At 42.9% G+C, this 57,671-nt stretch carries 62 protein-coding genes and 1 other annotated feature (2 of these 63 running past the window's edge); of the genes, 18 read left to right on the forward strand and 44 right to left on the reverse strand.

Features of this window, described 5'->3' with window-relative positions; translation table 11 throughout:
• Window positions 1-591: the 3' portion of a 30S ribosomal protein S4 gene (gene rpsD / locus V1497_RS14070; RefSeq protein WP_349408161.1), read on the forward strand. It extends 12 nt beyond the left edge of the window; 591 of the gene's 603 nt are visible here — the last part of the coding sequence; its start codon lies beyond the left edge, outside the window; the stop codon is at window positions 589-591.
• Between the two features lie 285 nt (window positions 592-876).
• On the opposite strand, the gene V1497_RS14075 is transcribed toward rpsD, so the two are convergent.
• Entirely contained in the window at window positions 877-1,848 is a 972-nt protein-coding gene (locus tag V1497_RS14075; protein ID WP_349408162.1) for a nuclease-related domain-containing protein, read from the reverse strand.
• Window positions 1,849-2,183: 335 nt separating this feature from the next.
• A complete protein-coding gene (tyrS, locus tag V1497_RS14080) occupies window positions 2,184-3,425 on the reverse strand; it encodes a tyrosine--tRNA ligase (protein ID WP_349408163.1) in 1,242 nt (413 codons plus the stop codon).
• 66 nt (window positions 3,426-3,491) lie between these two features.
• Window positions 3,492-3,714 (reverse strand) — a binding site (T-box leader).
• 138 nt (window positions 3,715-3,852) lie between these two features.
• Between tyrS and V1497_RS14085 the strand changes: the two genes are divergently transcribed.
• Entirely contained in the window at window positions 3,853-6,717 is a 2,865-nt protein-coding gene (locus V1497_RS14085; RefSeq protein ID WP_349408164.1) for a transglycosylase domain-containing protein, read from the forward strand.
• 138 nt (window positions 6,718-6,855) lie between these two features.
• Here V1497_RS14085 and V1497_RS14090 read toward each other — a convergent pair whose 3' ends face one another.
• Window positions 6,856-7,710 (reverse strand): amidohydrolase family protein, encoded by an 855-nt coding sequence (locus tag V1497_RS14090; RefSeq protein WP_349408165.1) that lies wholly within the window; start codon window positions 7,708-7,710, stop codon window positions 6,856-6,858.
• A gap of 127 nt (window positions 7,711-7,837) precedes the next feature.
• Window positions 7,838-9,553, reverse strand: a complete 1,716-nt coding sequence (gene acsA / locus V1497_RS14095) for an acetate--CoA ligase (RefSeq protein ID WP_349408166.1) — start codon at window positions 9,551-9,553, stop codon at window positions 7,838-7,840.
• 159 nt (window positions 9,554-9,712) lie between these two features.
• Between acsA and V1497_RS14100 the strand changes: the two genes are divergently transcribed.
• The 5 genes from V1497_RS14100 (at window position 9,713) to V1497_RS14120 (ending at window position 13,697) form a co-directional block, all read left to right on the forward strand.
• Entirely contained in the window at window positions 9,713-10,345 is a 633-nt protein-coding gene (locus tag V1497_RS14100) for a GNAT family N-acetyltransferase (RefSeq protein ID WP_349408167.1), read from the forward strand.
• A gap of 11 nt (window positions 10,346-10,356) precedes the next feature.
• On the forward strand, window positions 10,357-10,986 hold the full coding sequence (locus V1497_RS14105; protein ID WP_349408168.1) for an acetoin utilization AcuB family protein: 630 nt from the start codon (window positions 10,357-10,359) through the stop codon (window positions 10,984-10,986).
• Entirely contained in the window at window positions 10,983-12,143 is a 1,161-nt protein-coding gene (locus V1497_RS14110) for an acetoin utilization protein AcuC (RefSeq protein WP_349408169.1), read from the forward strand. Before V1497_RS14105 ends, V1497_RS14110 begins: the two co-directional genes overlap by 4 nt.
• A 149-nt stretch (window positions 12,144-12,292) precedes the next feature.
• Complete coding sequence (locus V1497_RS14115) at window positions 12,293-12,853, forward strand: RNA polymerase sigma factor (protein WP_349408170.1); 561 nt, start codon at window positions 12,293-12,295, stop codon at window positions 12,851-12,853.
• Complete coding sequence (locus V1497_RS14120) at window positions 12,792-13,697, forward strand: hypothetical protein (protein ID WP_349408171.1); 906 nt, start codon at window positions 12,792-12,794, stop codon at window positions 13,695-13,697. Before V1497_RS14115 ends, V1497_RS14120 begins: the two co-directional genes overlap by 62 nt.
• 48 nt (window positions 13,698-13,745) lie before the next feature.
• Here V1497_RS14120 and V1497_RS14125 read toward each other — a convergent pair whose 3' ends face one another.
• The 3 genes from V1497_RS14125 to V1497_RS14135 are packed head-to-tail and all read right to left on the reverse strand — an operon-like array spanning window position 13,746 to window position 15,858.
• Entirely contained in the window at window positions 13,746-14,117 is a 372-nt protein-coding gene (locus V1497_RS14125) for a cupin domain-containing protein (RefSeq protein ID WP_349408172.1), read from the reverse strand.
• 38 nt (window positions 14,118-14,155) lie between these two features.
• A complete protein-coding gene (locus V1497_RS14130) occupies window positions 14,156-15,742 on the reverse strand; it encodes a sodium:solute symporter family protein (RefSeq protein WP_349408173.1) in 1,587 nt (528 codons plus the stop codon).
• Window positions 15,739-15,858: a symporter small accessory protein gene (locus tag V1497_RS14135; RefSeq protein WP_349408174.1), complete on the reverse strand. Its 120-nt coding sequence runs from the start codon at window positions 15,856-15,858 to the stop codon at window positions 15,739-15,741. Before V1497_RS14135 ends, V1497_RS14130 begins: the two co-directional genes overlap by 4 nt.
• Window positions 15,859-16,136: 278 nt before the next feature.
• Here V1497_RS14135 and V1497_RS14140 point away from each other — a divergent pair, with 278 nt between their 5' ends.
• Window positions 16,137-16,325 (forward strand): YjzC family protein, encoded by a 189-nt coding sequence (locus tag V1497_RS14140; protein WP_349408175.1) that lies wholly within the window; start codon window positions 16,137-16,139, stop codon window positions 16,323-16,325.
• Between the two features lie 72 nt (window positions 16,326-16,397).
• On the opposite strand, the gene V1497_RS14145 is transcribed toward V1497_RS14140, so the two are convergent.
• The 9 genes from V1497_RS14145 to V1497_RS14185 form a co-directional block, all read right to left on the reverse strand.
• Window positions 16,398-16,628, reverse strand: a complete 231-nt coding sequence (locus tag V1497_RS14145; protein WP_349408176.1) for a hypothetical protein — start codon at window positions 16,626-16,628, stop codon at window positions 16,398-16,400.
• The gene (locus V1497_RS14150; protein ID WP_349408177.1) at window positions 16,625-17,053 is read right to left on the reverse strand and encodes a hypothetical protein; all 429 of its coding nucleotides are present in this window, start codon (window positions 17,051-17,053) and stop codon (window positions 16,625-16,627) included. The genes V1497_RS14145 and V1497_RS14150 overlap by 4 nt, the downstream gene beginning before the upstream one ends.
• 86 nt (window positions 17,054-17,139) lie before the next feature.
• Complete coding sequence (locus V1497_RS14155) at window positions 17,140-17,718, reverse strand: GNAT family N-acetyltransferase (RefSeq protein ID WP_349408178.1); 579 nt, start codon at window positions 17,716-17,718, stop codon at window positions 17,140-17,142.
• Window positions 17,719-17,856: 138 nt separating this feature from the next.
• Window positions 17,857-18,516, reverse strand: coding sequence for a reverse transcriptase-like protein (locus V1497_RS14160; RefSeq protein WP_349408179.1), 660 nt, complete (start codon window positions 18,514-18,516; stop codon window positions 17,857-17,859).
• Between the two features lie 150 nt (window positions 18,517-18,666).
• Complete coding sequence (gene ccpA / locus V1497_RS14165; protein WP_349408180.1) at window positions 18,667-19,677, reverse strand: catabolite control protein A; 1,011 nt, start codon at window positions 19,675-19,677, stop codon at window positions 18,667-18,669.
• Window positions 19,678-19,757: 80 nt separating this feature from the next.
• Entirely contained in the window at window positions 19,758-20,834 is a 1,077-nt protein-coding gene (locus tag V1497_RS14170) for a bifunctional 3-deoxy-7-phosphoheptulonate synthase/chorismate mutase (protein ID WP_349408181.1), read from the reverse strand.
• Window positions 20,835-20,939: 105 nt separating this feature from the next.
• Complete coding sequence (ytxJ, locus tag V1497_RS14175; protein ID WP_349408182.1) at window positions 20,940-21,266, reverse strand: bacillithiol system redox-active protein YtxJ; 327 nt, start codon at window positions 21,264-21,266, stop codon at window positions 20,940-20,942.
• Between the two features lie 131 nt (window positions 21,267-21,397).
• The gene (locus V1497_RS14180; RefSeq protein ID WP_349408183.1) at window positions 21,398-21,856 is read right to left on the reverse strand and encodes a YtxH domain-containing protein; all 459 of its coding nucleotides are present in this window, start codon (window positions 21,854-21,856) and stop codon (window positions 21,398-21,400) included.
• A 19-nt stretch (window positions 21,857-21,875) separates the two neighbouring features.
• Window positions 21,876-22,316, reverse strand: a complete 441-nt coding sequence (locus V1497_RS14185) for a DUF948 domain-containing protein (RefSeq protein WP_349408184.1) — start codon at window positions 22,314-22,316, stop codon at window positions 21,876-21,878.
• A 177-nt stretch (window positions 22,317-22,493) separates the two neighbouring features.
• On the opposite strand from V1497_RS14185, the gene V1497_RS14190 reads away from it, so the two are divergent.
• A complete protein-coding gene (locus V1497_RS14190) occupies window positions 22,494-23,609 on the forward strand; it encodes an aminopeptidase (RefSeq protein ID WP_349408185.1) in 1,116 nt (371 codons plus the stop codon).
• A gap of 484 nt (window positions 23,610-24,093) precedes the next feature.
• Here the strand turns inward: V1497_RS14190 and murC are convergent, their stop codons facing one another.
• From murC to V1497_RS14230, 8 genes are all read right to left on the reverse strand, one after another.
• The gene (gene murC / locus V1497_RS14195; RefSeq protein WP_349408186.1) at window positions 24,094-25,395 is read right to left on the reverse strand and encodes a UDP-N-acetylmuramate--L-alanine ligase; all 1,302 of its coding nucleotides are present in this window, start codon (window positions 25,393-25,395) and stop codon (window positions 24,094-24,096) included.
• Between the two features lie 146 nt (window positions 25,396-25,541).
• Window positions 25,542-26,639 (reverse strand): nicotinate phosphoribosyltransferase, encoded by a 1,098-nt coding sequence (locus V1497_RS14200; protein WP_349410829.1) that lies wholly within the window; start codon window positions 26,637-26,639, stop codon window positions 25,542-25,544.
• A 134-nt stretch (window positions 26,640-26,773) separates the two neighbouring features.
• Complete coding sequence (locus tag V1497_RS14205; RefSeq protein ID WP_349408187.1) at window positions 26,774-29,287, reverse strand: DNA translocase FtsK; 2,514 nt, start codon at window positions 29,285-29,287, stop codon at window positions 26,774-26,776.
• Between the two features lie 200 nt (window positions 29,288-29,487).
• The gene (ytpR, locus tag V1497_RS14210) at window positions 29,488-30,105 is read right to left on the reverse strand and encodes a YtpR family tRNA-binding protein (RefSeq protein WP_349408188.1); all 618 of its coding nucleotides are present in this window, start codon (window positions 30,103-30,105) and stop codon (window positions 29,488-29,490) included.
• Window positions 30,106-30,134: 29 nt separating this feature from the next.
• Window positions 30,135-30,935: a DUF1444 domain-containing protein gene (locus V1497_RS14215; protein WP_349408189.1), complete on the reverse strand. Its 801-nt coding sequence runs from the start codon at window positions 30,933-30,935 to the stop codon at window positions 30,135-30,137.
• Between the two features lie 115 nt (window positions 30,936-31,050).
• Window positions 31,051-31,470, reverse strand: a complete 420-nt coding sequence (queF, locus tag V1497_RS14220; RefSeq protein WP_349408190.1) for a preQ(1) synthase — start codon at window positions 31,468-31,470, stop codon at window positions 31,051-31,053.
• Between the two features lie 80 nt (window positions 31,471-31,550).
• Complete coding sequence (locus tag V1497_RS14225; protein ID WP_349408191.1) at window positions 31,551-31,865, reverse strand: thioredoxin family protein; 315 nt, start codon at window positions 31,863-31,865, stop codon at window positions 31,551-31,553.
• A 15-nt stretch (window positions 31,866-31,880) separates the two neighbouring features.
• Entirely contained in the window at window positions 31,881-32,909 is a 1,029-nt protein-coding gene (locus tag V1497_RS14230; RefSeq protein WP_349408192.1) for a PTS sugar transporter subunit IIC, read from the reverse strand.
• Between the two features lie 249 nt (window positions 32,910-33,158).
• On the opposite strand from V1497_RS14230, the gene V1497_RS14235 reads away from it, so the two are divergent.
• Window positions 33,159-35,318, forward strand: coding sequence for a methyl-accepting chemotaxis protein (locus tag V1497_RS14235; RefSeq protein WP_349408193.1), 2,160 nt, complete (start codon window positions 33,159-33,161; stop codon window positions 35,316-35,318).
• Between the two features lie 146 nt (window positions 35,319-35,464).
• Here the strand turns inward: V1497_RS14235 and mltG are convergent, their stop codons facing one another.
• Window positions 35,465-36,463 carry an endolytic transglycosylase MltG gene (gene mltG / locus V1497_RS14240; protein ID WP_349408194.1) on the reverse strand — a complete coding sequence of 333 codons (999 nt, stop codon included), beginning with the start codon at window positions 36,461-36,463 and terminating at the stop codon, window positions 35,465-35,467.
• A 138-nt stretch (window positions 36,464-36,601) separates the two neighbouring features.
• Between mltG and V1497_RS14245 the strand changes: the two genes are divergently transcribed.
• Complete coding sequence (locus tag V1497_RS14245; protein ID WP_349408195.1) at window positions 36,602-37,048, forward strand: YtoQ family protein; 447 nt, start codon at window positions 36,602-36,604, stop codon at window positions 37,046-37,048.
• Between the two features lie 50 nt (window positions 37,049-37,098).
• On the opposite strand, the gene V1497_RS14250 is transcribed toward V1497_RS14245, so the two are convergent.
• The 5 genes from V1497_RS14250 to queD form a co-directional block, all read right to left on the reverse strand.
• The gene (locus tag V1497_RS14250; protein WP_349408196.1) at window positions 37,099-37,611 is read right to left on the reverse strand and encodes a DUF84 family protein; all 513 of its coding nucleotides are present in this window, start codon (window positions 37,609-37,611) and stop codon (window positions 37,099-37,101) included.
• A 65-nt stretch (window positions 37,612-37,676) separates the two neighbouring features.
• Window positions 37,677-38,747 carry a M42 family metallopeptidase gene (locus V1497_RS14255; RefSeq protein WP_349410830.1) on the reverse strand — a complete coding sequence of 357 codons (1,071 nt, stop codon included), beginning with the start codon at window positions 38,745-38,747 and terminating at the stop codon, window positions 37,677-37,679.
• A gap of 74 nt (window positions 38,748-38,821) precedes the next feature.
• Window positions 38,822-39,499: a 7-cyano-7-deazaguanine synthase QueC gene (queC, locus tag V1497_RS14260; protein WP_349408197.1), complete on the reverse strand. Its 678-nt coding sequence runs from the start codon at window positions 39,497-39,499 to the stop codon at window positions 38,822-38,824.
• A gap of 2 nt (window positions 39,500-39,501) precedes the next feature.
• Entirely contained in the window at window positions 39,502-40,233 is a 732-nt protein-coding gene (locus V1497_RS14265) for a 7-carboxy-7-deazaguanine synthase QueE (RefSeq protein WP_349408198.1), read from the reverse strand.
• Window positions 40,226-40,702, reverse strand: a complete 477-nt coding sequence (gene queD, locus V1497_RS14270) for a 6-carboxytetrahydropterin synthase QueD (RefSeq protein WP_349408199.1) — start codon at window positions 40,700-40,702, stop codon at window positions 40,226-40,228. Before queD ends, V1497_RS14265 begins: the two co-directional genes overlap by 8 nt.
• 472 nt (window positions 40,703-41,174) lie before the next feature.
• Between queD and V1497_RS14275 the strand changes: the two genes are divergently transcribed.
• Window positions 41,175-41,480, forward strand: a complete 306-nt coding sequence (locus tag V1497_RS14275; RefSeq protein WP_349408200.1) for a PepSY domain-containing protein — start codon at window positions 41,175-41,177, stop codon at window positions 41,478-41,480.
• Window positions 41,481-41,563: 83 nt separating this feature from the next.
• On the opposite strand, the gene V1497_RS14280 is transcribed toward V1497_RS14275, so the two are convergent.
• From V1497_RS14280 to trmB, 3 genes are all read right to left on the reverse strand, one after another.
• Window positions 41,564-42,124 (reverse strand): hypothetical protein, encoded by a 561-nt coding sequence (locus V1497_RS14280; protein WP_349408201.1) that lies wholly within the window; start codon window positions 42,122-42,124, stop codon window positions 41,564-41,566.
• Between the two features lie 153 nt (window positions 42,125-42,277).
• A complete protein-coding gene (locus tag V1497_RS14285) occupies window positions 42,278-43,120 on the reverse strand; it encodes a YtnP family quorum-quenching lactonase (protein WP_349408202.1) in 843 nt (280 codons plus the stop codon).
• A gap of 64 nt (window positions 43,121-43,184) precedes the next feature.
• Window positions 43,185-43,829 carry a tRNA (guanosine(46)-N7)-methyltransferase TrmB gene (gene trmB / locus V1497_RS14290; protein WP_349408203.1) on the reverse strand — a complete coding sequence of 215 codons (645 nt, stop codon included), beginning with the start codon at window positions 43,827-43,829 and terminating at the stop codon, window positions 43,185-43,187.
• 649 nt (window positions 43,830-44,478) lie between these two features.
• On the opposite strand from trmB, the gene cydS reads away from it, so the two are divergent.
• Window positions 44,479-44,565, forward strand: a complete 87-nt coding sequence (cydS, locus tag V1497_RS18710) for a cytochrome bd oxidase small subunit CydS (protein ID WP_414703646.1) — start codon at window positions 44,479-44,481, stop codon at window positions 44,563-44,565.
• A 91-nt stretch (window positions 44,566-44,656) separates the two neighbouring features.
• Complete coding sequence (locus V1497_RS14295) at window positions 44,657-44,929, forward strand: YtzH-like family protein (RefSeq protein ID WP_349408204.1); 273 nt, start codon at window positions 44,657-44,659, stop codon at window positions 44,927-44,929.
• Between the two features lie 67 nt (window positions 44,930-44,996).
• On the opposite strand, the gene V1497_RS14300 is transcribed toward V1497_RS14295, so the two are convergent.
• The 6 genes from V1497_RS14300 to thpR form a co-directional block, all read right to left on the reverse strand.
• Complete coding sequence (locus tag V1497_RS14300) at window positions 44,997-45,785, reverse strand: phosphotransferase family protein (protein ID WP_349408205.1); 789 nt, start codon at window positions 45,783-45,785, stop codon at window positions 44,997-44,999.
• A 171-nt stretch (window positions 45,786-45,956) separates the two neighbouring features.
• Window positions 45,957-46,892, reverse strand: coding sequence for a diacylglycerol kinase family protein (locus V1497_RS14305; RefSeq protein WP_349410831.1), 936 nt, complete (start codon window positions 46,890-46,892; stop codon window positions 45,957-45,959).
• A 163-nt stretch (window positions 46,893-47,055) separates the two neighbouring features.
• Window positions 47,056-47,979 carry a hypothetical protein gene (locus V1497_RS14310; protein ID WP_349408206.1) on the reverse strand — a complete coding sequence of 308 codons (924 nt, stop codon included), beginning with the start codon at window positions 47,977-47,979 and terminating at the stop codon, window positions 47,056-47,058.
• A gap of 14 nt (window positions 47,980-47,993) precedes the next feature.
• Window positions 47,994-48,680 (reverse strand): LrgB family protein, encoded by a 687-nt coding sequence (locus V1497_RS14315; protein WP_349408207.1) that lies wholly within the window; start codon window positions 48,678-48,680, stop codon window positions 47,994-47,996.
• A complete protein-coding gene (locus V1497_RS14320) occupies window positions 48,670-49,050 on the reverse strand; it encodes a CidA/LrgA family protein (protein ID WP_349408208.1) in 381 nt (126 codons plus the stop codon). Before V1497_RS14320 ends, V1497_RS14315 begins: the two co-directional genes overlap by 11 nt.
• Before the next feature lie 2 nt (window positions 49,051-49,052).
• Window positions 49,053-49,613 carry an RNA 2',3'-cyclic phosphodiesterase gene (thpR, locus tag V1497_RS14325; RefSeq protein ID WP_349408209.1) on the reverse strand — a complete coding sequence of 187 codons (561 nt, stop codon included), beginning with the start codon at window positions 49,611-49,613 and terminating at the stop codon, window positions 49,053-49,055.
• A gap of 169 nt (window positions 49,614-49,782) precedes the next feature.
• Between thpR and cysK the strand changes: the two genes are divergently transcribed.
• The gene (gene cysK / locus V1497_RS14330; RefSeq protein WP_349408210.1) at window positions 49,783-50,721 is read left to right on the forward strand and encodes a cysteine synthase A; all 939 of its coding nucleotides are present in this window, start codon (window positions 49,783-49,785) and stop codon (window positions 50,719-50,721) included.
• Between the two features lie 144 nt (window positions 50,722-50,865).
• Entirely contained in the window at window positions 50,866-51,066 is a 201-nt protein-coding gene (locus V1497_RS14335) for a hypothetical protein (protein WP_349408211.1), read from the forward strand.
• Window positions 51,067-51,102: 36 nt separating this feature from the next.
• Here the strand turns inward: V1497_RS14335 and V1497_RS14340 are convergent, their stop codons facing one another.
• Window positions 51,103-52,269: an MFS transporter gene (locus V1497_RS14340; RefSeq protein WP_349408212.1), complete on the reverse strand. Its 1,167-nt coding sequence runs from the start codon at window positions 52,267-52,269 to the stop codon at window positions 51,103-51,105.
• 153 nt (window positions 52,270-52,422) lie between these two features.
• Between V1497_RS14340 and V1497_RS14345 the strand changes: the two genes are divergently transcribed.
• Entirely contained in the window at window positions 52,423-53,328 is a 906-nt protein-coding gene (locus tag V1497_RS14345; protein WP_349408213.1) for a nuclease-related domain-containing protein, read from the forward strand.
• Window positions 53,329-53,799: 471 nt separating this feature from the next.
• Here V1497_RS14345 and pepV read toward each other — a convergent pair whose 3' ends face one another.
• The gene (pepV, locus tag V1497_RS14350) at window positions 53,800-55,203 is read right to left on the reverse strand and encodes a dipeptidase PepV (RefSeq protein WP_349408214.1); all 1,404 of its coding nucleotides are present in this window, start codon (window positions 55,201-55,203) and stop codon (window positions 53,800-53,802) included.
• A 24-nt stretch (window positions 55,204-55,227) separates the two neighbouring features.
• Window positions 55,228-56,238 carry a potassium channel family protein gene (locus V1497_RS14355; protein ID WP_349408215.1) on the reverse strand — a complete coding sequence of 337 codons (1,011 nt, stop codon included), beginning with the start codon at window positions 56,236-56,238 and terminating at the stop codon, window positions 55,228-55,230.
• 328 nt (window positions 56,239-56,566) lie between these two features.
• Here V1497_RS14355 and V1497_RS14360 point away from each other — a divergent pair, with 328 nt between their 5' ends.
• Window positions 56,567-56,788 (forward strand): DeoR family transcriptional regulator, encoded by a 222-nt coding sequence (locus V1497_RS14360; protein WP_349408216.1) that lies wholly within the window; start codon window positions 56,567-56,569, stop codon window positions 56,786-56,788.
• Between the two features lie 78 nt (window positions 56,789-56,866).
• On the opposite strand, the gene V1497_RS14365 is transcribed toward V1497_RS14360, so the two are convergent.
• Together V1497_RS14365 and V1497_RS14370 are read right to left on the reverse strand one after the other, a co-directional pair.
• Window positions 56,867-57,499, reverse strand: a complete 633-nt coding sequence (locus V1497_RS14365) for a PRC-barrel domain-containing protein (protein ID WP_349408217.1) — start codon at window positions 57,497-57,499, stop codon at window positions 56,867-56,869.
• Between the two features lie 77 nt (window positions 57,500-57,576).
• Window positions 57,577-57,671: the 3' end of a pseudouridine synthase gene (locus tag V1497_RS14370; RefSeq protein WP_349410832.1), read on the reverse strand. Its footprint extends 589 nt past the window's final position; only the last 95 of its 684 coding nucleotides appear in the window; its start codon lies off the right edge, out of view; the stop codon is at window positions 57,577-57,579.

Consider the following 57,671-nt stretch of genomic DNA (forward strand, 5'->3'; position numbering starts at 1 on the left):
ACAGGACCAAAATGGAAAATCTCCCGTCGTCTAGGAATCTCTCTTAGTGGGACTGGGAAAGAATTAGAAAAGCGTCCTTACGCTCCTGGACAACATGGTCCAAACCAGCGTAAGAAGATGTCTGAATACGGATTGCAACTTCAAGAGAAGCAGAAGCTTCGTCACATGTATGGCATGAATGAGCGTCAATTCCGTAAAATGTTCGATCAAGCAGGTAAAATGAGTGGAATTCACGGTGAGAACTTCATGATTCTCCTTGAATCCCGTTTAGATAACCTTGTTTACCGTCTAGGACTTGCACGTACTCGTCGTCAAGCTCGTCAATTGGTTGGACACGGTCACGTAACTGTTGATGGAAAGCGCGTTGACATTCCATCTTACCGTGTAGCTCCAGGACAAGTTATCGGACTTCGTGAAAAGTCTCGCAACCTTGACATCGTTAAGGAAGCACTTGATGTGAACAACTTCGTACCAGAATATCTTACATTCGACGAAAACAAGCTAGAAGGAACGTACACTCGTTTCCCTGAGCGTTCTGAACTTCCAGCTGAAATCACTGAAGCTCTTATCGTTGAGTTCTACTCTCGTTAATAAGTGCTTTGGAAAGCCCTCGAACCTCGTGTTCGGGGGTTTTTTGGTTTTGATTTATTGCGTTCTGGGGTGTGAATTCCTGAAATTTTGCTGCTAATTCCTGAAAACCTAGGGGGAATTCCGGAATATTGGGAGTGAATTCCTGAAATTCAGAGTGTAATTCCTGAAAATCCAGCGGCAATTCCTGAAAATAGTAACAAAGCCCCGTCCTACCAATAACAAAAAGAACCGTCTTAGACGGTTCTCTCCTATTATTTCAGTTCACCGTCTTCATGTGTGGAATTCTTACATTAGGGATTCGAGGTTATATCTACGTCCCTTGGTAGAACCTTTCCCTTGTAAATTCAATGACTTTAACAAATAGTTTGCAACGTTATCGGAGTCAATATGGAGAAATTGTCTCATTTCCTTATTTGATATAGTCGAATTTATTACCAAGAAGTAGTCTCGGAGAGCTTTGATGTGGGCCGTATTTGAGGAATTGTTACATTTGGGGCAAATCCACCTACCGTGATGACGAATCATCGGAAGAGTGGAACAAACTAGACATTGAACGCCTGTTAACAGGTCTTCCTTTTTAATACCTAACTTTTTCAATATATCGCGATCATCTTGTGAGTGATGTTCTTTCAAAAGTGAGTTGAGTTTCCTGACTCTATTTTTATCTAATGCTTCTTTTCTATTACGATGTTTGTTTTCTATCTCCTCTATCACATTCAGCAGATTTCTATTTCGGATAACTTTCTTTGACAACGGAGTGTTTTCATGAAAAACAATCTTTGCTTTGTCATTAGCGACCACCACATAGGTGTATATCGGAATTTGAGGAAAACCATGCAGTCCCAACCACCTAGAAAGCTGAAATTTTTGATGATCCACTTGGAGAATAGGATCATTAAAAATATCTTCTCTTTCTTCAAAAATGCGAATGAGCTGATTGTGCGCTGTATCAAAAATTAGGGTGCCGGAGTAATTTTTCACTTCTAAAATGAGGATAAACCGTGAGTGAATGATGAGGGTATCGATTTGAAAATGGTAGGATTTATATTTCAGGCGGATATTATGGAGGATGAGAAATATAGATTCATCAAGATGACATAAATAATAGTCTAAAGAAAGTTCACCAAAGTGCCCTGCTTTTAACTTTGCTAACCAACTATCTACGTTTGATTTTTCTGGGTGATTTTGAGCAACTCTCCATATTAATACCTCCAATTTCTCTAAGTCGAGATTTTTTTGTCGCCCATTGCTTGCCAAAGAACCACACCTTTCGTAATAGCGTGATAATATTTTCTAGACATCCAAGCAAATTCCTCTTTTGGAGGATGATTGATCGCAATTAATTCCTGAAATATCAGGTCTGATTCCTGAAAAACTTTAGCTAATTCCTGAAATTTTGGGGACATTTCCTGAAATGTTAGAGGTAATTCCTGAAAAACTGCTCATCATTCCTGAATTTAGTATAAAAGTACTCACCCCCCCAACCTGAATCTCAGCTCATTCCAATACGAAAAAGAACCGGCCGCCGCCGGTTCTTTCATCATCAAACTTAAAAGAAAAGAGCCGTCTCCAAGACGGCTCTTCCTTATGAATCACTTTACGATTTTGACGAATTTGCGTTTGCCGACTTGGACAATCATGCCGTCCTCGACTGGCACTTGCGCTTGCACATCATCCACTTTCTCTTGGTTAATCTTCACACCGCCGTTTTGGATCATGCGGCGCGCTTCACCCTTGGAGTTCAGCAAGCCAAGGTCTACGATCAGCTCAACAATCCACTTTTCGTCTTCACCCTGCCACTCGTGTTCCGGGATATCGTCTGGTAAAGCACCCTTCGAAAAGACAGTACGGAAATGCTTTTCTGCCTCGACTGCTTCGTCATGACCGTGGAACATTTCGACGAAGGTCTTTGCCAGTTTGATTTTCATGTCACGAGGGTGGAGCTCACCACTCTGAACCCCTTCTTCAATTGCACGTACTTCGTTCATCGGAAGCGCAGTCGCTAATTCGAAGTACTTGATCATCAAGTCATCCGGAATCGACATGGATTTCCCGAAGATTTCATTCGGATGCTCATCGATCCCAATGTAGTTGTTAAGGGACTTCGACATCTTACGGACGCCATCCAAGCCTTCGATGATCGGAAGCGTCATTGTCACCTGCTTCTCTTTACCATATTCCTCTTGAAGCTGACGGCCCATCAACAGGTTAAACTTCTGGTCGGTTCCCCCGAGTTCGATATCACTTTCTAATGCAACAGAATCATATCCTTGCATAAGCGGGTAGAAGAATTCGTGAATCGAAATCGCCTGGCCGGATTTGTATCGCTTCTCAAAATCGTCACGCTCAAGCATACGAGCGACAGTGACTTTAGCAGCAAGCTCGATAACATCTGCAAAATCCAGCTTTGACAACCATTTGGAGTTGTAGTGAACTTCTGTTTTTTCCATATCAATAATTTTACCCAATTGCATTACGTAGGTTTTCACATTCTCTCTGATTTCGTAATCAGTAAGCTGCTTCCGTGTTTCGGATTTCCCAGACGGGTCTCCGATTCGACCAGTAAAATCACCAATCAACAATTGGATTTCATGCCCAAGCTCCTGGAATTGACGAAGCTTATGAAGCGGAACCGTATGGCCGAGATGAACATCCGGAGCTGATGGATCCAATCCGAACTTCACTTTAAGCGGTGTATCTGTAGCAATCGACTTTTCCAGCTTCTTTCTCAAATCATCTTCTGGAACGATTTCAACGACACCCCGTTGTAAAATTTCCAGCTGGCGATCGACCTCTGCCTTCTGTTCAGGGGTCAACTCAAATTTTTGATCCATAATTCATTCTCCCTTCTATTCGTAACCTGTTTGTTTTTTTGCAAATAAAAAACGTCCCTTTCATATGAAAGGAACGTGATAGACGCGGTACCATCCTTCTTGAAGCATAACAAACATGCTTCCTCTTCATTCGGATAACGGCTTTTACTGCCGCCTTTTGCTACTAAAACCGTTCACAAAAGGAGCTCCAGGACGTAATTCACAACACCCTTTGTACTGGTTTACACCGGCCACCAGCTCTCTACATACAGGGAGGATGATTGCTACTTCTTCCTTTCATAGCTATGTATTCATTGAAAAAAGTATAATCATTTTGTACCACAATAACCAGTAAAAAGTCAAATTACACCTGAATAATGTCGAAGAGTGGTATTCCCTGGTATCGGTATGTGCTATAATTGTTATGGAAATTTAGGGGGGTATGAGAATGAATCACCTATCATCCTTCATCGAAAAATTGAAGCATTTCATGAAGGTTTTAGATGATAAGAACATATTTAAGTTCAGCCGTATCACAGGGAAAGTGATGTGGAACTTATTCTTGATCTTATTAGTCATAACGGTTGCTGGAGGATTTTTCGCAACTGGAGTAGGCGCAGGCTATTTCGCCTCTCTTGTAAAAAACGAACCAATCCGTACTTACGACACCATGAAAGCGGATATCTATAATTATTCCGAAACAAGTAAAGTATATTTCGAAGATGGTACATTGCTCGGAAACCTTCGATCGGATGTCATCCGTCAAGAAGTTGGCATCAAGGAGATTTCCCCGCATTTAATAGACGCAGTCATTGCGACTGAGGACCAATACTTCCACGAACACGAAGGGATTGTGCCGAAAGCGATTGCACGTGCGATATTCCAGGAAGTCACTGGAGCTGCTGTTCAAACAGGTGGAAGTACTCTCACCCAGCAGCTTGTCAAAAACCAAATCCTGACCAGAGAGGTATCCTTCGACCGTAAGGCGAAAGAAATGCTCCTGGCACTGCGATTGGAACGATATTTCGATAAAGATGAAATTCTTGAAGCTTACTTGAATATCGTCCCGTTCGGTCGTAACGCATCTGGAAGAAATATTGCAGGGATACAGGCTGCAGCTCAAGGAATATTCGGGGTTGATGCAAAGGATCTAAGTCTCCCTCAAGCTGCTTATATCGCCGGACTCCCGCAAAGTCCATTCGGCTACACGCCGTTTACAAATGATGGACAGGTCAAAGAAAATCTGAAGCCTGGACTGACAAGAATGAAGACCGTTCTGTCCAGAATGTATACAGGCGGGTACATATCCAAGGAAGAGTATGACAAAGCTCTCGCAACGGATATTACTGAGGAATTTGCAAAGGATTCCCCAAGTCCATTTGAAGCATACCCTGCTTTGACAATGGAAGTCGAGCGTCGCGCAGTGAATATTTTACAAGAAAAGCTAGCTGAACAAGACGGAAAGAAGTTCTCAGAACTGACCCCGACTGAACAAGCAAGCTATAAAAAAGCTGCAGACCTTGAGCTTAGGAAAAAAGGATATAAAATCCATATCACCATTAACAAAAAGATCCATGATGCTTTCCAAAAAGCGAAGAACTCTGTCACATTTGCACCTGATCAATATGAAAAGAAAACAGATAAAAAAGAGATGGAAGATATCGGGTCCATCCTTATAAAAAATGATACTGGTGCGATTATCAGTTTCGTCGGAGGAAGGGATTTCCATCGCGAAAACCTGAACCATGCAACTCAAGCCATACGTCATAACGGATCGACGATGAAACCGTTGCTTGTTTACGCACCGGCGATGGAACAAGGTCTTGTACAGCCTGGCTCCATCATCCCTGACACTGAGTTCAGGTATAATAACACAGGTAGTGGTAAGCCTTGGGTCGTCGGTAACTATGATGGAAGATATCACGGACTGGTAACTGCCCGAAAAGCATTGCAATGGTCCTATAACATCCCTGCCGCCCGGACATACGTGAAAATGGATCCATTAAAAGCGACGGAAAAGCTATTCAAGATGGGCTTCACTACGATTGGGGAAAATGAACGTTACAACCGATCCCTTTCATTAGGAAGTCCGACGCACGGTGTAACCGTCGAAGAAAACACGAATGCTTATGCTACTTTCGCCAATGGCGGACAGTTCATTGACGCTTATATGATTGAGAAGATTGAAACGAAGGATGGAAGTACATTCTATGCGCATGAATCAAAGCCTGTCGATGTCTTCTCCCCGCAAACGGCCTACTTGACACTTGATATGATGCGTACCGTCGTACAGAGTGGTACAGGTGCAAGCGCTAATCGGTTCTTGAAGTTCAAATCGGATTGGGCCGGTAAGACAGGAACATCCCAGGATATTCGAGACGCATGGTTCATCGCAACGAACCCGAATGTAACGCTCGGATTATGGATGGGATATGATACGCCGAAAAGAATCATCGATAATGCTCAGTATGGAACCCATACGACCCGAAGCATCCGTGCTTGGGCTGCATTAGCGAATGCTGCATATGACGTAGACCCTGAACTGATGAATCCGGGCAGAAATCATAAACGACCTGGCGGTATTACAACTGCCTCGTTCTGTGCGATTTCTGGCAAGCTCCCTTCACCATTGTGTAAGGAAGCAGGTCTTGTAGAAACTGATTTGTTCAATGTGAAGTATCTACCTAAAACAGAAGACGACAGCTTGCAGCAAGTACAGTATGTCGTTAACGCTGATGGTAAGAAATTCAAAGCATTGGACAGCACACCATCTGCCTTTACGAGTGATGGTATCATGATTAAAGAAGAGTATTTCAAAGACATCGATCTCGAAGATGTCATTAAAGATGATTGGGACAACATCATCGGTGAAGAAGAACTTAAAGATAACGGCAAAGCCCCATCTGCTGTAAGTCTTAAGAAAAAAGGAAGCTCTCTCACTTGGGGTGCTTCAGGTGAAAAGGATGTCATCGGCTACCGCATCTATCGAACGCCGAACGGTTCGAAGTCGTATAAGAAAGTCGGTGAAGTGAAGGGCGGCGACAATACAAGCTTCAAGATTTCGGGAGGCGACTTTACGTATGTTGTCCGTGCCGTCGACATTGCAGGAAAAGAATCTGCTAACAGTAATGCTGTAAAAGTTGGAGAGGATCCAAAACCGGAACCACCTCCAAAAGAAGATGAGCCTGATAAACCGAAGGAACCAAAGGATCCTAAGAAACCGGAGGATCCTCCAGATGACCCTGAAAAACCTGAGCCACCACCTCCAGAAGGAGATTCTGGTGACGAGGATAAGAAACCGAACGGTGGTTAAAAACAGCCACATCAAAAAGAGACCTGAAAAGGACTGCCCATGCAGTCCTCCAGGTCTCTTTTCTTATGTCTCGATTAGCTTTTAAACGTCCGCCTAAACCTGTTCAACATCAACGATCTTCTTTAAAGGAGCCTTTTATTATAAAAATTGTTTGATTCTCGGAAAGACCTTTGTTGCTGTCGTGTAGAAGACATCTTCATGATAGGCTTTTGGGATGATTGATTTGATGAACTGGATGTATGGTTCAACAGGAACGAGCGGCCAATCTGTTCCGAAAATGAACTTCTTGTAATTGTCTGTAAACGTCAACGCATGCTTCAGATGATTGAAAAATCGTGGGGACTCTTTATACCGTTTGATGTCTTCGTCTGTGCCGACAACCAGACCGGAAAGATCCGCGTACATATTACGATTTTTGTATACCACTTCTGCCCCATCCAACGTCCATGGATCGCCGAAATGGGCCATTACAAAATTGATATTCCGATATTCCACAGCAACTTCATCCAAGGTCAAAGGGTGGGCATACTTCAACAATCCTCGTTCGGAATACGTATCACCTGTATGGAAAACAATAGGCAGCTGATATTTCTCTGCTAGTTTATAAACAGGCTCGTACACCGGATCATATGCATAATACCGGTAATATCCGAGATAGATTTTAATACCGACAGCTCTCGGGTCTTGAAGCGACTTTTCCAGTGCCGCTAAACCGTCATCATCCAAGTGATGAGGATTTACGCCGGGGCAATAGACAATTGATGTTGGTACAGAATGTTCGAGGTCCAAGCCCATTGGCGTACGAGATGATGAATCAGGGAAACCTTCCTTCTGTCCTTCAGTCAACCCCATCCCGATTCCCAGTACGACATTTGATTCAAGATATTCCTTTGAAATCCCCGAAGTATTATACTCGACATTCGAAATCTCAACTGCCGTCTGCTTAAAGCTTTCGATATCAGAAAAATGCATATGAGCATCTATGATCTTCATCCTACACCTCCAAAAAATTGAAGTCACACTTTTTACATAAAAAGAGGGCTGACCGATTTATGTCTGAGACACCGACCGGCCACGCCCCCATTTCTTTTTCAAATTATTGTCTTGACACTAATACGTCTCAGTCTTCCATTGTAGACAAGTCACCAGTCGGAAGGTCCAGCTCCCATGCCTTCAATACGCGGCGCATGATTTTTCCGCTACGGGTCTTCGGAAGTTTATCCTTGAACTCAATTTCACGCGGTGCTGCGTGGGCAGCCAGTCCTTTCTTCACGAAAGTCCGAATCTCTTCTTTCAAATCATCATTCGCTTCATAACCCGTTCGAAGCGCAATGAACGCTTTGATAATTTCACCCCGGACAGGATCCGGTTTACCGATTACACCTGCTTCTGCAATGGCAGGGTGTTCAACGAGCTTACTTTCAACCTCAAACGGTCCTACACGTTCACCGGAAGTCATGATCACGTCATCAATTCGACCCTGGAACCAGAAATAGCCGTCTTCATCCATATAGGCCGAATCACCAGAAATGTACCAGTCACCCTTCGTGAAATAAGACTCATATTTTTCAGGACGGTTCCAAATTGCACGCATCATCGATGGCCACCCTTTCTTAATTGCAAGGTTGCCCATTCGATAAGGAGGCAGTTCATTCCCTTGATCATCGATGATGGCCGCTTTTATTCCCGGAAGCGGTTTACCCATCGATCCAGGCTTGATTTCCATGGATGGGAAGTTACTGATGAGCTGCGCACCTGTCTCCGTCATCCACCAGTTATCATGGATACGAAGCCCGAAGACCTTCGATCCCCAACGGACGACTTCCGGGTTCAACGGCTCCCCGACACTCAATACATGACGCAGTGTAGAAAGGTCGTATTGCTTCACGACTTCATCTCCTGCACCCATGAGCATCCTGAATGCAGTCGGTGCACTATACCAAACGGTTACACCATACTTTTCGATGGTAGAGTACCAATCCTCAGGACTGAATCGTCCGCCCCGGATGACGTTGGAAACACCATTCAGCCATGGTGCAAACACTCCATACGATGTTCCTGTCACCCATCCTGGATCTGCCGTACACCAATATACATCATCCTCTTTCAAATCCAACACCCATTTACCTGTCTGATAATGTTGAATCATCGCATTATGAACATGTAGCACACCCTTCGGCTTCCCAGTTGAACCGGAAGTGTAGTGGAGGATCATGCCGTCTTCACGATCGACCCACTCAATCGAGAGATCTTTGCTCGCTGTTTCCATCCGACCATAATAATCGATATACGTATCGTCTTCCTTCACATCCTCACCGACAAGGATGACATGCTTCAACGCTGGCAATTTATCAACGGGTACGCGATCCAGTAATGATGGAGTGGTTACAAGGACTTTCGCTTCACTATCCTCCAGTCGATCGGTAACCGCCCCTTCCATGAAGGCTTCAAATAATGGACCGACGATCGCCCCGACTTTGAGCGCACCCAAAAACATGAAATACAATTCAGGTGAACGAGGCATAAAAATGAAGACACGGTCTCCCTTTTCGACATCTGCATCGCGCAGTACGTTCCCTGCTTTATTTGAGAAATCCTTCATTTCTTTGAATGTATACTTCTCATCTCGTTTTGTGTCTGAAAAATAAAGGGCTACCTGATTTTTCTTTGCTGACTCGGCATGGCGGTCAATCGCCTCGTAAGCCATATTCACTCGACCTGTCGTAGACCACGTGAAATTCTGTTCTACTTCTGACCAATCGAAGTTTTGATAGGTAGTTTCGTAATCTTGCAGGTTATATTCTCCATTAATAACCGGAAGCGCTTCCACTTTCATTATTGGATCTCCCCTTTATTCAAAGATTTAAAATTAGTATATCATATATTTGATTATTCTCAATTTTAAAACTGTTGCTAGTATTTCGATTGAAAACCCTTACAACCTATGGTTTCATGTATAATAAGAGAACAGTCTGAACAGGTGGTGAAACCGAGCTTGAAGCATACAAAAATCTATAACGCTAAAACAGTGAATACACCAAAAGGAAAATTGATTGTGGAAGGACCGATTAAACCGACCACATTGGCAAATTACGAATTCCATGAAGACCTTACTGCGTTTCGTCCCCCTGCTGAACAACACAAAGCTTTAATTGAAATAGCCGGACTCCCTGAAGGCAGGATCATCATAGCTAGACACAATAACATGATCGTTGGATATGTCACCTATGTTTACCCTGATCCGATGGAACGATGGTCTCAAGGGAAAATGGAAAACCTGATTGAGTTAGGGGCAATCGAAATCATACCGGAGTTCCGTAATTATAAAGTCGGCAAGAACCTACTGAAAGTATCAATGATGGACGATACAATGGAAGATTACATCGTCATTACGACCGAATATTATTGGCATTGGGACCTGAAAGGGACAGGCCTTTCGGTTTGGGACTATCGAAAAGTGATGGAAAAGATGATGAGTGCAGGCGGACTCGAATGGTATGCGACCGATGACCCTGAAATCAGCTCCCACCCAGCCAATTGCTTGATGGCAAGGATCGGAAGCCGGGTCGATCGAGACTCGATCCAACGCTTCGACCAGCTTCGCTTCCAAAACCGATTCATGTATTAGGAGGTGCCTATATGAAAGTTGAAGCCATTATGAACAAAAACGTCATTACGATCCAGCAAGACACAACGATCAATGAAGCAAAGGAGATCATGGAACGACATAGAGTCCGCCATCTGCCAGTCGTCAACCATCACGACCATTTGATCGGCATTGTATCGGACAGGGATCTAGTGAGGGATCGGATACCTGAAAACGAAGACCCTTCAACAGCCCAGGTACATTCCGTCATGACAAAGCAAGTCATCACCGCACATCCACTTGATTTCATTGAAGAACTATTAACGGTCTTTTATGAAGAACGGATCGGGTGCATCCCTATCGTCAACAAACGTGAAGTCATCGGCATGATCACTGAACGGGATATGCTTTATACGTTGATCCAATTGACAGGAGCCCATCAACCAAGCTCACAATTTGAAGTGCATGTTGAAAATGTGACAGGTAAACTAGCGGATGTGACAGCTGTGATTCGGAACCATAATGTCAATATTACGAGCGTCCTTGTCTATCCAGGTGAAACGGATGAAACGAAAGTCCTTGTCCTGCGGGTCCAGACGATGAACCCTCAAGCGATCATTGATCATTTAAAATCAGAAGGCTATAACGTGATGTGGCCTGTTACGCCAGGAGAACAAGTATGACCAAACCCGTATTCATTTTTTCTGATCAACTGTTGACGTATAAGTTCAGCAATAAGCACCCATTCAATCCGCTTCGATTCAAAATGACGTACGAATTACTTCGTGAAGCAGGTATTCTGCAGGATGACCAGATCGTCAAACCACGAAAAGCGACTGATGAGGAGATCAAACTCATCCATAATGAGGATTATGTAAATGCCATCAAGCTTGCAGGGAAAGGCCAGCTGCCCACTTCCCAAGAATCGAGTTTCGGATTGAATACCGACGATACACCGATTTTCGAGGATATGCATGAGGCGAGCGCATGGTTGGTCGGCGCTACATTGACTGCAGTCGAACAGGTCTTTGAAGGTGGAAGCAAGAAAGCACTCAGCTTAGGAGGCGGATTGCATCATGGTTTCAGAGGTAGAGCATCCGGCTTCTGTATCTATAATGACAGCTCGATTGCAATCGAGTATATGAAACAAAAATATAACGCTAGGGTGCTCTACATAGATACGGATGCTCATCATGGAGACGGTGTACAATGGGCATTTTATGATGATCCGGATGTTTGTACGTTCTCGATCCACGAAACCGGGCGATATCTTTTCCCAGGAACAGGGAACGTTTCTGAAAAAGGAGCAGGAAAAGGGTATGGATACTCTTTCAATATTCCAGTAGATGCATTTACAGAGGATGAGTCATGGATTCCGTTGATTGAGGAAGCAATTGATGAAATCGCAGCTTATTTCAAACCCGATGTGATCATCAGCCAAAACGGTGTTGATGCTCATTACTGGGACCCTCTTACTCATTTATCCGTAACAATGAAATCCTATAAACGTGTTCCAGAAATCGTAAACCGGGCAGCAGATCGATATGCAGAAGGACGATGGATTGCTGTCGGTGGGGGCGGATACGATATTTGGAGAGTCGTTCCAAGAGCCTGGTCGTTGATATGGGCGGAAATGAACAAGATCGATCTTCAAGGAAAGCTGCCGAGCGAATGGCTGACAAAGTGGCAGACTAAAGCACCTGTCCAGCTCCCTGAACATTGGGAAGATCCCCATGACCTTTATAAACCGATCCCAAGAAAACAAGAAATTTGTGAGAAGAACGAAATCATGCTTCAGCGGGCATTACAGCATATCCGCAATGAACGGAAATCTGTATGATTTCAAAGTCAAAACTGAAAAGACCTAATCAAAGTAATAGAGCTGGCTTTTTAGAGTCAGCTCTTTTATTGTAGCTATTTATATAAATTTCAAAAGAGCTGTAATGGATATGAAAACGATTCGTCTAATGTGTAAAGGGGGTGGATGTATTGGATGAACAGACCATTGAAGAATGGTTTCTACTGTATGAAAGAGATATAACAAGCTTTTTGACCTATTACACAGGATCCCTTGATGTGGAAGATCTTGTTCAGGATACCTTCCTCATTGCATTACGCAAGTATTCCCGATTCAACCATTCTTCGCATCCGAAGACATGGCTGATCGCAATAGCTAGGAATCTAGTCATCGATCGTTATCGTCGAACAAAGGTATGGGAAAGGATTAAGAGCTCACTTCTTACTGCCCCTACTCATCTGAACGAACTGGAAGAGTCATTCATCTTGAACCTTGAAAGCCAACAACTGTATCGGGCAATTCATAAGCTTCCACCACAACATAAAGAAGTGGTGATATTAAGGGGAATTCTGGAACTTTCATCAAAAGAGGCGAGCGAAATATTAAAGTGTACGACGAATAAGACGAACGTTCTCTATCACCGAGCATTGAAAAAGTTGAAGGAGATTTTAGAAAAGGAGGGATTTTTCCATGAATCGTACCGATCAAATCCAAGAAAAACTAAAGGAGCTTCCGAAACCCTCTCTGACTGAAGTGCAAAAACAACGGGTCATGACGACATTGAAAACCACGAACCGATCACCAAGGAGAAAAACGTATCTGAGACCCGTTTTTGCTGTACTTGCCGCTTGTATGGCATTCTTTTTACTCGTTATGACAGAATTTCCTAAAGTGTGGGATAGCATCCAAGGTTATTTCGAGCCACAAACGGAACTCAACGCTCCAAAAGCAGAGATCTTTCATCTTAAAAATGATAATGCATATGAGGTTACCGGTATTAAAGACAAAGTCGCCATTTTTGGTAAAGACTCTTTCGTTGCTGAAGACAAGAGACGTTCAGCGAAAATGTTTATTTACTTCTGGGGAGATCCTGAAACACTTATTTATAAAAACTATAGAGTCGAAGCAACGAACCGACAAGGGGAAGAACTGACATTATCAGAAGGGGAATTAAATCATGGGCTATATAATGAGGATGCCATGGCGATGACTTCCTTTCCTCCTTTCCCGACCGAAGGGAAATGGCAGCTCTCCTTCTATGTAGAAGATCGATTACATGGACAATTCACCCTTGATGTATTACCTCCTTATTTGAAGACGGAACATTACACTGTGCTCCACTATTCAAATAAACTAGAAGCGGGAGAAACGATTTCAGCAATTGAAGGTGTCAAAGATACGCCTGAGATAACTGTGGAATTGATCAATACCAATGGAGATAAGGTCGGCACCTCTACCTTCGTAAAAGATGGAGAAGTGATCGATTCTGATACTGGGGAGAGAATCTACTTCTTCAGAGGAAGCTTGACTCTACCAACATCTGATACCTTGACCCTCGTTATTAATGGGGAGAAAACAAAAACCTTTGGAGAATAAACAATAGGGACCCAGCTTATCGATTTGGGTCCCATTTATCTTGGTGAATTATTCGGTTACCTCCACGGCCTTAGAGGATTTTATCGCTGACGGAATTAGTTCGTCACTTTCTACAACAATTGCCGTCAGGCCTGTATCCGTTTTGGTTTCATGTCCTTCACCCTTTTCCCAGAACACAGCATCCCCTGTCTTAACGGATATGTATTCATCACCTTCCCCCCTTACCAAACCTTCTCCTCCTACAATGAGTAAAAGTTGGGGATCAACCGCCTCATGATACCCGATAATCCCTCCCGGTTCCAAATGCATACACGCAACATGGGTCGGTGTATCAGTCAACACCAACCGGGACATGATGAAATCTGAATTGAATGCAGTAATCTTCTTTCCAGAATCTTTATCAAAACGATAGAATTCCATATCTGAAACCTCCACTAAAACCTATTACACTTGTTCCTTTACAAAGCTTCCTTATGTTGCTCATCATAAACATCCTTGGCTTTTGTTCCGCTTAGAGCACTTACGACAATGAATACAGTCGTGGATAATGGCAAGGCGTAGAAGAGCGGGTCAATATGGGTCCAAGGAAAAGCGAACAGGGTGTCCTTTCCAAATAAAGCTTTAGAAACACCAAGAGCCGCAGCTTCTTTTTGGTGCAAAAAGATAAATCCGAGAATACTAGCTGAGAATCCAGTGATGATACTGGAAATGGCCCCAGCCTTCGTGGCTCCTTTCCAATAAAAAGCACCAATCAAGGCTGGCAAGAATGCAGCTCCACAAATACCAAACCAGAAGGCTGTCGCTGTTGCAATCACTCCTGCAGGCAATAAGTAGGCCAGGACAATTGCAGCAAACATTCCTAGGATAACGCCAAGTCTGGTCAGATTCATCTTCATACCGAAAAGCTTTGAAACGCCCATCGTTTTCAAAATATCCTGACCAAACGCAGTCGCCTGGACATGGATTAAGGATGAGACGGTTGAAATTGTTGCTGATAAAAGCGTTAAAGTGAACAGATAGATAAACCATTCAGGCATGATTGCATTGATGAATTTTGGAATGATCAAGTCTGTATTCCCGCCTGCTGCCGTTAACGCAATCTCTCCCGTCGTATTATAGAAATAGAGATTACTCAACGGACCAATCGCAAAAGCTGCGCCTGTCATGAAAAGAATAAAAATTCCACCGACAAGTACGGACCGGTACAGGGCACGATCATCTTTCACCGTCATGCATCTCATGGCAAGCTGAGGCTGTGCAAGCACACCTATTCCAACACCCATGATGATCGTACTCACCATTGTCCACCAAAGGGGTGAACCAAGAGCAGGCATGCTTGTCCAACCAAGATGCCCACCATCAACTAATGGTTGTGGGACAAGATCTTTTATCGCGCTCAATCCAGCATGTCCGTCGACTACCCCTCCAACTGCCTTATAGGTTACGAAGAGGAAGATCGCCATCCCAAGAAGCATAATGACAGCGCCAAACGCATCCGTATACATGACAGCCTTAATTCCGCCACTAATGACATAAAGGGCAATGATGAGCGCGAGAATCAATAACGCTATATTGAAGTTCATCGCAAGCGATTCTTCGAGGAAACGTGCTCCTCCAATTAAGACAATGCTTGTATATGCAGGCATCAACACAAAAATCATTGCTCCAGCAAACACCGTGATAAAATCCGATCCATATCTCTTACCGAGCAATGTCGGAAAAGTTGAGGCGTCAAGCTCCAAGGATAATCTCCTGATTCTTGTACCAAAAATAGCGAATGCAACAAAGATCCCAAGCACGATGTTCAGGAATGCAAGCCATAATAGCCCCATTCCGAATACCCCGGCAGCACCCCCGAACCCTATGATTGCCGATGTACTGATGAAGGTCGCCCCATATGATAGAGCCATGACTGCAGGATGAATGTTCCTTCCACCGACAAGATAGTCTGCTTCAGTGGTTGTTTTTTTATAGCCATAGTAAGCGAGACCAGACATGATTCCAATGTATACAAGACAAATGGGGATCAACACACCTAAATTCATTGTGAATCATCCCCTCCCCGATTCCACATCACTGCACCAAATACGATACAACCGATACCAGCCAAAAAAGTACCAATCCAAGCTAAGGCTACTAGTTGATCTTCGATTCCAAGCACTTTGCGCTCCTCCTCTTTGTTATCTTTGCCACCTTCCGTTATGTAAAGGTAATTGTTTGCATGTAAAACCTTTAGATGGATGAAAACAAAAAAAGATGGCTTTTGTATGTATGTTTCCTCTTCGAGCTTGTATTTCCTTCTCTATTATCTGAATTTTCTTTACAAAAAGTCAAATCCTATTCCGAAAAAACTATATAATTATAAAATTTGGGTTTAACATCCAGCTAGAAAGGATACATACTAACTGTACTTAAATTTTCCAAAAGGAGTGGATTGAAATGGCAGACCGTTACAAAACAGGAGAGAAAGCACCAGCAAACGGAACGTATGAATTCGATGGTTTGACGGACGGAAGAAAAGAAAGCAATCCAACAGAGGAAGAAACACAAATTAAATTAGAAAGCGGTGAAACCTTCCCTCCATTACGTTCAAACCAGGAGCCTGCGTACTGGAAGAAGGTCAATTAATATTATATCTATAAAATAAAAAAACAGAGCCTAACTCTTTTAGGCTCTGTTTTTAACGTTTTAAGGTGAACTTTACCCGTTCAACTTGGAAAACTTCAAGCTGCTCCCCACCATCCCGACAACTATGGAAGCAATCAGCTTCCACATGTACCCATATGTTAATCCGGTAAGGATGTATCCTTTGAGCTTCTGTAATAATGATGCTCCAGCAATCCAATCAATTTCATAGCCCAGACCGAATATGAAAGGCAAGCTCAATAAGAGATAAGCTACGATTGAATAAGCAATAAAAGGTCGGATCATGGTCTTCCCTCCCAAAACAGGTACAACTTTCTTCTATTAACTTCATACCATTTTAGGAGCATGACGCATTCGGCCATAAGAAGGATCCAGATTCGATTGGAATCGGGTTTTTCAATCGGATCGGTTTCTCCTGATAAAGGCTTTTGCTCTTCTTCCTCAATTATTCTAGAGGCAGTACATAACTCCATCTTGTAACCTCTCAGGTTTTTCTTCGCATAAACAAGATAATTCTGATCAACTTTTGTAATCTGTGGGTAGATCTTGTCATTATAAAGGGTCATTTGGGTAAAAACCTTCCCCTCCCCTTTCAGCACCGCATATGGCCTAATGTTGACTTTGGTCCCTTTGATAGAGGTAACATGACCTTTGAATACGATATCTGAACGTTCGAATTCTCCATTCCGTATCTTCAGGTCAGGTTTCATACAACTGAGTCCAAGAGCCGTGGAAGCATAGCTTGAAAATAGGATGAAGAAGAGTGCAGTTATTAGAAATACCCGAGGATGAACCATTATGGTGTCGTTGTCCTCTTCTGAAAATTATCATTCACGATGGCATACAGTTTCAAGTCTTGATGCTTTCCTTTCGCAAATATTCCTTTCCGTACCGTGCCTTCCAATGCCATACCGATTTTCTGCATGACACGTTCAGAACCTTGGTTTTGTAGGAAACATCTTGCCTGAATCCGTACAAGCCCCATCTCTTCAAAGCCGAATTTTATGACTTCCTTAGCAGCCTCTGTCATAATCCCTTTCCCCCAAAAATCCGGTGACAGAACATAGCCGATTTCACCGATTTTATGGATAGGGTTCCAAGAAACATAGTCAATGGTACCGATCAACCTGCTATTTTCCTTCCATTGAATACCCCAGAATACAACTTTTTCGTTTTCGTATTGCTCGAGTATCATTTCAAGAAACTGCTTCGTGTCAGCCATGGACTTATGCGTTTCCCAAGTTACATTCCTGGATACTTCATCAATCGAGCAGTATTCAAACATATCCTCCAAATCATCTAACGTGATTTTCCTTAATATCAGCCGTTCGGTTTCAAGTATAGGTAAATTCCTACACAGTTCTTGAACCTCCATCTAAACTCCCCCTGTTTATTAAATTATTCCTAATTATATATGATTTTCAGATGATAAAAAGCCTGAATTTTACAATCCTTTCCTATATAGACGAAAAAAAAGAAAGACACGTTTCAACCGAAACGCGTCTTTTATGGTTTAAGGCTTCACTTCGCTTGTACTTGATATTTCCACTTCCTTCAATGCCTGGGATGCTAAGCGATCCGCTTCTTGGTTATCTTTACGAGATACCAATTGATACTCCGGTTCCAGCCCTAACTTCTTCAACGTCAGCTCTATCCGATCCGCCCATTCAGATAATGTTTCTTCCATTACAGGCCATTCTCCGTTCAATTGATTGATTACGACTTGAGAGTCTCCTGTCAACTTAACAGGGAGATGATGGACATCCAACAGTGCTAATTCTTTCAAGGCAAGATGTAGTGCAGCATATTCCGCTTCGTTATTGGACGTAAGCTCCTCGACTAATGCATTTTTGCGAATGCGATAGGATTTCCCATTTTGATCATAATAAATGACACAGCCTAATCCGGAGCGTTTCGCCTCAAGATCAAAGCCTCCATCAAAGTAAACGACAATATTATGTGGTTCGGTTTCGATCCCTTTTAGAAACTCCTTCAATTCCTTCAATGACCATGTATGTTCCTTATGATCAATTAACCGGATATCTCGAGATCGGCCGGTTCTTTCTAAGTCTTCTACCATTGAAATTGCGTCTTCTGCCTGCATTTCTTCCGATCGAAAGGTCGTTCGGATGCCTTTCGGTGTCTTATATGTAAATTCGATTCTTACTTGCATGAGTGAAACCACCTTTACAATGGGACTTACAAATCTTATTATACGTCTATTCAAATGGACTAAACCACTTTATGATTCCTTTTCTTATTTCAATAGAAATAAGAAACATGTGGGCCAGTTCCCTGATCCCACATGTCATGATGAAACACTTTATTCGTTTTTCGTTGAGTCTCGTAATTGGATACGATGGGGAAGGATGACTGTACGGTCCTCGACTGTTTCATTATTCATGAACTTCGTGAGTAGTCTCATCGCAACTGCTCCGATATCATACATTGGTTGGACGACAGTCGTAAGCGTTGGACGTACCATGGATGCAAGCCGCGTATTGTCGAAACCGACAACCTCCAGCTCTTCAGGGATTTTAACTCCTTTGTCCTGTGCTCCATGAATAACTCCGAGGGCCATTTCATCCGTTCCGACGAACACCGCAGTCGGAGAATCGTCTAATGAAAGGAATTTCTCGACAGCCTCAATTCCTGCATCATACGTATAATCACCAATGTGGACATAGTCCTCCACCATAGATACGTTCGCTTCCTCCAGGGCCCTTCGATAGCCAGAAAACTTATGATGGCCGTTAATCGGATCTTCTAATGGACCTGACACCATCCCGACTTTTTCATGTCCACGTTCTGTTAGTAGACGGATGGCATCGTAAACCGCCTCCTGATAATTGATGTTAACACTCGGAATCGCTTCATCCGGTGAAATGGTAGCTGCTAGCACGATCGGTACCGGTGAACGCTTGAATTCCTCCACATGTTCTTCAGTGACTGTACCACCCATGAAGACGATCCCATCAACCTGCTTTCCAAGTAGAGTATTCAACAGGTGGATCTCTTTATCTTTGTTTTGATCAGAGTTACATAAGATGATGTTGTAGTTATACATCGTCGCAATATCTTCAATTCCTCTCGCTAACTCAGCAAAGAAGATGCTTGAGATATCCGGTATGATTACACCTACAGTTGTCGTCTTCTTACTAGCCAAACCTCTAGCGACTGCATTTGGGCGATATCCTAAGCGCTCAATCGCGTCTAATACTTTTTTTCGAGTTGCTGGTTTAACGTTTGGATTCCCGTTCACCACACGTGAAACGGTTGCCATTGATACGCCGGCTTCTCTTGCAACATCATAAATGGTTGAATTATTGTTCATAACGGCCTCCTATTCTGCACGTTGTTGGTTCCAAACGATGATGGTAACATTATTTTGTCCAAATTTTTACTTTCTACGAATTAAATTAAATCTGCATACGATTGTTTGAGTGCTGTGGCAAATTCATCGAATTGATCGAGATCCATCTGCTGGGTCGCATCAGATAATGCAACGGCAGGATCTGGATGGACTTCAGCCATGACCCCATCAGCTCCAATTGCCAGAGCTGCTTTCGCCACTGGTAAGAGGATATCACGACGACCGGTGGAATGTGTCACATCTACAAATACCGGTAAGTGGGTTTCCTGCTTCAAGATCGGAACAGCAGAAATATCCAACGTGTTGCGGGTCGCTTTTTCATATGTTCGTATGCCTCGTTCACAAAGGATAATGTCTCCGTTTCCTTGGGACATGATATATTCCGCTGCATTAATGAATTCAGAAATGGTCGCCGAAAGACCTCTCTTCAGTAAAACAGGCTTGGATGTGCGTCCTGCTTCCTTCAATAGTTCAAAGTTATGCATGTTCCTAGCACCAATCTGAATGACATCAACATAATTCAGTGCTTCTTCAATATCTGCAGGATTTACGATTTCACTGACTACAGATAAATCGTGTTTCCGGGCGACGTCATTCAGGATTTTCAACCCTTCCATCCCTAAGCCTTGAAAATCATAGGGAGATGTTCGAGGCTTGAATGCACCGCCACGTAAAAGCTTCACACCATGCTTCTTGACCGTCTCTGCTACTGCTTCCACTTGCTCATAATATTCTACAGAACAAGGACCAGCAATCAACCGCTGTCTACCATCACCGATTGTTTCTCCTCGGACATCGACAATGGTATTCTCAGGCTGGTTTTGTCTTGAGACGAGCAACGTCCTGCGGTGATGATCTTCCTGCAATTCCAAGCCTGCTTTGAAGATCTGCTTGAACAAATGCTGTAACGTCTTCGTCTCAAGCGGGCCCTGGTTATGCTCGGATATGATATCGAGCATATGTCTTTCCCTGACCGGTTCATACCGGTTGACCCCTTGCTTCTTCTTTATAACACCGATTTCCTGGACAATTTCAGCTCTTTTATTCAACATGTCGACTAATTGTAGATTTATTTGATCGATCTGTTCTCTTAACTGATCAAGTTGTTCATTGCTCATACTTTCACTTCCCAAAAATAAATAGGTCTATTAATGAATCATTACTAGTTTAGTCTACCATAAAGACTGCGTCTACCTAAGAGCATCATCTCACTGAAATCTGTTTTAAAGCTGTTCAGCTGCAACCTTGCTCAACGTATCAAACGTTATTTTCCAATGAGAATCGTGATAGAGTACTTTTCCGTTTTGGAACAGGAAGATCTGAGGTGATTCATGCTTAACATTGAACTCGTCTGCCAACTGATTGGACAGTGCTCTTGATTCCTGGACGTTCAAGTAATACGTCGGGATATGTGGATGGTCTTCAGCAAAATTGCTTACTTCTTCAAATGCTGTTTGACTGATTGGACAAGTAGTACTGTTCTTCAAAAAGAAGAATGCCTTTGTTTGATCAATGGCATTAAACTCTTCCCATGAGTGAATCTTTTTCATTTTCATGCTCCTATCTATTGTAAATTAGTCGAAAGTAAAAGTCCCGGAATACCTCAATGATAACAACAAGTAGCAACTGTCGTCATTAATGGGTGTTCCGGGCACTTCGTGTTACGTATTAGATTTGTGGGTTACTTATATTCCGTCGGTTGCTTTTCTTTGTAGTTGGTTTCTAATTCATCCAATTCGCTGTTAGGTGTTTGCATCGCATCCTCTATCGCGTCTGCTTTCCCCTCATTATATTCTTCTTCAATTTCATCCATTTGACTGTCTTTATTTCTCCACTTCGTGTAATCATCCTTCATGGATGCAGAAAGTTCTTTCACTTTATTTGCAGCCTGAGATGTTTGAGTACTAACCGTCTGTGCAAGGTTTGAGGATTTTTCCTTAGCCACAGAAGCCATTTCCGTACTCTTATCCTTCAGTTGGATGGCTTGATCATTAATATCCGTGCGTAGCTCTCTTCCTGACTTTGGAGCAAGTAGAAGCGCAGTTGTAGCTCCGACGATGCCTCCGATTAATGAGCCGATCAAGAAATCCTTCGTATCGATTGATGAATTAGATTGGTTTTGGTTTTGTTCGTTAGCCATAATTCTCATTCCTCCTCTATTATTTTGGTTCTGTTGTTCGCTCTATACGTCGGTTTTTTAATTTCCATTTTTCATAAATATCAAGTGCGGCATTACTCCATTGTACAACCTGGGATACCGTGTCGGACTTACGTTCACCTTCTCTAGCAATACGAGTGGACACATTTTTCACGGAATGACTGACTGTAGAGAGACTATCCCCGATTTCTCGTACACCATGAAATACTGAATTAAGGGATTCAGATTTTTGTTGGATATCTTCCGCTAGCTTGTTGGTCTTATGTAACAAATCTGTCGTTTCCCTTGAAACACCGTCCAGCTGATTCTCCAGACCATCCAGCGTTTTTGCTACGTTGGTGAGAGTCAATTGGAGTGATTTTAGTGTCTTAGATATAAATACCACCAGTACTGCGAATGCAATAGCAATTAGAGCTACACTTAGATACAAGATTATTTCCATATCGTATACCACCTCCTGTTTAGTATTCCATTTCCCATTCTCGTTATTCATTAAACCAGGTATCTATTGTATTCAAATTCGCTGCTAAATACAAACAATCCTCCTACCTTTTTTATAAACTTAAAATAAAGTACAATGAAAGGTGGGAAATATTAAATATAGGAGAGGAGAATGCACATGATAGATCCAAGAATCCAAACATTGGCAAACAATATCATTACATATTCCGTCGACCTGCAACCTGGCGAGAAAGTATTGATTGAAAACACTGGGTACCAAAAAGAGCTTGTCAATGCTCTTGTAGAAGAGGCATATAAAGCTGGAGGTCACCCTTTTGTCACGATCAAGGACAACACGACACAGCGGGCGTTATTGATGGGAGCGACAGAAGAGCAGTTAGAGCTTCAAAGTAAATTCGAAGAAACGATCATGAAAGAGATGGATGCTTATGTAGGGCTTCGTTCTGGGGATAACATTTCTGAATTGTCCGATGTGCCGTCCGAGAACATGGCGTTGTATCAAAAGAAAGTATACAAATCCGTCCATCATGGGATCCGTATCCCTAAAACCAAGTGGTGTGTTCTGAGATATCCGACTCCATCCATGTCACAGCTTGCTGATATGAGTACCACAGCATTCGAAAATCTATTCTTTGATGTTTGTAACCTTGATTATAGTAAAATGCTAGAAGCGATGGGACCATTAGCAGAGCTGATGGAACGCACGGATAAGGTAGAAATTAAAGGCCCTGGAACAGACTTGTCCTTCTCAATCAAGGACATTCCAGCCATCAAGTGTGCGGGGCATAAGAATCTACCAGATGGAGAAGTGTATACTGCACCTGTTCGCGAATCCGTCAACGGAACCATCACGTTCAATTCACCTTCCCCGTATAATGGGTTCGTATATCACAACGTAAGCTTTACGTTCCAGAATGGGAAGATCATTGAAGCAAGTGCAAACGATACAGAACGCTTGAATAAAGTACTAGATACAGATGAGGGTGCACGGTATATCGGAGAATTCGCCATCGGCGTCAATCCATATATTCAAACACCAATGCAGGACATACTTTTTGATGAGAAAATCGATGGCAGCTTCCACTTTACACCTGGTCAATGTTATGAAGAAGCTTCAAATGGAAATGACTCAAACATTCATTGGGACCTTGTCAACATTCAACGACCTGAATATGGTGGAGGAGAAATTTACTTTGACGGCGTGCTCATTCGAAAAGATGGCCGTTTCGTCATCCCGGAACTTGAACCTCTAAACCCAGAGAACTTGAAATAGGCTCTGCCAGCTTTTATTGTCGATATAAAAGCATAAGGCGGCGACTCCAGCGGGAAAAGCAACAGCTGAAGACCCCGCAACGTCCTATGGTGAACGTCGAAGCCACCACATCCTGCGCCTGCGGTTACTCGGCGCAAAACAGCATTGATGTAATTGAAATCCGTGGTCTTGTGGAAGTGAGGAGGCTGAAGCGTTTGTCCAGCTCCATCGCCTAGGTGCTCGAGGTCGCTTCGATTCCTTCAAAACACTAAAGGTGTTTTTTATCAGGAATCTCCAGCGCTTGCACTACAAGCATAAGGGCAACTAAGGCTCAGCCTTCGCTAAGGCTTGGCATCACCAAGTTTTCTTTATCGCACCTGAACAAGGCGATTCCGCATTTCATAACCCGCGGAAAGCGTCCGCCTGAACCGATTCAAAAATCAACAACATACTTTGGAGCCAATATAAAAAGAGCTGATCGTTGAGATCAGCTCTTTTTCATATGTCAGGATGCGATACAGTTTTCATAGGCTTGTTGATACTTTTGAATATCTCCGGCACCCATGAACAAGAGTACGCTATTTTCATGTTTAGACAATCGATCAATGGAATCTTCCGTAATGATATTCGATTGATCAATCCGCTCCTGTAAGTTCTCAATCGTGAGATTTCCTCTATCTTCACGTGCAGATCCGAAAATATCACACAGGTAGACTGCATCGGCTTGACCGAGACTTTCTGCAAACTCGTTCAAGAAGGTTTGCGTCCTCGTATAGGTATGAGGTTGGAAGATCGCCACGACTTCCTTATCAGGATACTTTTGCTTAGCCGATTCAATCGTAGCTTTAATCTCTGTCGGATGATGAGCATAATCATCAATCAGCACTTGTTGACCGACAAACTTTTCAGTGAAACGTCTCTTCACACCTTTGAAGGTTTTCAATTGTTCCTTCAGGATGTTTACATCTACTTGTTCATAGTGGCAAAGTGCAATGACAGCTAAGGCATTCAACACATGATGAGTGCCGTACCCGGGAATCGAAAATGTTTCATAATAGGCATTGCGGACGAAGACATCGAAAGTCGTCCCTTCCTCATTCACCTGGATATTCCCAGCTTGGAAATCATTGTTTTCATTCAATCCATAAAAGAGGACTGGTACATTCGCCTGGATCTGCTGCAAATATGGATCATCTCCACAAGCGATGATGCCTTTTTGGACCTGCATCGCCATTGATTGAAACGCATCAAATACATCATTCACATCTTTAAAATAATCTGGATGATCGAAATCGATGTTTGTCATAATGGCGTAGGATGGTTCATACGAAAGGAAATGACGGCGGTATTCGCAAGCTTCAAAGACAAAATACTCGCTATCTTCCACTCCTTTTCCTGATCCATCACCAATTAAGTAAGAAGTAGGGTGAGCAGCCCCAAGCACATGAGCCAATAACCCGGTTGTGGACGTCTTACCATGTGAACCTGTCACTGCAACACTTGTGAATTTCTTCATGAATTCACCAAGGAAGTGATGGTAACGATAAAGTGGTAATCCGAGCTCATTTGCTTTTGCTACTTCTTCGTGCTCATCAGGAAATGCGTTCCCTGCAATCACAACTTGATCTTCTTTGATGTTTTCTGCTTTGAAAGGTAATACCGAGATATTCCGTTCTTCTAATGCTTGTTGGGTGAAAATATATTTGTCAATATCGGATCCTTGGATCGAATAATTCATGTCATGTAATATTTGTGCAAGTGGACTCATTCCAGTCCCCTTGATCCCAACAAAATGGTATGTTGTCATAAAACGAACCTCCAACTAATCTGGAATCGTTGCTCAGTGATTCATTTGTTTTATTATATGCCTAGATTGTATATATGGGGCTAGTTCCGCTCATAGGCAGAAAACCCATTTTACAATTATATCAGAAAGAGATCGGTGAGACCATTTCAATCCACTTTCTCAAGTCTGTCATTGTGACGATACTTTCGCCCCTTTTTAGCCTCTGGCCGACCGTTCAGGATGACATTATCACCGGTAAAACCGATATTGATGTGCAATAAGGAGCTTCCCACTCCATAAATATCCACAGGCACCCTTTGTTCTTCAAAGGCCTGGATACGATCTTTGGTGAATCCACCACTTACGACGATTTTGACATGATGATAGCCTTCCTCATCCAATGCTTCGCGTAATGCAAAAATCAATTCAGGGTTAACTCCTCTAGGATCGAATTTCCCAAGGACATCCTGGTTCCGCCAGAAATACTGGTCGACAAGCGTTCTGGAAGTATCTACCCGAACACCCTTCAACAAGTCTCCGAACTCCCTGGCAACTCTCAACGCATCCGTCACGACATCATTATTGTAATCGACGAGAGCGATCAGATCATCCTCTGGAAATTGTTTGTGATAAGCCTTTGATGCTTCCACAACATCTCCTTCAAACAATTGGATCAGGGCATGAGGCATCGTCCCCATACCACGTTTTCCCCACCACTCGTTCATCGCATGTGTCGCTTGGGCTGTAGATCCTCCGATATAGGCAGAATATCCATCACCTGATTGCTGCGTAAAATGGTCATCTCTGTCGCCCATGAAAATGACAGGCTTTTGAACGCCAGAAGTACTTGCAGCCTTTACAACATTATAAACATTCGTAGCAACTGAGGTTCTTCTGCCAAGGATCCCATCAATGATCCCTTCGAGGAATCCGAAGTTCTGATAAGGTCCCTCAATCGTTAAGACGGTTTCATAGGGTTCGACCCGGTCGCCATCTTTCAATGAATAGATTTCAAGCTGGTCCGGATTTTTTGCGAACGTTTTTATCAACGCAATAGCCTCATCCGTCCCGCATAAAACCGCATGTTTTTTCTGGAAGAATTGCATTTTGACGATGTTGTCTGGTTTGTGCGTTTCTGCAATCTTACAAGTCTTCAAGAAATAAACTGCCGAGAACCATCCATCACCGACACGTTCATCGAACTTGAACGTACGATTGGTCAAACGTTTTATTTTGCCTTGCATTTTCAATTCAATTTCTTTCATGTCCATAACATGCACCTATTCCTTCATGTTCTCAGTGAGTATGGTCACCCATTACGATCCCCGATGAGACCTTTACTTATAAGATAACCATTCCTTTATCATATAAAACGAGTATCCATATGACAAGCCTTACATTAATGTCGAATTTGCTCGGTCGATTTTTCCTCATATTCTTGTTTTGTAATAAGGACATTCCTCGGTTTACTGCCCATCGCTTCTGATACGATCCCTTTAGCCTCCATCATATCAACCAGCCTGGCAGCGCGATTATAACCGATACGGAACCTCCGTTGTAAGGAAGAAGAAGAAGCTGCTCCCTGTTCCAGTACGAATTCACAAGCTTCATCAAACAATTCATCGCTTTGGTCGAATTCCAGCGTAGATTGCACCAACTCTTCTTTCTCGAACAAATAGTCTGGTTCCTTCTGACTTTTCACATGCTCGGTAATCCGTTCGATTTCCTCATCCGAAACGAAATTCCCTTGGATACGAACTGGCTTGGATACACCGTTTCCTAAGAAAAGCATATCGCCTTTCCCTAACAGCTTATCGGCTCCATTAGAATCGATAATTGTTCTCGAGTCTACAGATGAAGACACGGCAAAGGCTACCCTTGTCGGGATGTTCGCTTTGATCAATCCAGTAATTACGTCAACTGATGGGCGTTGTGTCGCAAGAAGAAGATGGATTCCGCAAGCTCTCGCCTTCTGAGCAATCCGACAGATCGAATCCTCCACCTCTTGTGGAGATACCATCATCAGATCAGCCAATTCATCGATTACGACGACGATATATGGAAGCTTCTGTTCAGGCTCCCCTTTTTCCTTGACCATCCTATTGAATCGTTCCATATCTCTGACACCTGACTTAGCGAACAATTCATAACGACGTTCCATTTCATCCACTGCCCATTTCAACCCGAGAGTTGCTTCCTTTGCATCGGTGATGACAGGTGTTACGAGATGCGGCAGCTTATTGTATGGAGCCAATTCAACCATCTTCGGATCAATCAGCAATAACCTTACATCATCGGGATGAGCTTTATACAAAATACTGATTAACAGTGAATTGATACAAACGCTTTTTCCCGAACCTGTCGCTCCAGCAATCAACCCATGCGGCATTTTTTGCAGGTCAGTGATAACAGGCTGTCCAGAGATATCCAAGCCTAAAGCCACGGACAAAGGGGAAGAATCTTGCTGAAAGCTTGAGTGTGTAATGATCTCCCTTAACGTGACTGGTTTACTCACCTTGTTCGGCACCTCGATGCCGATTGCATTTTTGCCCGGGATTGGTGCTTCCATCCGTATATCCTTCGCCGCGAGACTAAGCTTAATATCATCGGATAAATTCGTGATTTTGTTCACTTTGACACCAGGTGCTGGTTGAACCTCGATCCTCGTAACGGAAGGTCCTTTTGTCGCGCCTAGTACATTTGCCTTCACATTGAAGTTATCAAGCGTCGATTGAAGAAGTTCGATTTGTTCATCAAGCCACGTATCATCATCATTTGTTTCTACCAGGTCCTTGTCAAGCAGGTTCGCTGATGGAAACGTATAGTTCCGTTCTTCCCTTTGAGGTGGAGCAGTTTTCTTAGGATCTTTCTTTGAAGAATCGGTTTCTGTTTTCTTGTTTCGGTCCCGTTGGAGCATCATGACATTGAAAGGAATCGAACTCTTCTTCCTTTCCTTCGACTGTGCAGGACGATTTCGATCTTTCATTGGAACATCATTTTGTTTTTCAAATGGCTCCTGAGTGGTTGATTCTTTTGACTCCTGAACTGTCAATTCTTCTTTTTCACCTTCAGCTGACTCCTCTTCGGTTTCCATCCACTCTTCTTCATATGTATCTTTTTCATCTTGATTGAACGTCCGTTGTTCTTCTGCTTCTAGATCCTCTGATGAATATCCTAACCCTTCCTCGTCTGTACTTAGATGAGTACTTGGATGATTTGAAACAACCTCTTCATCACCTATATCACCGGTATCAGCAACAGTTTCCTCAAAACAATGTTCGGAAAGGGATGGGTTTTCTTGCTCGTATTCTTCCTCCACTTCTCTATTGCCTGATGAAACCTCCACGTTAATTAAGGCTTCATTTTGGTGATCCTGCCATTCATCGTCTTGAATCACTTCATTGTATTTTTCATGATCCATGACCCGTGATGTTTCATACCCTGGTTCGAAGGATGAATGAGAAGTAGGAGACATATTTTCAGGCGGATATGATTCCGGCCTTTGTCTGAACCCATAAATCGGGGATGGTATTTCCGTCGCTTTAAAGTTGACCCCTGTAAACTTCGGCCGTTGCTCCTCCGATCGATCGTTTCGATAAGAAACGTTTTCCCTTTTGCTTTTAGGAGTCTGGGGGGGCTGCTCTTTGACGTTCCATTCGGGTTCCCCTTTTTCCCTCTCCCAATCTCTATTCTTTTTTTCATCAGGAATTAATGGAAATCGGAAGTTTCCGTCTTCAGGATATTGATGCTTGACCTTAGGCTCGAATGACCGTTTAGGGTCCTGGATTCTTCCTATGGCCTTCCCTTTTTCCTTCGTTTTCACATTCTTTCTTTGTTGGTTGTTCCCTTCATTTTTCCCTGTACCTTCTTCATCCTCAAAGATGAAATCCATCATTTTTTTGAACCAATTCATTTATGCATTCACCTTTTTTAAAAAGTTTATTCTTCGCGTTCAAGGCTTTGTAAGATAATCAAAGGATATCGAAACTCCATCATTGTAATAAAGGGGACATGCGAAGAAGCGAACCTTGTCCCTATGAGTTTTCCTTGCAAAAGGGAAATACCTAGTAGAAAACAACCAGAGACTCTCCCCAGATTGTTTTCCTTCTGGATCTACTTGTTTTCAGCAAAGAAATCGGATCCCACCTCATAAGAATCATCTAATACCAATATTCCTTTTTCTTGAGGTGCATTTGGAAGATCAAGCTCTTTGGCCGAACAAATCATCCCGAAAGACTTTACGCCGCGAAGTTCTGCTTCTTTTATCAATGTTCCACTTGGCATGACAGCTCCAACACGAGAGACGACAACCTTTTGACCTTTATCGATGTTTGGCGCTCCACATACGATTTGTAACTTTTCACTACCGATATCAACCTGACAAACACTCAGTTTATCTGCATCCGGGTGCTTTTCTTTGTTTTCGACATATCCCACGATGAATTCAGGACGGGAGTCAAATTCAATTGTTTCATCTATATTGTTCTTATGAAGGAAAGTGTTGATTTCCTTTACGAGTTGGTCTGTAATGTCCACTTTTCCATTCCCTTTAACGTTGAAATGGTTGGAAGCATTGAAAATGTTGAACCCGATCGTCCGTCCATCCTTCTGATCAACAAGCTTTACGACGTCACCACTTTTTTCATGACCACGTTCCTCAACTTGTCCAGCATCAACGGTTACAAGTAAAACATCACCAATTCCTTTATCATTATAATATACGTTTAGCATAGTCAGTCTTTCCCCTTCCTTAAGAACAATTAATCAGCTTCGGTTGGTTTATTTTTTGCAAGGATGAATATCGGTTCCAGCTCACCATCTTCATAAAGAAATGGCAAGGCTGTTATCGGGACTCTTCCGCTTGAGAAGAAGTGCATCGCCATTTGAGCGAGGACGTCATAGCCTTGATCATTTTTGATATCTGCAAAGATCAAAACATCCTGATGTGGAACTGCTACTGCTAGAGTGCCTTCAGCTTTCTCTTTCATATCCTGTAACAGTTGAACATTCAAGATACGGCTTGCATCATATCCGTCATTACGATTCAAAAAGTAAAATGTGTTACCTGCCACATGATCTTCTTTCAGTTGGCAATCCAGGGACCTTAAGTTGAATCGGGCAATTTCATGCACCTGCTTCAAACTCCAGCCCTCAGCCTCCAGCATTTTATGGGTTAGGAGACGATATGAATTCCCTAGATCCTGAGCATAAAACACATTTGTCTCCGCGGTATGCTCTTCATGAACGAGTGATTCTCCATTGTTTTCAGTTGGAAAAGAGGTTGAGCGGATGACCGGAAAGATCGCCTTCTGATTTCCTTCTAAGGATGGCGCCTTATTCATGACAGAAAAGACTTCATTCACGTGGTGCACAACCTCGTCAATCGCAGCTTCCTTACGTTCTTCATATTTTGCTGTCAACCCAGGCAATGAAAGCGTAATGCCTTTTTTAGACGCGTTATGTTCAATGCGTAATGTTTTTTCTTTGGAGTCGTACTCGAAACTTCGGTCTTCTGCTTTCAATTTTTTTTCAAGAATTCGTTTCAGTTCAATAGGCTCCATGTCATAGCCTCCTTTCTCAATCGATAAGAACCTCAATAAAATGAAGAGGGCTGACTCAACAAAGCCAGCCCCAGGGTCTTGCTATCTTTCAGGGCTAGACCCCTAGAGAAAACGATTATTCGCTTTTTTTATACTCAGATACGACTTCTGTGCCTAATCCGCCACGTGCGTTCCAGATTGCAGTGATCTGCATTTCCTTCGGATCCAGAAGGTGGACAAGATCATCAAGGATACGATTCGTTGCATGCTCTTGATAGATCCCTACATTTCGATAAGAAGTCAGATAATATTTCAAGGACTTCATTTCGACTAATTTTTCGTTCGGAATGTAGCTGATATGGATTTCCGCAAAATCAGGAAGTCCAGACCAAGGACATACCGAAGTGAATTCTGTTGTAGGAATCGTTACGAGTGTTTCCTTCCCTACATACTCATATGGAATTGTTTCTAGTATATCGACGAGGATGACATCCTCATTTTCTATATCGAATCGAATACCTTCGTATTTACTGTGGTCAACATCAACTTTTGCCACGTTGTTCACCCTTTCTTATTGCGATAGAGAGTATATCTCTAATAGTAAATTGTAACACCTGAAGAAGGAAAAGTCACTGTTTATGCGAGTGAGTTCAAGAAAGCTGTAATCTGTTCCTTGGACTTTCTTTCCTTATCGACATATCTTCCTGTTTCTTCTCCATGACGGTAGGCAAGGAAGCTTGGAATTCCGAAAATATCGAGTTCTTGGCAAAGTTCGATATGCTTATCCCGATCCACATAATAAAAGTCAAATTGATCGTATTCTTCTTCTATTTCCTTCATGATCGGCTTGATGACCACACAGTCTGGGCACCAATCAGCCGAAAACATGATGAGGGCATTTTCCGATTGAATCGCATTGTTCCATTCTTCTTCTGTATGGATTGTTTTCATCTAAGTTACCTCCAATTAATAATCAATTTTCATGTCGCCTGGCTGAATGAGACCTCTTTTTCTCATCCACTCAGATATTACAAGAGAGAGAAGGGCTGGTCCAATAAAATGCAACAACACAACGACCATGAAGGTTTCCCATGTAAAGCCCATTGACCTGAATGTCATGATTTGTCCGACAAGTCCACTCGTCCCCATTCCTGCACCTTCGGGAATATTGCTTGTCACCCATACAACCGTTCCAATAGGGGCTAAAATCATCCCTGCAACAGTTGGGGGAACAAGGATGACGGGCTTCTTTACGATATTGGCAACCTGGAGCATGGAAGTTCCTAAACCTTGAGCGACCCAGCCACCCCAGCCATTATCCCGGAAGCTTGCTGTTGCAAATCCGATCATTTGAGCCGCACAGCCGATTGTGGCTGCTCCGGCAGCGAGTCCATCCAGTCCAAGCATGATGGCAATTGCTGCACTCGAAATCGGTGCTGTTAATGCAAGACCCATTAAAGCTGCAACAAGTATGCCCATTACGAAAGGACGTTGTTCGGTCGCCCACATGATCAACTCCCCAAAGTTGACCATGACATTGGAGATTTGTGGACCAATCGTTTTGGCAACCAAATAGCCTGCGGTAACCGTTACGAATGGCGTCACGATAATATCGACCTTCGTTTCTTTGGATACGATTTTACCAACTTCAACAGCAATGACCGCAGCGACAAAGCTGCCTGCTGGTCCTCCGCCTAATGCGCTCCCCGCTGCTCCTGCAATGACCGCTGAGAATAAAACAAGTGCAGGTGCATTCAAGCCGAAAGCAATCGAGACGCCGATCGCTGCTCCCATCAGACTCATTGCAAGACTACCCATTTCCATAAAGAAGGCAGCTCCTGCCCAGCCTGCTTGGTTCAATTGTTCACCGATGGTCTTCATGATCAGACCGACAATCAGAGATGAAAAGAGACCGAGAGCCATGTAGCTCAAAGCGGTGACAAAATACGTATGTAATGAAAGATTGACGCCTTTTTTAGCTAAAAATGTTTTCAACAATTCTTCCTCCGATTCTATATACAGTTAAGCTCTCTATACTTCCTTACCTGTCATAACAAAAATATCGCAGGAAAAGTATTAAGATTTCCTGACAAACTACGATAATAAAAGTAAGGAGAAATGACGATTCTTTTTCAGTCTACCCAATGCTATACATGCATCATTATTTTTTATTATAAACATCCGGATAGAAGATATAAAGGTAGAGGTAAAGATCGTGTGAGGGGGAAAACAAGGGGGATGAACATGAACAACATGTTAAAGAAGTTGAAATTACCAGATATGCCGCAAATGACGATTAAGAACAAAGTTCGGCTTATGCTGACGATGTCCGTCATCGGGGTTGTCATCTTATTTGCGTTTACGATGTTTTATGTCCTTATGACACAAAACATGGACAAGAAAAAGGTGAATTTGCAAGAGTTAGCGACTGAAACAATGGTTGTGAAAAATGAATTCTCATATATCCGCAACCTGGAACAAGAATACCTTCGTACAAATCGAGAAGGCGTTTCTACAGAAATCACCAATGAGATTTCAGAGTTGAAAAAACATATTGATAAACTCCAAAAGCAAAACGAAGATTTTTCAAAATACTTTGTTGATATTGCAGAACAGGTCAAAGCTTATGAGGACTCCTTTTCGAGTGCTGTCAAACTGACCTTATTAGACTTCAATAGCATGGAACAGCTTGATAACAAATCCAATGAGCTTATCAAAAAACTTAAAGCTGCAGATAAGGATCTTCTGAATGAATTCTACCTACTTCGGATTTTAGAGAAACAATATTTCATTTCCAATACATCCACTGACCTGAACCGTTACAATGACCAGGTCAAAATTGTAAAAGAGGGAATCACGAATCTAGATGTCCCTGCTCAAGAAAAATCAGCAATCAGCACTGGTTTCCTGGCTTATTCAACAACGATTGATACGGTAGAATCGTATCGCAATCAAATTGCCAACTCCATTACGAACTTTGAAGAAATCGGTATGAATCTTGGATTGGACATTGAAACCGTCGAAAAAAATGTTGTAAAGGATACGAATGAATTAAGTGCGAATCAGGATCGCTTATCGACGATCTTGCTCGTTACCCTTATCATCTTAAGCTTAATCATCATCGGGGCTGTTGTCGCACTCGGTTTCTGGTTGATGAAAACCATCACCTCTTCCGTAACAAGCTTGAAGGAAGGTGCAACCATCATCGGAGAAGGTCATTTAGGGCATAGGGTGACTGTCGAACAAGAAGATGAAATGGGTGAATTGGCTCAGACATTCAATTTGATGGCAGAAAAAATGCAGAAGGCGATGAATGAAGTCAACACGGCATCCGAGAAGCTTTCCTCCTCATCCCAGCATCTTGCTGCAATTTCAGAGGAAACGACTGCCCAGACAGAAGAAGTGAACGAAGCGATTCAACAGGTTTCAGCCGGTGCACAGGTTCAGGCTGATCATCTGCTTCAAAGTACAGAACTAATCGACAAAGTCACCCATTCTGTCAATGAAACAGCTGAATTAAGCCTTCAAATCAGCGAGGATTCTCAATCCGCAGAACAGGAAGGGAATGAAGGGCTTCAAATCGTGGAGCACCTGGATAAAAGCTCAAATGAATTCTTATCTCTTGCTAATCACCTCATTCACCAAGTACAAGAGGCAAATAAGAATTCACAAGAAATTGAATCCATTGTCGACACGATCAAAGACATCGCAAGCAGCACGGATTTACTTGCGCTAAATGCAGCCATTGAATCTGCTCGAGCAGGCGATGCAGGTAGAGGTTTTGCCGTTGTTGCTCAAGAGGTTAGAAAGCTCGCTGAACGTTCCAAGTCTGAAGCTCAGAATATCTACAAATTAATTGCTCTCATGTCAGAACAAATGGAACAGCTGTCTAATGAGGCTGAGCAATTCGATCATTATAGAACTGAACAACAGTCCTCCGTTGAACGTACAAAGGGTGCTTTCACCAAGATTGTAGGAAATGTATCGGGCATTAATAATCGAATCCAACAAATTCGAAATGCGATCAGCCAGGTACAAACATCCAATACCGCACTTTCTGAGAAATTACAGGAAGTAAGCGCCATTTCCCAGGAATCTGTAGCAGCTTCTGAAGAAGTGAGTGCATCAAGCATCCATCAGAAGGAAGCGATCAACGAGGTCAACAATGCTGCGAATGAACTGCAGGACATCGCTATCTTGCTCCAAGAGGAGGTCGGGCAATTCAACCTCGTCAGCAGTTATATTGAGGAACTGGATAATCAGGACGAGGATCCTGCCGTATCCAAAGAAGATGCAACTGAGGACTACACCAAAAAGTTCCTGGATGAAGCCGCTGTTGCTCAAGAAGAAGATACTACAGATGAGGTTACTGATCACGATAAAGCTAATAACAAGGACAAATAATAGAAAGCTAAGGCTGTCGAGACTTCCTCGACAGCCTTTTTTTTCTGATTATGGACCGATTTTGCGATCGAACGCTTTAATTTCGAAAATTATAGACCGATTTCACAAAATTATAGACCAATTTCACAATTTATGCGTATATTTGATCACCAGTTTCCTTTATGGTTCGTATGCTTCTGGTGCTCCTGATAGGATGTTGAAAAGTGATGCGCTCCTGAACCATCGCCTTTGACGACGAAGAAATAATAATCATGCTTGTGAGGATTCAGACTTGCAGCAAGAGATTCTTTCCCTGGATTACTGATTGGTCCTGGTGGAAGTCCGATATGGAGATACGTATTATATGGACTCTCCACCTCCAGATCTTCATATAGAAGACGTTCCTTCGGCTTATCCAGCACATACTGGACAGTTGCACATGATTGCAGTTTCCAATCATCCTTCATCCGATTATGAAAAACACCGGCAATCATTTTGCGTTCCTGCTCAAGGACAGCCTCTTTCTCTACAATAGAGGCTAGTGTGACCCACTTGTCCATTGAACCCTCCTCCAAACCGATTTCCATTCGTACATCATTAAAACGATCTAGCATACGTTCGATTACGTCTTCTGGTCTGCTGTTCTTTTTGAATGAATAGGTATCGGGAAAAAGGTATCCCTCTAAGCGGTAGGTCACCCCTGTTTTCGATTTGATACGATCTATAAGTGGATGCGAAACGTTCTTTCCTGTTTTAACAGCTTCAATAAAGGCTTTACGTTCAACAATCCCCTTCTTTGCTAAACGATCTGCAATCTGGTTGATCGTGAAACCTTCTGGAATCGTTACCTCAATCCCCTTTTCAGACGGAGAAGTGATCAGTTCTTCATACATTTTTGGGATGCTTTCTGAACTTGAAAGTGTATGACTTCCTTTTTTCACTTTACTGTCCATATTCCTTAATGATCCATATAACCGGAAGATTGTTTGATTTTTAATCAACTTTTCTTTTTCAAGGACTTCTGCCACTTCCCTAAGGCTTTGTCCTTCTCTGACTGTAACGATGCGCTCCTGACTCCTGATGAATGGCGTCGATTCGTAAACAAGCCATAACAATAGCAAAACACTTGTTATCGCGGTAATCCGGAATATTATCGCTCTTTTCATATCCAAACACACCTGACCTTCTGTTCTCAGCCATCAGCATGCCCTTAACCATATGGAATCATTCAAGCATATGGCGTAAGTTTTCTGAAATTTCATGTTAGTATAGGGTTAGACCACATACATACAGGAGTGATTGTAATGAATTTCACTGTTTATCTGGCGGGACAAATCCATGATAACTGGAGAGAGGAGGTCATTCGAAAAGCTGAAGAATTGAATTTGCCGTTGACGTTTGTCAGTCCGATGACAAATCATAGCCGATCAGACGGCATTGGAGAAGAAATTCTTGGAGAACAGCCGACGAAAGTCATGAAAGATGACAAAGCATCTGATTTCAATAACCTACGGACTGAAATGCTGATGGCAAAGGCTGACGTCGTCCTTGCATTCTTTGGTGAAAGCTATAAACAATGGAATACAGCTATGGATGCCTCAACCGCATTAGCGAAAAACAAACCACTTATTCTTGTAAGGGACGAATCCCTCCATCACGCTCTAAAGGAGCTATCCAATAAAGCGACCGTAACAGTAGAGAATTTCGACCAAGCGATCAAAGCTCTTTCTTACGTATTCGAAACGGAATAAAGTCAAAAACACCTACCTGAGTTAAGGATGTAAACTCAGATAGGTGTTTTTCATTCTTTATGGCTTGTGTATTGGTATTGTCCAATCAATAATTTGACGATATGGGAAAACATCTCACTTCTCGTAACATATCCTGCTGTGAAGATCCCGACTGCACCGTCTTTTTTTCTAATATCTGTCTGATCTGTAAAGGAAGCCATCACATCTCCAAGCTCAATCCCGTCGCGCACCTCTTTGCTGATACGTTCAGGGAGAAGTATTCCTGCGCCACTGGCATAATAAACCTGACCCGTTTCCGTAACCAATGCCCCCCAATTACAAAGGAACAATCCTTCAGGAGATTCTTCCACTCCTCCTTCAAGGCCGATTCCAACCTCGTATCCTTTTTCTACACAAGCACGTGCGCGGTTTTTTGCACCTTGTCTGGTTTCGACGACAGAGAAAGGTTGTTCTGAAACATTCGATGGTACATCAATTCCGTCTACCTTCCAGCCAAGTGATTCAACAATCGTATGAACAGCTTGTACTTTAGCCGGATTTTTTGAACCAACAGCTATTTTCACAAAGAACACTCCAATCGAATAGAAAGAAGTGTCAGGCACAAACTTCCTAGCCTGACACTTTCATATCACTCATACGTAATTTGATCAACTGTGGACCTGTCAGATTGCTTCACAAGTTTCACAAGAAGTTCTTTTGCCGCTGCATAGTCATCAATATGGATCATCGACGCAGATGTGTGGATATACCGCGAGCAGATGCCTACGACAGCGGATGGTACACCTTCATTGGATATATGTACACTGCCTGCATCCGTACCGCCTTTTGAAATGAAATATTGGTATGGGATATTGTTCGATTCCGCAGTATCCAATATGAATTCACGCATTCCCTTATGAGTGATCATCGTACGGTCCAGAATTCGCAATAATGCACCTTGACCTAGTTGACCAAATGCATCCTTATCTCCACTCGTATCATTTGCAGGACTTGCATCCAATGCATAGAAGATATCAGGCTTAATCAAGTTGGCAGCAGTCTTTGCACCTCTGAGACCCGCCTCTTCTTGAACGGTTGCACCTGAATAGAGGATGTTCGGTAGATCGGTCCCTTCAAGCTCCTTCATCAATTCAATGGCAAGACCGACACCATAACGGTTGTCCCAAGCTTTCGCAAGGATTTTCTTGCTGTTCGCCATTGGTGTGAAAGGACAGATCGGAACAATCTGCTGGCCAGGGCGGATCCCGATTTCTTCCGCATCGGCGCGGTCATCTGCTCCAATATCAATGTACATATGTTTCATTGGCATCGGCTTTGATTTCTGGGAATCCTCTAGCAAATGTGGTGGCGTGGACCCGATGACTCCAATGACAGGTCCTTTATCCGTCATGACCTGTACACGTTGAGCAAGTAGAACTTGACTCCACCAGCCGCCAAGTGTTTCGAAACGAAGCATACCATTTCTCGTGATCTGCGTGACCATGAATCCAACTTCGTCCATATGGCCGGCAACCATGACTTTCGGTCCATCAACAGGACCTTTTTTTACACCGAAAATACTGCCGAGCTTGTCCTGAATGATTTCGTCTGAGACGGGTTCAAGCTGACTCCGTACATATTTACGCACGTCATGCTCGAAACCAGGAGCGCCTTGTAACTCGGTTAACGTTTTGAACATTTGTAAGGTTTGTTCGTTCATCATTGACTCCCTTCCTGTTACAATATTCTGTCACCCATCCATATTGTAACGTAACTGCGGGAGAACTGCTATAATCATGGTCTTTTAGCGTATGGAATCGGATCCTCTGCTCCAGCTTCCTCAAAACCTTTCAAACGGAGGAGACAACTGTCACATTCCCCACACGCCACTTCCTCACCGAGGTAGCATGAGGTGGTCAATTCATAAGGAACCTCCAGGCGCAACCCTTCTTCAATCGTTTCTTTTTTGGTCATATGAATAAGCGGCGCTTTAATTTCAATATGGCCTCCAGTAGACCCCTGTTTCGTAGCAAGGTTTACCGTTTCATTCATACTGTTGATGAATTCTGGTCTGCAGTCTGGATACCCGCTAAAATCGACCGCAGAAACGCCGATGTAGATCGCTTCTGCACCTATGACCTCTGCGTATGCACTCGCAAGTGATAGGAAGATCATATTACGTGCCGGTACATAGGTGGCAGGAATCTCTTCATCCACACCGCCTTGCCTTACTTCAATCGATTCATCTGTAAGAGCACTTCCACCGATTTGCTGCAAGAAACTCACATCGACAATCCTGTGCTCAGGCGCTTCAAAATGACTTGCAACCTTTTCAGCTTGTTTAACCTCCCGATCATGTCGCTGTCCATAATGGAATGTGATCGGGTACAAGTCGTATCCTTTTTCTTTCGCTATGCCCATACAAGTGGTACTATCCAAACCTCCACTTAAAACCACGACTGCTTTCTTCATGTTTAAACCCCTCTCTGATTTGGATCCCAAATGATTTTATGCATCTGCAGACTGAGCTTCACATCTGGAAGCGGTTCAGCCAAGATCTTTTCCACCAGTTTCTTCGGAGGCATCGTCTCCCATACTGGGCTGAACAACACTTGCCCCTCTTGATGATGTTTCTTCACGACAGATGTTGCTACCTCAAAATCTTTATCATCGCCAATGACGAACTTGATTTCATCTTGCGGCTTCAGGAGCCCGAAATTCGAGTGAATCATACGGTCCATTTCTCCTGAATCAGGCAATTTATAGTCCATGATAAAACGTGCTTTTTCAGCAATCGCTTCATTTTCCTTCCGAAGTGCTTCGAATGGCTTCAGGTCAATCGCGCCATTCGTTTCGATGTGGACATCCGTTATATGATCGAGCTCGCACATAGCTTCCAGTAAAGCTGCTGACTTTTTGCCGTGGATCAGCGGCTCTCCTCCCGTGAAGCAGACTCGACGGCTAGAGAAGGATTCAATCGTTCCGATGATCTCTTTGATCGTCGCCTTGAATTCCTCCTTCGCTGGTGCGTAGCTATAATCCGTATCACACCACGTACAACGCAAATTGCAATGGAAGACTCGGACGAATACGGTGGGAAATCCCGCCATATTTCCTTCTCCCTCCACAGTTTCAAAAATTTCAACCATCGGAAGCTCCCAGGCCATATATTCCGCTTTTTCAGGTAATTGAATTGATTTATTCATCTTCCATCCACTCTCGTTTCAATGTTGCGTAGCTTGTTGGTGTTTCATACAGCTTCAATTCTTCGATTCGTGCTTTTCGATCCTGATATTCAGGAATTTGCTGTAGTCTCTGATCCAACTGCTCCCAAATCCAAACAATCATATTTTCAGCCGTTGTATTCATATTAGGGAGAACCTCGTTCAAATAGCGATGATCAAGCTTTGCATCAATTTCCTCTTTAAACAATGTCTTTATATCACCGAAATCTACGGTTATTCCAATATCATTGACGTATCCGCTAATGGTAATCACAAGCTTATACGTATGACCATGCATGCTTTTGCACTTTCCCTCATAACAGTGAAGGTGATGTGCTGCATCGAATGTGAATTCCTTTGTGACTGCCACACGTTTGTTGTGATATTTCAATTCGTGGCGTTGGATGTCTTCATCGATTCTTTCGACTTTTTTAGGAATTTGAAAGTCCATAACGCCCTTCCTCCTTTTGTTTGTAGGTAATGCCATCTATGTCTTGTAGGCAATGTGGATAATCCCTTGATAACATAAAGGCTCTGTTAAAGGTTGATGTTAAGTTTGAACAGCTTCAGGCGGACGCTTTCCGCGGGCAACGCTTCAGCCACACAGACCTCGTTCCTCGTTCTGCGGGGTCTTCAGCTGTTGCTTTTCCCGCTGGAGTCGCCGCCTTACGCTTCTTATTTCCTTATCAATAAAAGCTAACAGAGCCAACATAAAAAAACTCCACTTTTTTTATAAAAGAGGAGTGTGAGAAGATCGATCGATTCTTCACGCTCCCTAGTTTTGTTTAAAGAGGGGTGGGAATTCCGAACCCTCTTATCTATTTTATACATGCCGTGTCAAACAATTATTATAAATGAATGTACCCCTTTTGTTATACTATAGAATAAAGGAAATCAATTTTGTTGGAAAGGGGCATCCAGTTTTGAAAACATCTACACTCGTCGGTGTCGGAATAGGCTTTCTTGCCGGAGCGTTCTTTACGAAGCAGCTCCAATCACGACCAATTACACCTGAAGCCGCACTTAAGCTGATCAAAAATAAAGTGTCATCCAAACTCAGCGGATCTTGGATTTATACGAATAAAGAACAAATGAATATCAATGATCTGAAATATAACGTGTATAAAGGCGGTTTTACACGTTCGACTCCAGCTGGTGATGAGCACTATCTCTTTACGGTTGATGCAGATACGGGATCTGTATTGGAAATCTCCAACACGAGTATTTAGTCTTCTTATCACGTTCATTCCATACACATGTAAAAGGGGCCGGACTCTCATACGAGTCAGCCCCTTTTTAAATAGGCATCGAATTAATTGAATGTGTGCTTCTGGTTATAAATATTGTTTTGAATCTGCCAACGAGTAGAAGAGTAGACTTGGTTGCTCCATACGAAAATGAAATACGCAGGAACAAGCAGAATCAATGAATGCAAGAACATCGTCCAACCGATATTCATCTTCTTACCAAGGTGAGCGAATTGATCCTTGTAATCAATCAATTTGTCACTTTGAAGTTTCCCGACTTCTGTTCCACTCAAAACCTTTTTGTTTGTTGCATCGTAGTAAACGACTTCACGATGCGCAAATGTGAAGATGTTGTCGCGAACGGTTTGGAATTCAGCAAGAGAAGCATAGACAGTAACAGGACCTGATGCTTCTTGTCCTTCTTCAGCTTCAGGCGTTGCTTCTACCTTAATCGTTTCAGATAGTTTAAGCTTGTAATCCTTATTATAATCGTAAAATTCCTCTTCTAAGTGCTTTTCAACCGCTTTTTGCATTCCTTCTGGTTTCTCAACAGCAGCAAGTACACCTGCTCCACCAGTAAGCATCAATGCAAAAGCCATCATTGCTGCAGTTACTCGTTTCAACATTTCGCAATTCCCTCCTAACAATATAAGCCAATTAATATAGTACACTATTATTGCTTTTGAAATCTATGATAATTGTAACAGGTTTTGGTGGAAAATGTGATGATTTTCGTCATCCATTTTCTTACAAATGGTGTAAATGTGACAAATTTTTGATCATTTTTCACGCTTAACTGAATTGATGATTTCACCTTGCTCATCAAATTTGACGGCGCGATAAATCGCATCATGATAAAACGTGAACCAGGCGCCTTCACCTGTGCCTTTAGGAATCCATTCCTGCTTTTGACCGATGGATGTCATCGGATAATCGTCGTATGCGAGGACCCACAATGGATTTTTATGAGCATGGGTCGGCATTAGGTCTGCCATATGTACAAGCTTTTCGTCACCTTGTTCAAACATCAAAATCGAGTGGCCATCGCTATGACCTCCAGTATGAATCATATGAAGGCCAGGAAGGACTTCCATCCGATCTTCGTACGTTTCGACTTGGGATTCGATTCCTTTCCAGTTCATTTCCCAATATGTATTCCTTGAACGAACATTCGGGTTCCTCATTTCATTCCATTCAGTCGCTGACGTGATGATCGTTGCATTTTTGAATGTGGATTCATATCCGTCGCCACTTGGTTTCGTGAGACCGCATGCATGATCGAAATGAAGGTGCGTCATCAATACCAGATCAATATCCGCTGTTGTAAGGTTGAACTTTGCCAGCTCGGAATCAATATGAGACTCTTCATCCACCCCATAATTCCGTCGCTGTTTATCCGTCAATTTGTTATTTCCCATTCCCGATTCAATTAATATGTTCTTTCCTTCGTATTGGAAGAAGATCGGGTCTGTCCGTAATTCAATCTGATTTTTCTCATTGACTGGATATTTTTTACTCCACAATGGTTTAGGAACGACACCGAACATCGCTCCGCCATCCATATGTGTTACTCCTCCATTGAGCCAGAACAATTTAACGTCACCGAATTGAAGCGTTTCCATGATCATTCACTCCTTATTAGGTACTCTAGAATTCATTGTATCATAATGAAAACGCTCTATTGCGTTACTTGCTTCGATAAACCGCCTCACAGCGATAAATGCGATTCCCTTTTGCAGAAAACTTCTCTTCATATTCTGTCATGATATTCCCCTCGAAGTTACTCTTATGAAGGTCCAGACTGACATTGTTGAGGACCATGCCATACTTGGAAAAGCTATGCAGAGAATATTCGAATAGTCCCTGGTTATCCGTTTTCATATGGATTTCCCCAGACGGTACCATGACTTCTTCATATGACTGGAGGAACGTTTCATACGTCAGCCTACGTTTTTCGTGTCGATTTTTCGGCCACGGATCTGAAAAGTTCAAATAGACCCTTTCGATTTCACCTTTACTGAAAAAATCCTTCAAGTCCGCTGCGTTGACATTCATCATACGGACATTCTTTTGGTCAGTCTCCTTAAGCTTATCGATAACAGAGACAACGACACTTTTTTGTCGTTCAATACCTATGAAGTTTATGTCAGGGTACTTTTCGGCCATTCCTGAGATGAATTGACCCTTTCCTGTTCCTACTTCAATATGGATCGGATGATCGTTCTTAAATATTTCATTCCATCTTCCTTTCCAGTTTTCCGGATCTGGAATGACGATTTCAGGATGATCATCAATCATATTTTGAGCCCACGGCTTATTTCTTAGACGCATCTTTTTATACCCCTTCTATTTACGTGATTATCCTCGGATATTTTACCATGAATCCATCAAGGAATTGAATGTTATTCACCGATTTTACGTATTATCGTCCAAATTAGGAGCAAATAGGCGTATAATGGCGTATCTTTTTGAATCAAGGACCTGATTGGCATTAAAATTAAGATACGATGTACAGCCGCTTCATATCCAAGAAATTGGAATTAGGGACGTAAGCGTTTTCAAGGATATGATGTATATTGTGTTTATGAAAATGAATTTGAAAACGGACTGTTCATAATTGGTTATAAAAATTAAGTAAATAAAAATTTCGGGAGTGAATGTAACGAACTTATGATGAAAAAAGTACTGACAAAAACAGCAGAAGTTTCAGTATTAACTGTATTCAGCGGACTATTTGCAGGCTATGCATTAGCGATATATCCTTTTGAACGAATTGCACACAAACAATCTTCCAATGCGAAAAAAATGAAAATCAAATATGCTTCTCAGTATTAATACCACCAAAAAGGTTCTTGTATCCTTCCAGTAAGGAACAAGGACCTTTTTTCTATATTTTGTGACAGAAGAAAAACACATGGAAAGAGATGTGATAAACGACGTAAAGACGGGTACAATGGAAGAAAAAAGGTGAGATCTGCATATGGAAGACTTCTTCATTATTTGGGCACCGCCGATTGTCCTTATCATTGCCATCATCGGTCTCTTTATCTGGGGAGCGAAGAAATGACAAAACACACCATGACCTGTCTCCGCATCGTATAATGTGGAAGCATTGGCACATCCTAAATTCCAAACGGACTTGAAAGGATGTGTCTTTAATGCCATTACAGGTTACCGATCAATTATCCTTATTGATGGACATCTTGAGAAGTCACCAATTGGATCAGTGTGGTTCCAGTTCAGAATGTGCTCAGATTGAACGGCTTACCAATTCCTTACTTCAAAATCCTCAAACACCTCTTGAGTTGAGGGAAACACTGACTTCCATCCAATCCTATAGCAAGAGCGGCGTCCAATCCCTAGCACTGGACCAACATATTACCGGATATCAGAACGAACTGACACAATGGATGAGTGTACTTGAACATTGAGAGAAAGATGAAACGTAACATAACGGAAAAAGACGATGAAACCTCCCAATTCGGTCTCATCGTCTTTTTAATGCAATAATTGTTTATTCAGTTGAGCAAGGAAGTTCAACCAGTATTGCGCTTCTTCCTTCTGATTTCGTTCACAATGCCAAAAGATCGATTCGATCGTCTGTGCGACAATATACCAGTGCATTCTTGTTTTCAATGCTGTCGTCAAAGGAACCCCGTAAGAGCGCAGCCATTCTTCCCATTCATGATCAGGTACATACCAATAAAGGAGCATTGCAAGATCCAATGCAGGATCCGCAATCACAGCACCGTCCCAATCAATGAGATAAAGGCGGTCATCCTCTGTAATCAACCAGTTATTATGATTCACATCTCCATGACATACAACAAATTGATCCGTTCGGACGTCATCGATATGTGAGGATAGGTAATCAAGATAAGGCTTGATTTCATCATGGTATTTCGTATTCATATGATTCCTGTTCAGAAGCTCGTCCATTATGGCATCAGGTGTCAACGGCTTAATGCCTATTCTACGTAACATAGATAATAGTTCCTGAGAACGATGAATTTTAGAAAGCAATTGGGCAACCAATTGTTGATTCATATCTGCAGCTTTTAATTCTCGACCGTTCAACCAGTGTTGAGCAGTGATGACGTCTCCGTTCTCTAATCGTTTCGTCCATAATAGCTTCGGAACGATTCCCTCTGCCGATAATACAGCGAGGAACGGTGACGAATTCCTTTTTAAGAAGATCTTCTCTTCTCCGTATTGTGCGATGTAGGCTTCACCGGTTGCACCACCTGCAGGTTTCACCTGCCAGCCGCTTCCAAGTATGTGTTTCAATGCTTTCACCTTCGATTTCATCATTCTATATCTTTATTATCGGCTATAATCCTTCATTTCGAAGTACTCATTAAAGATACTTAATAAAACATAGTTCTGTACAGATATAATATTTTAACACAGAAAGACTCATTTTCGAAGTCAAAATCCCAAACCCATTGCAAAAACTCTTTAGATGACAGTGAATTCCTTAGGCAGGACATGGAGGGAAACAGGGGTCGTACCGGCTACTTCACCATCTGCATGCATGGTGACAGGAACATCTGACTCTACTGTAATTTCCTTTCCACGTAACATTGTCACTTCTTTCATTTTTGTGTGTAACCCAAAAAACACTGTACCAAACAGGAAAAAAAGTTTCACACGACTAAGATTATGGACGACACAAACATCCAGCTGACCATCATCAGGTCGCGCATCAGGACAAATCATCATGCCGCCTCCATAATACTTGATATTGGCCGTGGCGACGAGCCACACATCTTCAAATGCATATTCTTTGCCGTCGACCTTAAGCTTAAGCGCGTATGGCTCATACGTCATGCTTAACTTCAATAACGTGAAGATATAGGAAAGGGAGCCTAATCCGAATTTGTTTAACAGGTCTTTATAATTTGCTTCGTTGGTGCGCTTGGCTACTTCACCATCAAAACCGATCCCGACTGAATTTGCAAAGTAATTCGATTTATGTCGACGTAAACCTGGGCGCAGCTCACCCAGATCATATTGCTTGGAACGGGACATTTTGAAACCCAAAATGTGATTAAGGGCTTCTCCAGGAGATTTAGGGAGCTTAAAACCTCTTGCAAAATCATTTCCTGATCCTGCTGATATGAACCCGATCGGAATATGCATATAATTACGCATGCCATTAACGACTTCATGAATCGTGCCGTCTCCCCCAACCGCGATGATTCCTCTCGTGTTCTCATGATGCATATGTACCATCTGCTGAGCAAGCTCCTTTGCATGACCCTGCTTTTGAGTAAAGAAGCTACGGAAAGGAACATTCCGCTTCTGAAGGTCTGCCTTGACCTTCTTCCAGATTTTTTCTCCTCTCCCATTACCCGACTTCGGATTAATAATAATGATCAGGAATTTTTCCATCAATGAGCCACTCTCTTTCGCATGTCTTTTTCTTTTTTCAACAAAATAGATGGTTTTTCCTCTATTTGTCTCAAATTTTGTAAAATATTCTTGTTAGTTTAGGTGAAAAGAACTATTTTTGTCGATTGCGATTACGATCGGAAAGAACGATGATAGCCTAGATTCAAATGGAAAAGTGACCAGAATTGTCACCAGGCTCCCATTCTGGTCTGAGATAGGCTGTTGTTGCACAGTGCTCTAACATTCTTTTGGCTATTTTTAGTTGGTTGTGTTTAATGGGGCTAGGGTGTTTCTTCATTTTTTCCAACCATTGTTTAAAATTCGTCCGATCAATGACCTGAACAAACGGAGGGATATTCGAACGGTTTACATAAGCATCTGATCCGAGGATTGTATAGGAAACACTCATATCCGTTTCCTCTCCGACGACGGACTCAATAAAATGATTCATGCGCTTGATGGCAGCAACTGGACTGACGATTTTACGACGTTTCGTATCGTTCTCCACCTCCCAAAACCGGTCAAGTGCAGGGTGGATGACTTCCCCTTCTTTTGAGTCAAGCTTGGCAATTGCTTGTACTGTATCCGGTCCAATAAGGATGACATCCAACTGGGCTTCCGCTTTCTTCATCTTAATAATGGGTTTATAAAGAATGAGATAGTTATCAGGAAGCTCGAGCATCAAAAAACGGAGAAAGGGATCCGATTGAAGTTCTTTGCTGATCATCGATTTTTCTCGGATAGTGGTACTCGCCCATTTCAATTGGAACTTGAACAATTCTCTTCTGAAGTTACGCTTTAAAGCAGTAAGCGTAAGAGGTTGTATCTGTGTTCCACTGTTATCCTCTTGACTGCTGACAGGCTCCATCTTTTCCTTCTTCCGGTTTAACGGCCACCATTTTCTCACTGGTGCATCGTCCTCTTGAGGGGTGTCCACTTGATCTTGTTTAGTGTCTTTTTCTTTTTCCCAGCTCGCTTTCAGCCGTTTCCAGCGCTCACTTTTCAAACGGATATATTGTCCCGTATAGCGATACACATCTTTTTCATAACGTGATACACAATCTTCTATTTTAATAAGCTGTGCCATTCATTTACACCTCTTTACAACCAGATGGACATAATAGGAATCAACAGTGATGCGAGGATGGCAGAAAGGGTCATTGCGACTGAACTTATTGCAGCAGCCTGATGCCCATATTCCAGCGCTTTGGAGGTTCCAATGGCATGGGAGGCTGAACCAAGCCCAATTCCTTTTGCCATCTCGTGATCAATTTTGAACCATTTAAATACATATGGAGCAAGCATGACCCCACCTATGCCTGCAATCATGACAAAGGCGACTGCCAAAGAAGGCGTCCCGCCAGTCACGCGGGTGATTTCCATTGCCACAGGTGTGGTCACAGATTTTGGTAATACCGAGAAGACAACATTTTCTTTCATTCCTATCATTCTAGCAAACAAGAAACCTGACCCTATTCCGACGACGACACCACCAAAGATGCTGAATAGCAGTGGGAACATGGATTGCTTGATGACATTCCTGTATAGGTAGAGTGGATAGGCTAATGCAACAACTGCTGGTCCAAGCAATCGATCGACCCATTGGGCACCTACCATATATGAGTCATACGGGATACCGAAGAAGATGAGCACAAGAATGATAGTGCCTGTAGCTGTAATGATCGGAATTGTAAACGGGTGCTTCTTCCATTTATACAGGAAGGTGCCACCAATATAAACGCCAATCGTCATGAAAAGAAATAGGATTGAGTACAAATTAAGATCCATGTTGATCCTTTCTTATTTCACGAAATTTCAACCATGTAAGAAGTTTAGCAGAGAAGACCATGACGAGAAGTGTGCTCAAAATGACAACGGGAATCAACAACAATCCCCTTCCTTGAAAAACGTGCCCGAATTCCATTACGCCGACTGTTACAGGAATGAAGAATAGGGGCAAATGAGCAAGTAAAAACTGACAACCTTCCTGTACCCACTTCAAAGGAAAAAGGTTCGTGACTAACAAGCTGAACAACACAAGCATTCCGATGATGCTGCCTGGTATCGGGAGGTTGAATACATTCTGTATGCCAATTCCGACAAGGTAAATCGCATACAGGAGTAACACCTGTAAGGTTCCAATTACAATCTTAACCACTATTAATCTTCCTTCCCTAAATGGAAGCGATGATAAGGGACATATTTCTGTACCCTTTGAGGATGGATTTCATACAAGAGAATTTCCTCCACAGTCCAACTACTACCTGTTAATTGCGTCGGCTCTGGTAGCTGTTCCGTAATCTCAGCGTTCCCTCCCCACCTTTTTCCAAGGGTGATATGCGGACGAAAAGGTCGATCATCTGTTTTGAAGCCTGCTCGTTCACAGCTCTTTGTTGTTTTCTGTTGTAACTGGGTAAGTGCTGATGATTGTTCGACACCCAACCAACAGACCCGCGGTGTGTTCGGGTTACCAAACACACCAACAGAATCGATAGTCAATTCGAAAGGATGGACGTCGCTCTTTATGTGGTTTATATTTTGAACAAGCTGTTGTGCCTGATCCTCAGACGTTGCACCTAGAAAATTCAACGTTATATGATAATCCCCAGGAGATGTCCATTTTTTCAGTGGAAGAATCGTATTGATTTGCTCCGCATAGCTATGTATCTGATGTTGTAATTCGTAGGGAATTGGTACTGCAAGGAATGTATGTCGTTCCATTTACCGAACCTCCATTTTCTCTATTCATAAGTCTATCAGAAATAGGGAATGACTTGAATGTATACCATTCTGTGAAATTCGTCACCTATGTTTGATCAAGTAATTAGAGCTGTTTACTCGGCTTTGGTATAATGATGAAGAAGTATTGAATGTAAAGGACGTGTTTTTAATGCGTGTTGTTAATAGTATAGCTGAATTAATCGGTGATACTCCTTTTGTTAAATTGAATCGTCTGACGGATCCGAACGGTGCAGATGTTTATGTGAAATTAGAGTACTTTAACCCAAGCGGGAGTATTAAGGATCGCGCCGCTTACAATATGCTTGCTGAAGCTGAAAAAAAGAACCTCTTGAAAGAAGGTTCGACGATCATTGAACCGACATCTGGGAATACCGGTATCGGCCTGGCGATGAATGCCGCTGCTAAAGGCTACAAAGCCATTATCGTGATGCCAGATACGATGACCCAGGAAAGAATCAATCTTCTGAAGGCATATGGTGCCGAGGTTGTCCTGACACCTGGAGATGACAAAATGCCTGGGGCAATTGAAAAGGCGAAGGAGCTAGCTGAAAAAATTCCGAACAGTTTCATGCCGATGCAGTTTGAAAACCCGGCGAACCCTGATGCCCATCGCCATACGACAGCAATGGAGATCCTAGAGGCAGCCAAAGTGATTGGAAAGAACTTCACAACATTCGTCGCACCAGCTGGTACAGGTGGGACGATTACAGGAACAGGAGAGACATTAAAGAAACACATCCCTGATCTTGATATTAAAGTAGTTGAACCTGAAGGCTCCCCTGTCCTATCAGGCGGAAAGCCAGGGAAGCACAAGCTGGTCGGTACGAGTCCCGGTTTTATTCCAGAGATCTTGAACCAAAAGATTTACGATGAAATTATCCGAATTAAGGATGAGGAAGCGATTGAAACAGCAAGAAGCCTTGCGAGCCAAGAAGGGATCCTAGTCGGACCATCCTCTGGTGCTTCTGTGTATGCCGCTCTTCAAGCAGCTAAGAAGCTGACGAATGAGGATGTGGTCATTGCAATGACTTGTGATTCAGGCGAACGATATTTATCAAGTGACCTATTCGATTTTGAAGAAAAATAAAGAGTATAGGAAAGGACCTCCATTGTGGAGGTCCTTTTTTGAGTCATCCTATTTCCGTATCCCTCATGTTTTCTCATTTGTGATAAAGGGTAAACGTTTCTATAAATATGAGTTCGAGAAATATTGTATAAAGGAGTTTTCTGAATGCCTGCTAAAGAAATGGATACATTCAAATGGGAATTGAACCGCATCACCCGAAACTTCACAGAATTGGTGCATAGCTACGAGAAACTGGATCAAGGTGAAAAAGAATACGTGCACCATAATTATCCATTCACTTCAGAGCTTCCAGAATTGAAGAACCTGGTCGCGAAGTGGAATGATTCAATCAGCAGCAACAAGTAAGAGAGGGGAGCATTTTTTCACTCACCCTCTCTTTTTTTATGCAAAAGCCCGCTCAGGCAGGAATCTCAAGTTCACGAGCAAGAGAACCAATCCTATGGTTGTTAATGCACCAAAGAAGAAATAGAGACCGAATAAAGAGAAGGTATCGTAAATGATGCCTCCAATAAAGGTACAGAACCAGCTGCCCAGCCCATTTCCCATCGAACTGTATAAAGCGACAGCCGTCGCCTTTACATCATCCGGGGCAATTTCCCTTACATATTGAAGTGCTGCAGGGATGAACAAGCCAATTGAGAACCCTTGAGCAATCGTAGTTGCATAAACCCCTACTAATGTCGGTTCAGTAAAGTAATAGAACCATCTGATTGCAGAGATAAGCGCTGCCGCAATCAGGATCTTTTCATAGCCGAGCTTCCTGATCCATCCGCCTGAAAATTTCATGAAAGGTGCCTCACTTCCAGCGGCTAATAGAAAGGCGATCCCCACTCCTGCAAGTGTGCCGCCCAACTCTTGAATATATAATCCGAAGAAGAAGTTATTGGAATGAATCGGTCCGAACACTGAAAAAGTCGTCAATAAAAACAGGATGAATTTCGGCATCTTTATCAATTTTACAAAGCCTGTCCGTAAGTCAACCTGCAATGAGTTGCTCTCTTTTGGCATTGAAAGGACAAAGATTGCGCAGATCAACAAGGCCGCTGTAAAGCCGTAGAAGATTAATGTGAGACCGAGCGTTTCAGCTAGTGAGCCCATCACATATACAGACAACGCGAATCCTACTGCACCCCATAACCGGAAGTTTCCATAGTCCTTTTTTTCAGCCATGACATAATTGAGCGTGATACTGTCTGATACCGGAACAATCGCACTCTGGAATGTGGCAAGTAAAATGGAAACAAAAATGAAGCCCCAATACGATTCCAAATATGCAAACGGTAACGCGAGAGCACCACTCAATATAAGCGTTAAGATGAGGACCCCTCTTGGACGCCTTGTATAGTCACAAATCAGCCCCCAAATCGGTTGAGCCACAATCATCACCACGGGACTGACGGACATGATGATCCCGATTTGTGTCCCCGTTAATCCGACCTCCTGCTTCAAATAGACACTCAATAACGGAAAAAGCGTACCGAAACCGAAGAAGATGAAAAAATAGAATAAGCTGATGTTCACAGATGTTTTTTCAAAAGAGTACTTCATAGTGTTGTTCTCCTGACTGTGCCGTTGTTGTTCATTACTCTGTCGATTGTATCGTACCCATTTGAAATTGGGAATAGTTGATTGGTTGTTAATTTTGCAGCTTAATTGTATGATTATGGAAAATCTGTGTACAAGGAGGCATGTGTATAGGAAATGAAGAAAACGCGTAGTGAGTCAAAAGAATTGAGGGTTATGAAACTGTTGGAAGCCCGAATGGATTTAAGTGAACCCGATCGAAGCTATCTTTTGAGTTTAAAGAAAGGCTATGAAGGAGAGTGTAAGTTTGACGGTTTGGTTGCCCCTTTTTTTGGTGGACGAATCGTTCTCAACGACCTATTGCTCGAGCATAAGAACACAGTTTTTCAAATTGATTCATTGGTACTCAGCTCCTCTATGATTGACATGTTCGAAGTGAAAAATTACGAAGGTGACTACTATGTCGATGGAGAGCACTGGTACCCCCTTCACGGTAACGAGATTAAGAACCCCCTGCATCAAATACAACGATCCACCCTACTACTCCGCGATCTATTAAAAGGCTTAGGCATTAAACTCCCGGTTGAATCCCACCTCGTTTTTGTGAACCCCGAGTTCCAGCTATATAAAGCTCCTGTTGATCAATCCATTGTTTATCCCGCCCAATTGAACCGATTTTTCTCGAAAATGCAAAAAGAGCGCTCGTTTCTGAAGGAGTACCACTATGACATCGCTAAACAGCTGCTCGCCCTCCAATTGGCGGACGTCCCCTCCTTTCGATTACCAAAGTATGATTATCCCCAATTGAAAAAAGGAATACCGTGTTTGGCATGTGGTCAGATGTATGGTGAGTTAGCCAAAACGAGATTGGTCTGTAAAAACTGCGGCGGTTGCGAAGACTACGAGCCAGCGGTGTTGCGAGCCGTCGAGGAATTCCAGTTGCTGTTTCCGGAGATGAAGGTCACGACCAACGCCATTCATGAGTGGTGTGGGGTGGTGAAGAAAAGACTAACTATCCGTAATGTGCTAGCGAGGAATTACAATCGAGTAGGTCATGGAAGGCACTCGTATTATCTTTCATGATGTCGCATAGAGAGTTATGCGTACCCCATATTGCATTTTTCTCGTATTCGGGGACGCATGAGCCCTTCTTGCGTCCCTCATTTTGCGTTTTCCTTGTTTTCGGGGACGCATGAGACCTTCTTGCGTCCCTCATTTTGCGTTTTCCTTGTTTTCGGGGACGCATGAGCTCTTCTTGCGTCCCTCATTTTGCGTTTTCCTTGTTTTCGGGGACGCATAAGACCTTCTTGCGTCCCTCATTTTACGTTTTCCTCGTTTTCGGGGACGCATAAGACCTTCTTGCGTCCCTCATTTTGCGTTTTCTCGTTTTCGGGGACGCATGAGCCCTCCTTGCGTCCCTCATTTTGCGTTTTCCTCATTTTCGGGGACGCATGAGCTCTTCTTAATTCTCTCATTGTGCATTTGTACTGGATTTCTCTCCATCAATAAAAAAACCGAGTACATCCGTACTCGGTTTCTCCCAATCAAATCTCCTTACTTCGCCAGCTCATAGATTGCTTGGGCGTAGATTGCGGTTGCTTTCATCAGGTTTTCGATGTCGATGTACTCGTCTTTCTGGTGAGCCAACTCGTCCTCACCTGGGAACAAGGCGCCGAACGCAACGCCTGCATCCAATGATCGGGCATAAGTGCCGCCGCCAATCGAGATCAGGTAGCCCTCTTCTCCCGTTTGCTCCTCATAGACGGACATCAGAGTCTTAATCAACGGATGATCTTCAGCAACATGGTGCGGTCCCAAATGCTCAATCTCGTTCAGCTCATAACCGAACTCCGATCCCGCTTTCTCCAATACGCCACGAGTCCGATCGAAGTCATGCGACACTGGGTAACGGAGGTTCATCCCGATTTTGCCGCCTTCCTCAACGGAATACCGCATGATTCCGGCGTTCAACGTCAACGGACCGCTCACTTCATCAGAATCCGCGATCTGCAACTTTGCACCTTCCGTATCCGCAGTCAGATATTCACTCACAAGGCTGATGAACGCTCCACCGTCGCCTTCAAATGAAAAAGCGGATAAAAACTCGGCCAGGAACAGTCCTGCGTTTTTTCCAGTCTCAGGTTTACTGCCGTGTACCGATACACCTTCCAGTTTAAACGTATAGCGACCATCTGCCTCCACAAGCTCGCCGGTCAAACCGGTATCAGCTAAAAACGAGTTAAACGATGCCTCCACGTCATCAGACAGGCCATCAACTACCGCTTCAGCGTAGTCTGGCACCATGTTCAGCCTTCTCCCTGAATCGAACGACAACAAACGAGCTCCCTCACCAGAGCCTGCTCCTTCAACGCGAGTCTGTTTCCATTCACAATCAAAGATTCCTTTTTCCGCGTATATAATTGGGAAATCCGCATCCGGCGCAAAACCGATCGTCGGCATTTCTTCATGCTTGAAATAGTGCTTCACACAGCGCCAGTTGCTCTCTTCGTCAGTACCGAAAATAATACGGACGCGCTTCTTCACATCAAGACCGAGCTCCTTGACGATTTTCATCGCATAATACGCTGCCATCGTTGGTCCTTTATCATCGATTGCTCCACGAGCATAAATACGGCCATCACGGATTTCAGCTGCAAATGGATCAGAGCTCCAACCGTCTCCAGCGGGTACAACATCCAGGTGGCACAGCACACCGACGAGATCTTGTCCTTCACCGAATTCCAAGTGACCGGCATATCCATCTACATTTTTACTTGCAAAGCCGTCAGCTTCCCCTTTTGCCAAAAAGTGCGTGAGAGCGCGGTTAATTCCTTCTCCGAATGGAGCAGCTTCCCTGGCACTCTCCGGATCTAGGACACTTTCGATTTGTAACAGCTCCTGGAGGTCGTTAATCAGATCCTCTTTCCGCTTCTCTACTTCCTGTTTCCAGTCAATCATCGTTTCTCATCCCCTTATTGTTGCTTATGTGCGTATCTTATCATAGGTCTCTTTATCACATATGACAAACAGTCGTGCATCCTTAGGGATCTTTTCGTCAAGCCTGCGGTTGATGTCCATTTTTTGTCCATCCGCAATGAGCGTCGCACCTTCAGCAAGCAAGTCATTGAAGGCATCCCGATAGGTTTTCCATTCAGGGTGTGCTTTTATCTCATAAATATTATCTCCGATTCCGTGGCTCATCAACTGACTGAAAATCTTAGAAATCCCATTCGTAATCGCTGACCGGACAGCCAGCCTTGAAATCGTTTCGTTCGATAGGATAAATTCGTCCACTTTAACATGTCTGAAGTTCTTAATATGATCTTCGTTCAAAATCTCTACCGTGCTATGGATATCTGGTGAAAGTCTTTCAATCGTCGTTACGGTGAGCAAAGTCTTTCCATCCGTCAAAAGCGGATCTTGTATCGAATCGTCTGCGAATAATAGGACGGCAGCAGCCTTAGGTAGATTCGCCTGCATTAATACTTCTTCTTCAGCTGGATTTCCCTGGACGTAATGGACGAGTTCATGTAGATAAGGAACCTTATTCAATTTATCTATAATGACAATCTCCCGAAAGTTATCCGTTTGCAAAATCTCTTCGATCGCGAATTTCGCTTTCTGAGACCATCCGATAATGACAATATGGTCCGTGCCTTTAAATGCCAATAGTCCTTCCTCCTTCCTTCGTCTGAATGCTCCAAAGCCATCCACAACTTTACCAATGACTACACCAATCAAACCAATCCCGATTATGTATAAAAACATGGCATATATCCGACCTCCGACTGACACAGGTGAGATGTCGCCATAGCCGACAGTCGTGACGGTGGTCATGACCCACCACAGTGAGTCGAACAGGGTAGTGAACGTTTCCGGTTCAAGGATAATCATCATTAGAGAACTAATTAGTACCATCAAGACACTTACTGTAAAAAGCACCCAGTTACTTAATTCAATTACTTTGACTCTTAACCATTTAAAAAATTGCACGTTATCCTCCTTTCTCATCAATGAAATGGTATGATATGGATTCCCTTTGAACTATTTACAGAATTATTATACAATATTTCTAACTAGGAGGTGGGGGTTGACAATCCATTAATCCACTCGAAAAAGGGGTTCGGAGTGGAAGTGAAAACAAGGTCAATTGGATGGACAGCAACACATTACCATCTTTCTCATCAGTTTCGTCCCATTGAAAACGTTTTATGCCTAATGTACCTGTATTGTACAAAGATTTCAACAAACGCTTAATACAGACTTAACAAATTTTAGGTACACTGAGCATGAATCGTTAATTAAGGTAAGGAGTGGTTGTTTGAGTCCTTCGACTGAACGTATGTTGAACCGTGTAAAGGCAATCTATTTGTTTATCAATGATTTTGGCCCGGTAACAACTCAGCAGCTTGTCGACGAATTCGGTACGACAAAGAGAACGATTCAGCGAGATTTAAACGTACTAACGTATAACAACCTAGTAGACAGTCCCACAAGGGGAATGTGGGAAACAACGTCCCGGAAAGTGAAAATAGCTCAATAAGAAATAAAAAAGGGAGTGACCTTTACAGAAGGTCACTCCCTTTCCTGTTTGCATGCCTTTCAGGTTTCTTTCGTCCAATCAATGAGGCACCACTTCTTCTACATCTTCAACAAGATGGTCCTTCATATGGTCTGGGACGATAATCTCCTCAGCTGTCAACGTCATGTTTTCCTCCAGCCTCAAGTACTTGTTTGTATCGGACATGAGCTTCGCCCAGAATCCCTCTGATATGGATAATCCGACCACTCTTCTCGTCTCCCAATCTATGACGATATCCTTCACCTTTCCAATTGTCTCACCTGAAGTCGTCTTCACTTTCTGCTTGATGATCGCATCAGCAGAAATGGAATCGATCGGATCATGGGACTGCTGGTCAATTCCAGAGATCCTCACCATATCATCTGATAGTTCGTTTACATCAGAGAATGGAATGTAATAGGTTTCTTTGATGTAATTTTTGAAATTCGATCCTCCACTCGTTTCAGCAGATCGATTGGAATCGAACTGACCGCCGACAGAATATACGACATCATCAGGTGCATCCATCTTTTCACCTACGTGGTCATCTGGTCTTTTTTCGACGTATATCAGATATTCCAAATCATAGGTTTTTTTACTCAAAAGAATGTCATCCACTTCATGGTTATCCAATTCCCCATACTCGCTGCTTACGATTTTCTTTTTTAGAATGTCTTTTCCGAAAATCAACATAATGGATTCTCCTTTCACTTGGATGTTTTGATTAATACCCTACCTAACGGGGAATAAAACAACCTGGAGGACCTATTTTATCGACCCTTCAATAGGTCAATTTCATTAGATTCAAGTGGGCGATACTCACCAGGTGAAAGGTTTGGATCAAGCTGCAAAGGGCCCATGGAGA

Source organism: Pseudalkalibacillus sp. SCS-8 (assembly GCF_040126055.1).
Taxonomy (GTDB): domain Bacteria; phylum Bacillota; class Bacilli; order Bacillales; family Fictibacillaceae; genus Pseudalkalibacillus; species Pseudalkalibacillus nanhaiensis.

What these genes read in the sequence shown, in the direction of transcription:
- ytpR (WP_349408188.1), bottom strand. Translation starts at nt 30,105, where the DNA reads ATGCTAAACGTATATTATAATGATAAAGGAATTGGTGATGTTTTACTT.
- thpR (WP_349408209.1), bottom strand. Translation starts at nt 49,613, where the DNA reads ATGGAACGACATACATTCCTTGCAGTACCAATTCCCTACGAATTACAA.
- V1497_RS14225 (WP_349408191.1), bottom strand. Translation starts at nt 31,865, where the DNA reads ATGAAAACAATCCATACAGAAGAAGAATGGAACAATGCGATTCAATCG.
- V1497_RS14190 (WP_349408185.1), top strand. Translation starts at nt 22,494, where the DNA reads ATGATAGATCCAAGAATCCAAACATTGGCAAACAATATCATTACATAT.
- murC (WP_349408186.1), bottom strand. Translation starts at nt 25,395, where the DNA reads ATGACAACATACCATTTTGTTGGGATCAAGGGGACTGGAATGAGTCCA.
- V1497_RS14215 (WP_349408189.1), bottom strand. Translation starts at nt 30,935, where the DNA reads ATGGAGCCTATTGAACTGAAACGAATTCTTGAAAAAAAATTGAAAGCA.
- V1497_RS14280 (WP_349408201.1), bottom strand. Translation starts at nt 42,124, where the DNA reads ATGTTGAAACGAGTAACTGCAGCAATGATGGCTTTTGCATTGATGCTT.
- V1497_RS14245 (WP_349408195.1), top strand. Translation starts at nt 36,602, where the DNA reads ATGAATTTCACTGTTTATCTGGCGGGACAAATCCATGATAACTGGAGA.
- V1497_RS14315 (WP_349408207.1), bottom strand. Translation starts at nt 48,680, where the DNA reads ATGGATCTTAATTTGTACTCAATCCTATTTCTTTTCATGACGATTGGC.
- V1497_RS14130 (WP_349408173.1), bottom strand. Translation starts at nt 15,742, where the DNA reads ATGAATTTAGGTGTGTTGATCCCCATTTGTCTTGTATACATTGGAATC.
- V1497_RS14185 (WP_349408184.1), bottom strand. Translation starts at nt 22,316, where the DNA reads ATGGAAATAATCTTGTATCTAAGTGTAGCTCTAATTGCTATTGCATTC.
- V1497_RS14235 (WP_349408193.1), top strand. Translation starts at nt 33,159, where the DNA reads ATGAACAACATGTTAAAGAAGTTGAAATTACCAGATATGCCGCAAATG.
- cysK (WP_349408210.1), top strand. Translation starts at nt 49,783, where the DNA reads ATGCGTGTTGTTAATAGTATAGCTGAATTAATCGGTGATACTCCTTTT.
- V1497_RS14285 (WP_349408202.1), bottom strand. Translation starts at nt 43,120, where the DNA reads ATGGAAACGCTTCAATTCGGTGACGTTAAATTGTTCTGGCTCAATGGA.
- V1497_RS14305 (WP_349410831.1), bottom strand. Translation starts at nt 46,892, where the DNA reads ATGGAAAAATTCCTGATCATTATTATTAATCCGAAGTCGGGTAATGGG.
- V1497_RS14110 (WP_349408169.1), top strand. Translation starts at nt 10,983, where the DNA reads ATGACCAAACCCGTATTCATTTTTTCTGATCAACTGTTGACGTATAAG.
- queC (WP_349408197.1), bottom strand. Translation starts at nt 39,499, where the DNA reads ATGAAGAAAGCAGTCGTGGTTTTAAGTGGAGGTTTGGATAGTACCACT.
- cydS (WP_414703646.1), top strand. Translation starts at nt 44,479, where the DNA reads ATGGAAGACTTCTTCATTATTTGGGCACCGCCGATTGTCCTTATCATT.
- V1497_RS14145 (WP_349408176.1), bottom strand. Translation starts at nt 16,628, where the DNA reads ATGATCCGACCTTTTATTGCTTATTCAATCGTAGCTTATCTCTTATTG.
- V1497_RS14180 (WP_349408183.1), bottom strand. Translation starts at nt 21,856, where the DNA reads ATGGCTAACGAACAAAACCAAAACCAATCTAATTCATCAATCGATACG.
- V1497_RS14310 (WP_349408206.1), bottom strand. Translation starts at nt 47,979, where the DNA reads ATGGCACAGCTTATTAAAATAGAAGATTGTGTATCACGTTATGAAAAA.
- V1497_RS14160 (WP_349408179.1), bottom strand. Translation starts at nt 18,516, where the DNA reads ATGCAAGTAAGAATCGAATTTACATATAAGACACCGAAAGGCATCCGA.
- V1497_RS14265 (WP_349408198.1), bottom strand. Translation starts at nt 40,233, where the DNA reads ATGAATAAATCAATTCAATTACCTGAAAAAGCGGAATATATGGCCTGG.
- V1497_RS14205 (WP_349408187.1), bottom strand. Translation starts at nt 29,287, where the DNA reads ATGAATTGGTTCAAAAAAATGATGGATTTCATCTTTGAGGATGAAGAA.
- V1497_RS14170 (WP_349408181.1), bottom strand. Translation starts at nt 20,834, where the DNA reads ATGAGCAATGAACAACTTGATCAGTTAAGAGAACAGATCGATCAAATA.
- V1497_RS14125 (WP_349408172.1), bottom strand. Translation starts at nt 14,117, where the DNA reads ATGGAATTCTATCGTTTTGATAAAGATTCTGGAAAGAAGATTACTGCA.
- V1497_RS14295 (WP_349408204.1), top strand. Translation starts at nt 44,657, where the DNA reads ATGCCATTACAGGTTACCGATCAATTATCCTTATTGATGGACATCTTG.
- V1497_RS14155 (WP_349408178.1), bottom strand. Translation starts at nt 17,718, where the DNA reads ATGGAGGTTCAAGAACTGTGTAGGAATTTACCTATACTTGAAACCGAA.
- V1497_RS14090 (WP_349408165.1), bottom strand. Translation starts at nt 7,710, where the DNA reads ATGAAGATCATAGATGCTCATATGCATTTTTCTGATATCGAAAGCTTT.
- trmB (WP_349408203.1), bottom strand. Translation starts at nt 43,829, where the DNA reads ATGCGTCTAAGAAATAAGCCGTGGGCTCAAAATATGATTGATGATCAT.
- ccpA (WP_349408180.1), bottom strand. Translation starts at nt 19,677, where the DNA reads ATGAACAATAATTCAACCATTTATGATGTTGCAAGAGAAGCCGGCGTA.
- ytxJ (WP_349408182.1), bottom strand. Translation starts at nt 21,266, where the DNA reads ATGAAAAAGATTCACTCATGGGAAGAGTTTAATGCCATTGATCAAACA.
- V1497_RS14200 (WP_349410829.1), bottom strand. Translation starts at nt 26,639, where the DNA reads ATGAAAGAAATTGAATTGAAAATGCAAGGCAAAATAAAACGTTTGACC.
- V1497_RS14340 (WP_349408212.1), bottom strand. Translation starts at nt 52,269, where the DNA reads ATGAAGTACTCTTTTGAAAAAACATCTGTGAACATCAGCTTATTCTAT.
- V1497_RS14335 (WP_349408211.1), top strand. Translation starts at nt 50,866, where the DNA reads ATGCCTGCTAAAGAAATGGATACATTCAAATGGGAATTGAACCGCATC.
- acsA (WP_349408166.1), bottom strand. Translation starts at nt 9,553, where the DNA reads ATGAAAGTGGAAGCGCTTCCGGTTATTAATGGAGAATATAACCTGCAA.
- V1497_RS14140 (WP_349408175.1), top strand. Translation starts at nt 16,137, where the DNA reads ATGGCAGACCGTTACAAAACAGGAGAGAAAGCACCAGCAAACGGAACG.
- pepV (WP_349408214.1), bottom strand. Translation starts at nt 55,203, where the DNA reads ATGATTGACTGGAAACAGGAAGTAGAGAAGCGGAAAGAGGATCTGATT.
- tyrS (WP_349408163.1), bottom strand. Translation starts at nt 3,425, where the DNA reads ATGGATCAAAAATTTGAGTTGACCCCTGAACAGAAGGCAGAGGTCGAT.
- V1497_RS14345 (WP_349408213.1), top strand. Translation starts at nt 52,423, where the DNA reads ATGAAGAAAACGCGTAGTGAGTCAAAAGAATTGAGGGTTATGAAACTG.
- V1497_RS14085 (WP_349408164.1), top strand. Translation starts at nt 3,853, where the DNA reads ATGAATCACCTATCATCCTTCATCGAAAAATTGAAGCATTTCATGAAG.
- V1497_RS14105 (WP_349408168.1), top strand. Translation starts at nt 10,357, where the DNA reads ATGAAAGTTGAAGCCATTATGAACAAAAACGTCATTACGATCCAGCAA.
- queD (WP_349408199.1), bottom strand. Translation starts at nt 40,702, where the DNA reads ATGGACTTTCAAATTCCTAAAAAAGTCGAAAGAATCGATGAAGACATC.
- V1497_RS14150 (WP_349408177.1), bottom strand. Translation starts at nt 17,053, where the DNA reads ATGAAACCTGACCTGAAGATACGGAATGGAGAATTCGAACGTTCAGAT.
- V1497_RS14365 (WP_349408217.1), bottom strand. Translation starts at nt 57,499, where the DNA reads ATGTTGATTTTCGGAAAAGACATTCTAAAAAAGAAAATCGTAAGCAGC.
- mltG (WP_349408194.1), bottom strand. Translation starts at nt 36,463, where the DNA reads ATGAAAAGAGCGATAATATTCCGGATTACCGCGATAACAAGTGTTTTG.
- V1497_RS14120 (WP_349408171.1), top strand. Translation starts at nt 12,792, where the DNA reads ATGAATCGTACCGATCAAATCCAAGAAAAACTAAAGGAGCTTCCGAAA.
- V1497_RS14255 (WP_349410830.1), bottom strand. Translation starts at nt 38,747, where the DNA reads ATGAACGAACAAACCTTACAAATGTTCAAAACGTTAACCGAGTTACAA.